At 54.7% G+C, this 57,671-nt stretch carries 44 protein-coding genes and 4 pseudogenes (2 of these 48 running past the window's edge); 16 read left to right on the forward strand and 32 right to left on the reverse strand.

Translation table 11 applies throughout. The features are described from left to right. Positions 1 to 769, reverse strand: partial view of a chromate efflux transporter gene (gene chrA, locus ASF84_RS21640; protein WP_056840930.1) — the 5' portion only. 584 nt of this gene lie to the left of the window's left edge; the window shows 769 of its 1,353 coding nt (coding positions 1-769); the start codon lies at positions 767 to 769; its stop codon lies off the left edge, out of view. Between the two features lie 382 nt (positions 770 to 1,151). On the opposite strand from chrA, the pseudogene ASF84_RS21645 reads away from it, so the two are divergent. After that, a pseudogene (locus tag ASF84_RS21645) lies at positions 1,152 to 1,391 on the forward strand (transposase domain-containing protein); the annotation flags it as partial. A 60-nt stretch (positions 1,392 to 1,451) separates the two neighbouring features. Here ASF84_RS21645 and ASF84_RS28675 read toward each other — a convergent pair. Further along, positions 1,452 to 2,240 carry an AraC family transcriptional regulator gene (locus ASF84_RS28675; RefSeq protein ID WP_236709462.1) on the reverse strand — a complete coding sequence of 263 codons (789 nt, stop codon included), beginning with the start codon at positions 2,238 to 2,240 and terminating at the stop codon, positions 1,452 to 1,454. 233 nt (positions 2,241 to 2,473) lie between these two features. Here ASF84_RS28675 and ASF84_RS21650 point away from each other — a divergent pair, with 233 nt between their 5' ends. Beyond that, positions 2,474 to 2,932: a VOC family protein gene (locus ASF84_RS21650; protein WP_056840931.1), complete on the forward strand. Its 459-nt coding sequence runs from the start codon at positions 2,474 to 2,476 to the stop codon at positions 2,930 to 2,932. A gap of 51 nt (positions 2,933 to 2,983) precedes the next feature. Here the strand turns inward: ASF84_RS21650 and ASF84_RS21655 are convergent. The 5 genes and pseudogenes from ASF84_RS21655 to ASF84_RS21670 form a co-directional block, all read right to left on the reverse strand. After that, a pseudogene (locus ASF84_RS21655) lies at positions 2,984 to 3,475 on the reverse strand (IS66 family transposase); the annotation flags it as partial. Positions 3,476 to 3,481: 6 nt separating this feature from the next. Then, a pseudogene (locus ASF84_RS29805) lies at positions 3,482 to 3,673 on the reverse strand (transposase); the annotation flags it as partial. Positions 3,674 to 3,975: 302 nt separating this feature from the next. Then, on the reverse strand, positions 3,976 to 4,866 hold the full coding sequence (locus ASF84_RS21660; RefSeq protein WP_162241274.1) for an alpha/beta hydrolase: 891 nt from the start codon (positions 4,864 to 4,866) through the stop codon (positions 3,976 to 3,978). Positions 4,867 to 4,902: 36 nt separating this feature from the next. Beyond that, on the reverse strand, positions 4,903 to 5,859 hold the full coding sequence (locus tag ASF84_RS21665; protein WP_056840934.1) for a PDR/VanB family oxidoreductase: 957 nt from the start codon (positions 5,857 to 5,859) through the stop codon (positions 4,903 to 4,905). A 2-nt stretch (positions 5,860 to 5,861) separates the two neighbouring features. Then, the gene (locus ASF84_RS21670) at positions 5,862 to 6,914 is read right to left on the reverse strand and encodes an aromatic ring-hydroxylating dioxygenase subunit alpha (RefSeq protein ID WP_056840935.1); all 1,053 of its coding nucleotides are present in this window, start codon (positions 6,912 to 6,914) and stop codon (positions 5,862 to 5,864) included. A 99-nt stretch (positions 6,915 to 7,013) separates the two neighbouring features. Here ASF84_RS21670 and ASF84_RS21675 point away from each other — a divergent pair, with 99 nt between their 5' ends. Then, on the forward strand, positions 7,014 to 7,928 hold the full coding sequence (locus tag ASF84_RS21675; RefSeq protein WP_056840936.1) for a LysR family transcriptional regulator: 915 nt from the start codon (positions 7,014 to 7,016) through the stop codon (positions 7,926 to 7,928). A gap of 749 nt (positions 7,929 to 8,677) precedes the next feature. On the opposite strand, the gene avs1c is transcribed toward ASF84_RS21675, so the two are convergent. From avs1c to avs1a, 3 genes are read right to left on the reverse strand one after another with little or no spacing between them, the layout of a single operon-like run. Continuing rightward, positions 8,678 to 8,941, reverse strand: a complete 264-nt coding sequence (gene avs1c / locus ASF84_RS21680) for an AVAST type 1 anti-phage system protein Avs1c (RefSeq protein WP_056840937.1) — start codon at positions 8,939 to 8,941, stop codon at positions 8,678 to 8,680. Positions 8,942 to 8,953: 12 nt separating this feature from the next. Next, positions 8,954 to 14,761 carry an AVAST type 1 anti-phage system protease Avs1b gene (gene avs1b / locus ASF84_RS21685; protein WP_056840938.1) on the reverse strand — a complete coding sequence of 1,936 codons (5,808 nt, stop codon included), beginning with the start codon at positions 14,759 to 14,761 and terminating at the stop codon, positions 8,954 to 8,956. Beyond that, the gene (gene avs1a / locus ASF84_RS21690) at positions 14,758 to 15,939 is read right to left on the reverse strand and encodes an AVAST type 1 anti-phage system MBL fold metallo-hydrolase Avs1a (protein WP_056840939.1); all 1,182 of its coding nucleotides are present in this window, start codon (positions 15,937 to 15,939) and stop codon (positions 14,758 to 14,760) included. Before avs1a ends, avs1b begins: the two co-directional genes overlap by 4 nt. A 538-nt stretch (positions 15,940 to 16,477) precedes the next feature. Here avs1a and ASF84_RS21695 point away from each other — a divergent pair. From ASF84_RS21695 to ASF84_RS21720, 7 genes and pseudogenes are all read left to right on the forward strand, one after another. After that, entirely contained in the window at positions 16,478 to 19,477 is a 3,000-nt protein-coding gene (locus ASF84_RS21695; RefSeq protein ID WP_056840940.1) for an RNA-directed DNA polymerase, read from the forward strand. Positions 19,478 to 19,934: 457 nt separating this feature from the next. Beyond that, positions 19,935 to 20,501 (forward strand): hypothetical protein, encoded by a 567-nt coding sequence (locus ASF84_RS21700; RefSeq protein ID WP_056840941.1) that lies wholly within the window; start codon positions 19,935 to 19,937, stop codon positions 20,499 to 20,501. Between the two features lie 313 nt (positions 20,502 to 20,814). Further along, positions 20,815 to 22,131 (forward strand): hypothetical protein, encoded by a 1,317-nt coding sequence (locus ASF84_RS21705; RefSeq protein ID WP_156684337.1) that lies wholly within the window; start codon positions 20,815 to 20,817, stop codon positions 22,129 to 22,131. A 70-nt stretch (positions 22,132 to 22,201) separates the two neighbouring features. After that, positions 22,202 to 22,726, forward strand: coding sequence for a hypothetical protein (locus ASF84_RS21710; protein WP_056841496.1), 525 nt, complete (start codon positions 22,202 to 22,204; stop codon positions 22,724 to 22,726). 34 nt (positions 22,727 to 22,760) lie between these two features. Next, a complete protein-coding gene (locus ASF84_RS21715; RefSeq protein ID WP_056840943.1) occupies positions 22,761 to 24,191 on the forward strand; it encodes an IS1182 family transposase in 1,431 nt (476 codons plus the stop codon). A gap of 885 nt (positions 24,192 to 25,076) precedes the next feature. Next, entirely contained in the window at positions 25,077 to 25,238 is a 162-nt protein-coding gene (locus ASF84_RS29500; RefSeq protein ID WP_177339478.1) for a hypothetical protein, read from the forward strand. 73 nt (positions 25,239 to 25,311) lie between these two features. Then, positions 25,312 to 25,820, forward strand: a pseudogene (locus ASF84_RS21720) (tyrosine-type recombinase/integrase); the annotation flags it as partial. 46 nt (positions 25,821 to 25,866) lie between these two features. On the opposite strand, the gene ASF84_RS21725 reads toward ASF84_RS21720, so the two are convergent. Then, positions 25,867 to 26,187 (reverse strand): hypothetical protein, encoded by a 321-nt coding sequence (locus tag ASF84_RS21725; protein ID WP_442963085.1) that lies wholly within the window; start codon positions 26,185 to 26,187, stop codon positions 25,867 to 25,869. A 694-nt stretch (positions 26,188 to 26,881) separates the two neighbouring features. Between ASF84_RS21725 and ASF84_RS21730 the strand changes: the two genes are divergently transcribed. Beyond that, a complete protein-coding gene (locus tag ASF84_RS21730) occupies positions 26,882 to 27,550 on the forward strand; it encodes a hypothetical protein (protein ID WP_056840944.1) in 669 nt (222 codons plus the stop codon). A 62-nt stretch (positions 27,551 to 27,612) separates the two neighbouring features. Here the strand turns inward: ASF84_RS21730 and ASF84_RS28680 are convergent, their stop codons facing one another. Genes ASF84_RS28680 through ASF84_RS21735 form a run of 3 tightly spaced genes read right to left on the reverse strand, consistent with a single transcriptional unit; the run spans position 27,613 to position 31,924 of the window. After that, the gene (locus tag ASF84_RS28680; RefSeq protein WP_082481762.1) at positions 27,613 to 28,959 is read right to left on the reverse strand and encodes a transposase; all 1,347 of its coding nucleotides are present in this window, start codon (positions 28,957 to 28,959) and stop codon (positions 27,613 to 27,615) included. Beyond that, positions 28,956 to 30,926, reverse strand: coding sequence for a transposase (locus ASF84_RS29810; protein WP_236709463.1), 1,971 nt, complete (start codon positions 30,924 to 30,926; stop codon positions 28,956 to 28,958). The genes ASF84_RS28680 and ASF84_RS29810 overlap by 4 nt, the downstream gene beginning before the upstream one ends. A gap of 35 nt (positions 30,927 to 30,961) precedes the next feature. Further along, positions 30,962 to 31,924: a hypothetical protein gene (locus tag ASF84_RS21735; RefSeq protein ID WP_056840945.1), complete on the reverse strand. Its 963-nt coding sequence runs from the start codon at positions 31,922 to 31,924 to the stop codon at positions 30,962 to 30,964. Positions 31,925 to 32,560: 636 nt separating this feature from the next. Between ASF84_RS21735 and ASF84_RS30320 the strand changes: the two genes are divergently transcribed. Continuing rightward, positions 32,561 to 34,165, forward strand: coding sequence for a TnsD family Tn7-like transposition protein (locus ASF84_RS30320; protein ID WP_082481767.1), 1,605 nt, complete (start codon positions 32,561 to 32,563; stop codon positions 34,163 to 34,165). A 477-nt stretch (positions 34,166 to 34,642) separates the two neighbouring features. Here the strand turns inward: ASF84_RS30320 and ASF84_RS21745 are convergent, their stop codons facing one another. From ASF84_RS21745 to mnmG, 18 genes are all read right to left on the reverse strand, one after another. Then, on the reverse strand, positions 34,643 to 35,188 hold the full coding sequence (locus ASF84_RS21745) for an HAD domain-containing protein (RefSeq protein ID WP_156684339.1): 546 nt from the start codon (positions 35,186 to 35,188) through the stop codon (positions 34,643 to 34,645). Positions 35,189 to 35,506: 318 nt separating this feature from the next. Then, positions 35,507 to 36,187, reverse strand: a complete 681-nt coding sequence (locus ASF84_RS29260; RefSeq protein WP_156684341.1) for a hypothetical protein — start codon at positions 36,185 to 36,187, stop codon at positions 35,507 to 35,509. A 471-nt stretch (positions 36,188 to 36,658) separates the two neighbouring features. After that, positions 36,659 to 38,494 (reverse strand): glutamine--fructose-6-phosphate transaminase (isomerizing), encoded by a 1,836-nt coding sequence (gene glmS, locus ASF84_RS21750; protein ID WP_056840946.1) that lies wholly within the window; start codon positions 38,492 to 38,494, stop codon positions 36,659 to 36,661. A 4-nt stretch (positions 38,495 to 38,498) separates the two neighbouring features. Next, positions 38,499 to 39,272 (reverse strand): DeoR/GlpR family DNA-binding transcription regulator, encoded by a 774-nt coding sequence (locus ASF84_RS21755; protein WP_056840947.1) that lies wholly within the window; start codon positions 39,270 to 39,272, stop codon positions 38,499 to 38,501. A gap of 175 nt (positions 39,273 to 39,447) precedes the next feature. Then, entirely contained in the window at positions 39,448 to 40,815 is a 1,368-nt protein-coding gene (gene glmU / locus ASF84_RS21760; RefSeq protein ID WP_056840948.1) for a bifunctional UDP-N-acetylglucosamine diphosphorylase/glucosamine-1-phosphate N-acetyltransferase GlmU, read from the reverse strand. Between the two features lie 111 nt (positions 40,816 to 40,926). Further along, on the reverse strand, positions 40,927 to 41,352 hold the full coding sequence (locus ASF84_RS21765; RefSeq protein WP_056840949.1) for a F0F1 ATP synthase subunit epsilon: 426 nt from the start codon (positions 41,350 to 41,352) through the stop codon (positions 40,927 to 40,929). A 44-nt stretch (positions 41,353 to 41,396) separates the two neighbouring features. Continuing rightward, positions 41,397 to 42,773 carry a F0F1 ATP synthase subunit beta gene (gene atpD / locus ASF84_RS21770; RefSeq protein WP_056840950.1) on the reverse strand — a complete coding sequence of 459 codons (1,377 nt, stop codon included), beginning with the start codon at positions 42,771 to 42,773 and terminating at the stop codon, positions 41,397 to 41,399. A gap of 27 nt (positions 42,774 to 42,800) precedes the next feature. Then, positions 42,801 to 43,661 carry a F0F1 ATP synthase subunit gamma gene (gene atpG, locus ASF84_RS21775; RefSeq protein WP_056840951.1) on the reverse strand — a complete coding sequence of 287 codons (861 nt, stop codon included), beginning with the start codon at positions 43,659 to 43,661 and terminating at the stop codon, positions 42,801 to 42,803. Between the two features lie 49 nt (positions 43,662 to 43,710). Continuing rightward, on the reverse strand, positions 43,711 to 45,255 hold the full coding sequence (atpA, locus tag ASF84_RS21780) for a F0F1 ATP synthase subunit alpha (RefSeq protein WP_056840952.1): 1,545 nt from the start codon (positions 45,253 to 45,255) through the stop codon (positions 43,711 to 43,713). 21 nt (positions 45,256 to 45,276) lie between these two features. Next, positions 45,277 to 45,813 (reverse strand): F0F1 ATP synthase subunit delta, encoded by a 537-nt coding sequence (locus ASF84_RS21785; RefSeq protein WP_056840953.1) that lies wholly within the window; start codon positions 45,811 to 45,813, stop codon positions 45,277 to 45,279. A 12-nt stretch (positions 45,814 to 45,825) separates the two neighbouring features. Next, the gene (locus ASF84_RS21790) at positions 45,826 to 46,296 is read right to left on the reverse strand and encodes a F0F1 ATP synthase subunit B (RefSeq protein ID WP_056840954.1); all 471 of its coding nucleotides are present in this window, start codon (positions 46,294 to 46,296) and stop codon (positions 45,826 to 45,828) included. Positions 46,297 to 46,353: 57 nt separating this feature from the next. After that, entirely contained in the window at positions 46,354 to 46,611 is a 258-nt protein-coding gene (gene atpE, locus ASF84_RS21795; protein WP_002555987.1) for a F0F1 ATP synthase subunit C, read from the reverse strand. A gap of 133 nt (positions 46,612 to 46,744) precedes the next feature. Beyond that, on the reverse strand, positions 46,745 to 47,614 hold the full coding sequence (atpB, locus tag ASF84_RS21800) for a F0F1 ATP synthase subunit A (protein ID WP_056840955.1): 870 nt from the start codon (positions 47,612 to 47,614) through the stop codon (positions 46,745 to 46,747). 7 nt (positions 47,615 to 47,621) lie between these two features. After that, positions 47,622 to 48,038 carry a F0F1 ATP synthase subunit I gene (locus ASF84_RS21805; RefSeq protein ID WP_056840956.1) on the reverse strand — a complete coding sequence of 139 codons (417 nt, stop codon included), beginning with the start codon at positions 48,036 to 48,038 and terminating at the stop codon, positions 47,622 to 47,624. Positions 48,039 to 48,184: 146 nt separating this feature from the next. Then, the gene (locus ASF84_RS21810; protein ID WP_056840957.1) at positions 48,185 to 49,069 is read right to left on the reverse strand and encodes a ParB/RepB/Spo0J family partition protein; all 885 of its coding nucleotides are present in this window, start codon (positions 49,067 to 49,069) and stop codon (positions 48,185 to 48,187) included. 7 nt (positions 49,070 to 49,076) lie between these two features. After that, on the reverse strand, positions 49,077 to 49,868 hold the full coding sequence (locus tag ASF84_RS21815; RefSeq protein ID WP_056840958.1) for a ParA family protein: 792 nt from the start codon (positions 49,866 to 49,868) through the stop codon (positions 49,077 to 49,079). Between the two features lie 18 nt (positions 49,869 to 49,886). After that, positions 49,887 to 50,561 (reverse strand): 16S rRNA (guanine(527)-N(7))-methyltransferase RsmG, encoded by a 675-nt coding sequence (gene rsmG / locus ASF84_RS21820; RefSeq protein ID WP_056840959.1) that lies wholly within the window; start codon positions 50,559 to 50,561, stop codon positions 49,887 to 49,889. Next, positions 50,558 to 52,450, reverse strand: coding sequence for a tRNA uridine-5-carboxymethylaminomethyl(34) synthesis enzyme MnmG (gene mnmG, locus ASF84_RS21825; protein WP_056841499.1), 1,893 nt, complete (start codon positions 52,448 to 52,450; stop codon positions 50,558 to 50,560). The genes rsmG and mnmG overlap by 4 nt, the downstream gene beginning before the upstream one ends. Positions 52,451 to 53,045: 595 nt before the next feature. Between mnmG and ASF84_RS21830 the strand changes: the two genes are divergently transcribed. The 4 genes from ASF84_RS21830 to ASF84_RS21845 all read left to right on the forward strand — a co-directional run. Then, the gene (locus ASF84_RS21830; protein ID WP_056840960.1) at positions 53,046 to 53,552 is read left to right on the forward strand and encodes a sigma-70 family RNA polymerase sigma factor; all 507 of its coding nucleotides are present in this window, start codon (positions 53,046 to 53,048) and stop codon (positions 53,550 to 53,552) included. Beyond that, a complete protein-coding gene (locus ASF84_RS21835; protein ID WP_056840961.1) occupies positions 53,552 to 54,490 on the forward strand; it encodes a FecR domain-containing protein in 939 nt (312 codons plus the stop codon). Before ASF84_RS21830 ends, ASF84_RS21835 begins: the two co-directional genes overlap by 1 nt. Positions 54,491 to 54,598: 108 nt before the next feature. Then, on the forward strand, positions 54,599 to 57,052 hold the full coding sequence (locus tag ASF84_RS21840; RefSeq protein WP_056840962.1) for a TonB-dependent siderophore receptor: 2,454 nt from the start codon (positions 54,599 to 54,601) through the stop codon (positions 57,050 to 57,052). Between the two features lie 61 nt (positions 57,053 to 57,113). Further along, positions 57,114 to 57,671, forward strand: the 5' portion of a protein-coding gene (locus ASF84_RS21845; protein ID WP_056840963.1) for an RBBP9/YdeN family alpha/beta hydrolase. The gene runs 90 nt beyond the window's last position; only the first 558 of its 648 coding nucleotides appear in the window; the start codon lies at positions 57,114 to 57,116; its stop codon lies off the right edge, out of view.

The raw sequence follows: 57,671 nt of genomic DNA on the forward strand, positions 1-57,671 counted from the left end.
GCGTGCCCTCCCAACCAAAAAGCGCTGTCAGGATTCCCATGGGCAGCGCCCACAGCACGGCACCGACAATAGCCAGCAGGGCCAGCCTCACCCCGTTGAAACGAGCGTGCTCGGGGGATGGCGTATCGTCATCGATCAGGGCAGGCCCATAGGACTTTCTCTCGCCACCATGACCGCCCGCCCCGAACTTCTCAGGAGCCAGGCGACCACCCAGGTAGCCCATCAGGGCGGCACCCAGCACGATCAGCGGGAACGGGACATTGAATGCAAAAATCGCCGTGAATGAAGCCGCCGCGATTGCCCATAACACATTGTTCTTCAAGGCCCTTGAGCCAATCCGATGAGCCGCCTGCACGACGATGGCCGTGACCGCAGGCTTGATCCCATAGAACAGCCCGGCCACAACCGGCACTTCGCCAAAGGCGATGTACATCCACGACAACGCAATCAGGATAAACAGCGAGGGCAACACAAACAGCACACCGGCAATGACACCGCCCCAGGTGCGATGCATCAGCCAGCCGATGTAGGTCGCCAATTGCTGAGCCTCGGGACCTGGCAGCAGCATGCAGTAGTTGAGGGCATGCAGAAAGCGCCGCTCGGAGAGCCAGCGCCGGCGCTCGACCAGCTCCTGGTGCATGATCGAGATCTGCCCTGCCGGCCCGCCAAAACTGATAAAACCCAGCTTCAGCCAGAACCAGAACGCTGCACGCAGCGTGACCGGCTCAGGCTTGGGCACATGTTCTTGCGGGTCCGGGATGTGGCTCATCGGGTGGTTCCTCTTTTACAAACCCGGTGAGCCGATCGCCGAGGATGACCGGCCAGGGTTTATTGCACAGGTGGAAGGGGGGTTTATCGCAGATCGAGACCAGAGGGTGCCGGTGTCATCGATCGGTGCTCGTGAACACGTAATTAACGCTGTCGCACGCAGGGCTAAGGTTTCAAGGCTTTCAGAGCGCTCAAGGAAACACACACAAAACTGTCCCAGTTTAAGACTGTTCTGAGTATTTTTCAGTGTAACTTCTGAGTAAGTGACCTATTTATGCCTTGCCCCTGCGTCATTTGAGTATCAGAAAAGTAACCGTAGTATGCGGCGACATTCAGAGTGTGGATGCATGGAAAAAACACAGTTGCTATTGAGTCAGGCAGGCATAGACAACAACGCGGTCGAAAACCAGATTCGTCCGTGGGCACTTGGACGTTCCAACTGGTTGTTTGCCGGGTCGCTTCGCAGTGGCAAGCGGGCGGCGGCGATCATGAGCTTGATCCAATCGGCGCGCATGAATGGGCACGATCCATATGCCTATCTTAAAGATGTGCTGGCGCGGTTGCCGACGCAGCGAGCGAGTGAGATTGAGCAACTGCTGCCGTATCAGTGGGTATCTGCCTAAGTCGTGCAAGGTGACGTCGGCGGACGCTTACCAGGATCGGGTTGGAGGGTACAGCGGTTCTTACACCCATCCACTTGATCTGGAAATTGCCTCTTTGCTAATCAGTGTCTGCGCTCGCACATATTGTCCTGGCGTAACACCCATTATCCGACGGAACATGGCAATGAAAGCACTAATATTTTCGTAGCCAAGCTCAATCGCCGTTGTCGTCACTGACATCCCCTCGACCAATAGTTGAATAGCACGCAACGTGCGTGCACGTTGTCGCCACTCAGAAAAACCAAAACCGGTTTCAGCGACCAGACGCCGGGCAAGTGTTCGCGGTGCCATACCTGACCAAACAGCCCAATCTTCAAGTGATCTATTGTCATCAAGCTGAGCAAGTATCGCATCGGTGATACGCCTCAAGCGCGGGTCATTGGGGTGCGTCAGACCGATGGGTTCAGCGGGTGAGGTAGCAATTTCATCCAAGATGACTGCTGCAACCCGCGACTCCATTTCGTTGCGGGGTGGTTGTCCCCACGACGCAGCGCGGCTTACCGCTTCGCGCAGCAAACTGCTGACCCTAAATGTGCATGGCATTTGATGCAGGATCCCGCACTCTTGCTCCGCGATATAGACCATCGCTCCTGCAAAAGCGCCATGTGACATCATCGCGTGTGCGACACGGGGAGGTATCCAAATGGCATGGGTAGCCGGCACTACCCATGAGCCGCCGTCAGTGCTGACGGAAAGCAGGCCGGCAAGGCTTGCGATTAGTTGGCCTGTCGTATGAGTGTGGGGCGCCGTTTCGCGGATCGCCCGGTCGCGTTGCTCTATCGCCACCAGTGGCATAAGCGCGCGGTTCATGGCTGGTTTACGTTATCCAATGTCATATCCGAGGTAGCCGTATCCTGAATGCCTAATGCAGAATAAGACCGGTCAGAGGAAGACTCAATGTTTAAAAATTGCAAATGTTGCTTCTCTTGGATTGGCCTGATTATGCGTATCTCTACCCATTTATTTTCTGTATTTTGACCGTAACAGCTGGAGGCGCAAGCTCACCTTCCTAGTTGGCCCGTGAACCTTTAAAGGATCATTTGATGAATTCTAACCACATGGTGCATGCCGTCGATCATATTGGCTTCGCCGTCAGCTCATTGGAAGAAGCCATTCGCTTCTGGACAATTGGACTTGGGTTCACCCTTGAGCGTCAGTCGGAAATGGGCGGATCATTCATTTTGCAAGTCACCGGCACCGCCGATCCGAGCGTGCGAACGGCGATAGTCAAAGGCCCGGATGGCAGCCGAGTAGAGTTGCTGGAATATTCGCAGGGTGACCGCCACGGTATCACGCCACCTACGGCATCAGCGATTGGTTCAGCGCATTTGGCATTGAGAGTGCAAGACATATACGCCGTACTCGAACGCATTGAGCAAGCAGGCTGGAAAGCAAGAGGCAAGCCTCAAGCGATTCCCGCAGGCCCACGCAAGGGCACTCTAGTTGTATATGTGACCGGGCCAGATCACATCACTCTGGAACTGATGCAGGCTAATGAGTAGCTTCCTGCCGAAGGCTGTCAGTAAGCGTACGGGGAATACGCCTTGTATAGATCAGCCAGGCATCCACTGATGCGGCAGTAGAGGCTCGATCTCACTCGCTTTCTGCGTCGGCAATCGCGTCAGTACCTCCTTGAGATACGCGTACGGATCATGCCCGTTCATGCGTGCCGACTGGATCAAACTCATGATCGCTGCCGCTCGTTTGCCACTGCGCAGAGACCCGGCGAACAATCAATTGGAGCGTCCAAGCGCCCATGGCCTGATCGTGTTCTCCACCGGGTTGTTGTCGATGGGTACGGCACCATCATCCAGGTAGCGCGTCAGCGCTACCCAGCGTTTCAAGCTGCAATCCAGAGCCTTGGCCGTGGCCGACACCTCGGGCACGAGGTCGCGCTGAGCCAGCATCCACTCATGTAACTTCTGTGCAAGGGGCGCTGCTATTTCTTGGCGTAATCGCCATCGTTCTTCATCGCTCATGTCTTTGGCCTGCCGTTCGACTTCGTACAGCCCGCCGATTGAGTGCAGCGCTTGTTCGGCCAACTGTTTAGGCATCGGTTGCAGCGGTACAAACGCGGGAAGTGGCGCGACGGGTTTATCACGGTAAATCGGCAGCCACTTGCGAATCACACTGGCATTGATGCCGTGGCTGATGGCGACGCTGGAAACTGAGGCACCGGGTTTCAGGCATTCCTGCACGACCTGGGCCTTGAAGGGTTTGAGGTAGGAGCTTCGTTGGCGCATGGAAATCCTGGCGATAAGGGTGATCGCGTCCGCTTAAAAACAGACGGACACCATCGCTCTTAATTCCGGATTTCTGAAGGTGTGCTCGCTGGCCGCTTACAGGATAGCGGCCATTGCACTCGCTTGTCCGTTCGATTATTCGTGATGTCTGAAGCGGGATGCATCTGGGGCTGTTACACAATAGGAAAAAGGCAGCACGCCAGGCGTCGCAGATGACATCCAGGCTTGAGCAGTGTGGACTTCAATGCGCCGAAGCCAGACAGGCTTCGGCGACCGTTTTAAAGTAAGCGTCCGGGCAGGTATCAACGGCTTTCCCGTGCCAGCACCCTGTTTATGAAATCGGCGGCAGCAACGAGCGCCTCACGCCCCTCAGAGAGAACCGGTGAATACGCCTGCCAGACGTGAAACATTCCCGGCCATACCTCCAGCCTGGTTTCCACGCCCGCCGATCCGGCATTTCTCGCCAGGCGTACCGCGTCGTCCAGGAGGATTTCAGACTCCCCCACTTGAATCATCAACGGCGGCAAACCTTCCAGGTCAGCGTCCAGGATGAAAGAAGCAGCCTCAACATGTTCTCCCAGATAGGCGTTAGCACAGGCTTGCAGCTTCGAAGGTGTGAGGAAGCAGTCCACACCTGCTTTGCTATGGATGCTCTCTGCGGTGAGGGTAAGATCCACCCAGGGAGAAAACAGCACGACACAACCTGGCATTTCCAGTCCCATGGCCCGGGCCTGAATCAGAGCGGCCATAATGAGGTGCCCTCCCGCCGAGTCTCCCGCCAACACAATATCGCTCGCCTTTTCACTGCTGGCGAGCAACGCCGCGTAGACCGTCAGGACGTCTTGTTGTGCAGCCGGATAAGGATGTTCAGGTGTTAGTCGATAATCGACCACATAAGCCGTAGCGGACGTACCAGAAGCCAGCGTGCCGGCGACCCCCTCAAAACCTTCAGCGCTGCCCACCATAAATCCACCGCCGTGGACATAGAGCAACGAGCGCCGGGATGCCAGGTAGGTTAACGTTCGTACGAGCACGCCACCGAGTGTCGAAACTGCAGAGTTGCAACCAGGCGGCGGCAAAAAACGCTTGCACAATTGATCGAATCCGATCCGGGCCTGCTGCAACGACCCGGGAGGATTTTCTCTACGAGAAAGAAGCTCGCCACGAATAGCGTTCAGTTCGAAACGACTCATCATTGCCTCCAAGGCATGGCGTGAATCCAGTGCACGTCAGAGATCGAGCACCAGTCTTGCTGACTTGGCACGGGAAACACACTGCAGAATGACCGTATTGGATGCACGCTCTTCATCGCTGAGGACATAGTCCCGGTGATCAACCTCACCGGCCAATACTTGACATTCACAGGTACGGCAAAGCCCCTCCCGGCAGGAATAAGGCACGCTTAACCCCGCCCCTTCGAGCGCATCGAGGAGGCTGCTATCGGCAGGTACGGTAAGTTCCATACCGCTGCGAGCAAGCTCCACCACGAAGCTACTGTCCTGTGGCTTTTCAGTAGCATTCGACTGCGGCGCGCTGAACAACTCGAAGTGCACATGTCCGGCAGGCAGGTACGCCTGTGCGACATTCCGTACTGCGTCCATGAGCGGCGCTGGCCCACAGCAATAAAGGTGGTCCGTAGGGCCTGCCTGACGGATGAACGTCTGCAGGTCGGGGCGACCGGCGTTTTCTTCATCCGAGTGAAACACTAGTTTTCCGCCACGAGGCAAGTGTTCGATATAGGCGGCTCGGGATCGCGAACGCACGCAGTAAAGAAGTTGCCACGGTTTGTCATTCGCGTCGCACCAGCGAATCATGCTGAGAATCGGCGTAATGCCGATCCCCCCAGCAATGAACAAGTAAGCACTTGCGTCTCGCTCCAATGGGAAGTTATTTCGAACCGCGCCGATTTCCAGCACGTTACCCACTCGCAGTTGGGTATGAATAAACGCCGAACCACCACGGGAGGGTTCAGACAAGCCGACCCCGATCGAGTAGCTTGCGTCCACGGGGTCGTATCGGTGAATGGAATACTGCCTGATCAACCCATTTGACAGGCGTACATCAATGTGCGATCCGGCCTCGGCCGCAGGCAGCGGTTGACCGTCTTCGGCCAGCAAGTGGATATCCAGGATGGCGTCCGCAGCCCGCACAATCGCCTTCACTCGAACGCGGTTCCAATCGCTCATTTTCAGGCCTCCTGGATCTTGACGGGATTGCTCGCCGCCTGCTCGGCCTTATAAGCCTTCGCCACAAGCCATCTGAAGTATGAAAGGGCCGCATCCGCTCCGATCGGGATCATTTTGAAATCAGACGTCAGCTTCAACATGCGGTCTTGCGCATGAATCATGTCGCTGTCTTCTTCGAACGCGGTGATGACTTGGTCGTGAATCGCCTGCGTCACCGCTGGATCGTCGATAGCGAAGTTGTGAGGCTGCGAAAAGAAATAATGCGTGGATTCGTCCGTCTCTGGCGTGAGCGCCTGAGTGCTACGGAACTCTGCCGCATTGACTCGATTTCCCTCCTTGGCATTGTGCCCACTGGGCTGCATGCCCGAATCCATCAGGAAGATGCTGGGCAACAGGAAATCGTAGATATTCCACCGATCAACCGGTCCCGGATAATTCTTAATCTTCTGCACGAAAGGCGCCGGTTTGATGCCTTCGCCCCAACGCGTCACCCGAACACCGTTTTCCAACTTTTCGACCTGAGGTATACAGGCCGCATAAGCCTCATCACCACCCAGCGTGTTTGGATGAACGTAGGGCAAATGGGCGAGGTCGAGCAGGTTGTCAGCGATCAGAAGATAGTGGGTGGTGTAATAGGTATACCCCTCCAGACTTCTCCACTGCGGGTCATCCAGCCAATGGGTATCGGGAATCTGCGACGGGTCCGCCAGGCTGGCATCACCCACCCAGATCCAGATCCACTTATGTTTCTCCACGACGGGGAATGTGCGTACCTTCGCTTGCGGCGGAATGCGTTCTTGTCCGGGTATTTCTACACATTGCCCGGCTGTATCAAACAGCAGGCCATGATACATACAGCGAAGCTGATCGCCCTCCAGGCGCCCTTTAGACAGCGGAGCCCCGCGGTGGCAGCAACGGTCCTCAAAGGCGACCACCGCTCCAGTGCTGTCACGCCACAGCACTACAGGCACATTAAGAATCGTTCTTGCGAGAAGCTCGTCGACCGGAACCTCACTCGACCAGGCGGCTACATACCAGGCATTACGAAGAAGCATGACGTTATCCTCATTTCTTGTTTTTGTTTTTTCTCACTTGCTGACGCCATGCTAGAGGCAGATCATGTATGCGCCTAGATCATAGAGCTAATACAGATCATGCATACCCTTCATGGCAAGAAATTCGATTTGAACCTGCTACTTGCGTTCGATGCGCTTCTGCGAGAGCGCAACGTATCGCGGGCGGCGGAGCATCTTGGCTTGACGCAAAGCGCCATGAGCCATGCACTACGACGTCTACGGGAGTTCTATGAAGACCCCCTCTTCGTCCGTATTGGCGATTCGATGAAGCCGACGCCTTTCGCCGAGAAGATGGGGGATTCAGTTCTGGAGATCGTATCCGCCATACAGCACAAGCTGTTGGCGCAGGCCAGTTTCGACCCGATGACATCCACCAGGGTCTTCAGCCTTTGCATGACGGATATGGGTGAGTTGGTCTTTTTGCCCCGGCTGATTGAGAAACTTCAGGACGTGGCCCCCCATTGCCGAATACGGACGTCGCAGTTACCCACCGAGCATATTGCGAATTCACTGGAGAGGGGTGATACAGATCTGGCTATTGGGTCCCATTACATTCAGGACCCTAACCTTTTTCAACAAGCGCTGTTCATGCACTCTTTTTGCACCATTGTCAGTTGCACCTACCCTGGCGACGAAGTAAACCTTGAACAGTTCCTGGGCATGAAGCATGTTTCTGTCGTCCTGTCAGACCGTAGTACCCGCTACGACCAGTTCATCGATGAGTTGGGACATCGCCGAGAGATTTACCTTACAACCCCACACTTCATCACGGTGCCGATGATACTAGAGAAAAACCCGACTTTAATTGCTACCGTCCCCAGTGAACTGGGGAAAACTTTTCTACGCTACCATGCGGTCAAGGTGATAAAAACCCCGATCCTGTCTCCCAGCTTGCACCTGCGGCAGTATTGGCACCCACGCTATCACCACGACCCTGGGAATAGATGGCTGCGCCAGTTGGTCAAGCTTCTTTTCGATAGGTATATGAGCTGAAAGGCCGGATGTTGGCCACAAGGAAGTTCATCCCGTTACTGTTCGTTTTCAATCGCCGGGCAAAGGCCGGGTTGCGAAGAAAGAAAATCTATAAAGGTGCGAACTTTTGCGGATCTATTTCTTCGAGAAACTTGTTTCTGCGTACTCTTCCGGAGCGGAAACATATACGCTTAAGAAACGAACCCAACGTTTCATCAGGGTAGCTTTTTATTTTCACTGTTAACAGTCACTGAGGTCCGCCCTCTTGGAGAGGGCGGACAGACTATATTCCTAGTGGACGGACTCTATTAATTTTCATCACACTGGTGATCTTAGACAATTAAAACTGTCGCAGCTAACCCCAAAATCCGAGGGATTCAGCTTCATTTGGAGAAAATGGAAAACTGTCGCAATCTCTTCAAAAGCCGATTTGCGCACATGCTCTAGACAATTAAAACTGTCGCACCAGAAACGACGCGGCTTTCAAGGACAATGGGAAGCATGGGGGGCCAGTAAGCTGCCTAGTCCTGCGGTCGTCAACTGGAAGCGAAGCGAGCAGCATGCCCAACCATTAACTGCGTAATTGCATGGACTTGACCACTCATTTTCATTGTCACTGACCAGTCAATTGCATTCGTGCTGATCAACCGTTTGCATTCGACTTGACCAGCACACAGCGTAGTGACAAGCGTCGGAGATCGGCCGGAAGCAGGTGGCACTGTGACCGCTATAGGACTTGCCACAACCAATAACGGCCGAAAGGCCGATTACTAGCTCCCTGCGGTATCGATGAGCGCACGTTTATGATCGAAATTGCGCATCTGGTAGGACATGTTTGCATGCAGCCGTGCCGACTCGTCAATGCTGAGCAAATCAATTCGACCATTGGGCAGATACCGCACCTTCAGCAAGCTCTCTGGAGAGCGAAGGCCTTCTGCAAAATGCATCAACCCCAAGCGCATCTGCTCGACAGAATAGTTCATGCGCTCTTCGAATTCAGCCCGCGTCAAGGGTGTTTGCATAGAAGTGAACATAGGCACCACTCATTAAAACTTGTTTAGGATCGCTTGGAGCTCATTGTTGACTCGCAAGGCCCAACAGATGCGCCACCCTGTAGGAAGGGCTAGTGCACCACGTTGAATTGCGAGTAACGCAGCCTCATAACGACGGCTTGAGCCTGTGGATGTCACAGTACTTCCGTCTCGCCAATGATACCTAACCGTCGCTGATGGTGTCGCGCTGATGAATTGTAGAAATTGTTGTGTGGGGATGGCCGGACTAAACGACCCAAAGTACGCTACGACGGGATCCACTTTGCCACAGATTGTCATTCCCTCACGGGGCCCTGGATGAGGCAGCTCAGTTGACTTAAAAGTGTATCGGGGGGGACGCAAAGAACCCAACGGCCCTGGGGGAACTAGAAACGACGTGATATCAACGTGCGCAACGTCTCTTCCTATTTCTAATATACATTGAAGATCCAAATAAACGAGGTTTCCGCTAGACGGTTTAAAGTCTTGCTCTGCTCCCGCCTTGAGTAAGCTCACAAGGTCTGCCAATAGGCTTTTACCGTTTCTAGGCTCCGTGAGGGTGCCAGGGTTATAGACCCTAAGCGCTGCCTCAATCATGAAGAGTTGCTCAATGGGCATAGGGTAGAAAAGTGCTACATGCAGGGCACAGCGCATCTTGGCAGCCCAACGGCCAGTCGAGAATTCCCTCGCCTCACGGAATCCATCAGCAACAAGCATCTCTACTTGCTCCGCCACATCAATAGCAAGTGGCGAGCAGTAGTCGGCCATCTCGGATTCGATCTTCAGCAGTGACGCTTCGGTAAACACACCAAGCCTTGCCAATGTTTGCCAGAGACCGAGCATGCTCTGCGGAACGTAACTCGGAGGAGCAGCGTCTGGTCTTGCCGGAGAGATTTTTTCGCCAAGGGTTTCCTTTATAGCCTTAACAACATCAACGGCAGAAGTGTTGCTTTGTTTACTCGCACGCTCCGCTATCCGCAAGAACGTCGCAAACCTTCCTACGTGCTGGCAACGCTCAATAATTTGCGCAATATCAATATGTGGTGCTATGCGTTCCCACAACCCAATGGGATTTTCTTGCGACATGATGTCCAAAGCGGCAGCAGCGATGTCTGCACGGTTTTGTCGATCCATCGAAACCGCAAGTTGAAGGATGTGTGGGACCCATGCATCGCTAGAACGCAGTAGCCACAGTATCATCGCGGCGCCACTGTCACGACGCTCCCAAGCTGGATGGTCAAGTGTCCATAGTAGTAGTTCAAAAAGAGCTGCAGAAGCGCCTCCTGTCTCTCCTTTTCCAATATAAGAGAAAGGTGCTTGCGAGGCGCTACCAACCATTTGACCGACATGGTCCACAGCGACAGCTAGCAGGGAGGCTTGCTGTACAGGATCGACTTTCTCTCCAACAAGCTCGATTAGGTGAGATGCAATCCTCCATCGCTGAACGTGGCGCTCTTCGAGTATCAACGGCCCATAAAGATGCACAAGCGCATCCCCGTCTTCAATCTGACTCTGAATCAATCTGTCAGCGTCGCGAGCAGTGCCGTCGCCAGACCAGATAGACCATCCTCCTGATTGGAAAGCTCTCAACGCTCTGATGCACTCTTGAACAGCAGCAGAGGAATTGCGACGGTTTAGTTGAGACTGCGCAGTCTGAAGAGCTGTGGCGGCATCTTTGGTTGCAGATTGCTTTCCGAATGTTCCCGGCATGAACAACCGCTCATCGTCGAGTTCATCGTCAACGTTGGTTTTCGACTCATTAGGCGGACTCGCCGCCTTGTGATCTTGCTCATGACGAAGATCGAGGCTTGCAGCCAGTCTTTCATGTTGCTCGGTACTCAGCGCTGCCTTGGTTTCATTCAAACTGTCTGTAAAGCCCGACTGAATTCCCGCAGGAAGCCGAGAGACTAGCGCTACCAAAAGTAGTTGGGCGCGCTCAGAGTTCATGGCGTGAGCGATCGAACGGATTCGCATGGCCGCCCAAGCCAAGTCACTCGAATCGGCCGCCAACTCTGTGATGATTTCTGCGTACTCACGCCCCCAATCAGTTAGGTGTCGCTCGTCACCATGCTGATAAACTTCCAGAAGAGCCCAGCGCAAACGCCAGTCAGCCTGCCCCCTTGCTTGGCGGAGCAATGCCAGCAGAGCAGCCTGCTCCTCCAGCGCCCCGCCCGGAAACCGCATACCAACGAGCGATGAAATCCTGTCTAGATTTCCTGCCGATGCTTGGGCAAAGAGTTGCTCGAGCGAACCGCAGGCCTGATGCTTGAAGTATTCAACGGCGTCCGTGTATAACGACCGCCGACATAGTTGCCCAATGAAGTTGCCCTTGTCTGCACGGACGTAGCGCTGGAACGTCATCTCTCCACTCGCTCGTTCCAAATAGGCGGCAATTTGGGCAAGGGAAGAAGCTGGAACTGCCGAGTCAATGGAAAGCGACTCTAAGGTTCCTGACATCATTGAAAGTTGGTCTTCTTTGTACCAACTTGGCCCCATAGAAAACGACAGTACCGATTGGTAGGTCCGGTGCGCTTCCTCAGTCGCGCCCAACCTGGATAATAACGGAACGATGTGAAGCAGTTCTGGAACAAGTTCAAATCTGTTCTCCACATTGACCTCGACGTAGTCCCTCCAACGCAAGACAAGATTGAACAAACTGTCAGAGGTTGATTGGTTACTGTCACTCACGATGAAAACGCTGACTACGACTTGAATGGCTCGGCGGAAACCTTCGTTGTAGACACCAAGCTGATCATTGAATGCCTGTTCAATGTACTCAAGTAAAGCTGTCGCGCCCTGCGGAAAGCAGTCCAACGTGAGCCTAGCTAGTCGCTCGTAAAGCAGCGGGATAATTACCTCTGGAATGGAGTAACTACCTTTCCAGCGGATGCGGGAAGCTAGCTTGAAGGACAAAGAAGGAAGAATATAACTAGTGACAAATGACCACGTTTCATCGAGCGCTGCTTGGTCCGAAAGCGCCTTGGCTCGCCGTGCCCTGGCGTCGCTCCAAGCGATTGCCACGGCAACGGACTTCAGCGTGGCCTCCCAATTTCCAGGCATCGGCATCTGTACAAGAGGCTGATCAACGATTTCACGTAGAAAAAATTTGGCGCGCAGTTGGTCAAACGCTTCGCAAAAAGCCGATTCATCTATCTCCGCTCGGTTCTCTTTGGAAAACGATAGAGATTCGTCACCAAAATCAACGCTGGTGGAGTAGGCCTCAACAAGCTTCGGGTTTGCCCCGGCGTCGATCAGGACACGGCTGAATACAAAGCGCCTATCCTCAAAGCGAAGAGGTGCATCTATAACCCTCTCTATGTCTGAGAGCAGGAGATCGACCATATCCTTTGGTAGCTGAATGCCGTAGTGCCGTGAGTGCATCTCAGCGTGGGCCAGCGCCTGCAGGAATATCATCAACTGGTGACACGGGTCCACTTTTCCTGGGACATCTAGCTGTGAAAAGGTTCGGTATCTCCCCTGCAAGCAGAGTTGTGAGCCGACTAGTTCTCCAGTCATTAGTTGCAAAAATTCGCTCCGTTCGTCATCTGAGAGCGAGCTTTTTGGATTAAGTATAATGACTTTCATGATCACACTAAGAAATGCATTCACGGGAGGATCACCGCCAGCCGCGAGCGCTAGCCCATAGCCGCGCAAGCGAGCTGACACGGCATTAAAAAAAACTTCCGCACTTACACTCCCTTCGGACTGCCATCGTTCGAATACGCTATTAACCGCATACTGAGACTTATCTAAAAGGGTCAGGGCCTCTTCGTATCTGCCCGAACGGGTGAAGGCGTTTGCGACGGCAAAAACTTCATCGGCGTCGACGATAAGACGTCCATTTCGAACGACGTGTCTTATGGCTTCGTCCGTCTTTCCGAGAGACAGGAGAGCCAGAGCTACCAACTCTGCGGATTGTGCGAAAAGAGTGTCGTAACGGAATGTCAGTCTTTGAGATAGCAGGAGCAGTCGAACGGTGTCTGTTGCTGTCCCGATGAGCGTGGCTGAAGCGAGAGTTTCGTCGATGTCAGAGAGAAGTACGTCAGGCTCAGCACCAAGAAGAACGGACCTGTCCACCCAGTCCTGCTGACACACTTTTATCGCATGTAGTTGAGCCTCTCGGTCTCCAAGCAGGCCGTGGCAGATCTTGTTCAACTCTCCGTAATCACCGCTGGCAGGGAGTCCGCAGAATTGGGCTAGTCGAGTATGTATCCTCTGGCTTAGCGCTGTTGTTTTGTGGGCGATGAATTCTGAGAATGAAGGGTGATAGATTTCCGTGTTCTCTGGGCGAGAGAGTAGATGTCGGATTCGCGTAAGAGTAGGAACGAAGACTCCTGATTCGGCCGGAGTCAACATGGAGATCAGATCGGATGTGGGAATGCCCCAGCGGAGTCGGGCAATGATGCCAAGCAAGTTGATGGCATCAGCGTCAAATATTAGGTGGGACCATATGGTTTCGTAATAGTCCTGAATGGACCCACTGAACGCTGGTAGCTCAGCGATGTCCCCCTCGCTTGCTCCTCCGTTCACGAGATCTACGAGGTACCGAAGATAGAGAGGATGGCCCATTGCCCGGTCACATAATGTAGCCACCAATTCTGGGCTGACCTTGTCACGTTCAAGGAGCTCGACACACAACCTGTACTGGATTTCTCGCTTGAGTACTGGAAGAGTCAAACGCTCTGCGCCTTCAAGAATGCTGCCAATCCCGCTTGCAAGCGCATCCAGCCCGACGCCAGTAATTACGATCACAAGACCTTGAGGGACCTTGGGCGGCAGCAGACTTACGAAGCGCTGCAAGCTCTCTCTTCCTACAGCTGCAGCCTCATTTATCCCGTCAATGAACAGCACGCCAACCTTTCCTGCCTTCGTGCATCGGTTCGCAAGCGCCTGCAAAACCTCATGTGTTCTTTCTATAAGCTGGACGTATGAGAGCTCTAGCAATCGTGCTGGCTTACCGGTCGTTTTTGAGGATAGCAAGGAGTTTGCCCAGTCGAAAAAGACCTCTGGTTGGGCCTGATGTGCGGGTGTCAACCCATGCCCGCGCTCAGTTAATGCATATACTCCAAGAGTCTCTAGTTGCGATGCTTGAGGAGTGAAGCTTCTGCAATACGTCGACTTGCCGATGCCATGAGGTCCATCGACGAAAAGATAGCCGCCGCCCTTCTTTATGAGACTGGATTCAAAGCGCTCATCGAAGTCCGGGCGCAAGCCCGTCGGGGCGTCATCTTTAACCGGATCTGACTCGTTTGGCATCAAGCCATTGTCGGCAAGAAAAGGTTGCAGTTTCGCAAGACTCACCGCGCCAATAAAGTTGTCGATGTTGAGTCGGAGCATTCCGCGGCAGACCGTGCCAACCATAAGGGCGGAGCCCGACAGTCCGTGATACTCCGAAAGATGAATGCCCGGTTCAACAGAGAGGTCTAGATCTACACCGTGTAGCCGCTCGCTCAGGACCTGCTGAATCTCACCATTCAAAGCATGGCCAAGCGCTAACTTCACCACTGGATAGCCGAAAGCATTCCATCGCTCACCCTCCCGTGGGATTTTGACGTCAATAGTGATAGGGGCTATTGGGAGCGGTTCTTGTAATCGGAGCAAGCAAACATCGAGATCTTCGTCAAAAGATTGAGGCGTAACACGTTGTTCAATCTCTGTAGATCCTACCCGAAACCGAATCGTGGTGTGCTCGCCAGCCGCAACTTCCGTTGTCACGCAGTGATAGGCCGTTAGCACAAGCTCAGGTGAGATAAGCCATCCCGTCCCCGATTCGCCTTTTCCGATGACTTGGCATGTGGCCTGTTTGACTTCCTCTCCTGTCATGAGTCGCTCCCTTTCATTTGAATCCAGTGCTGGTCATCTATTATATGGACGCTGAACCTAGCGCCGGACCTTGATATATGTTCTTGCAGTCGTTTAGACGCAGTTGTCGCGTAATTGAAGTAAAGCTTTCTCTCGAAGGACGCCGGCCGATCAACAATCTCTGCCAGGACCTCAAAATCCGGATGGCCATGGTGAGAACCATCGGATGAGATGAGGAAGCAAGGTGAGTCAATAACCGAAAGTAGCTCCTCGCTTGTATTATGCAGACTTCCGTGGTGCGAAACCTTGATTGCATCGAAGAGAAGCGGCGAGGCCGTCGTCTGCAATGGCTTCAGCGCCGCAACAATGTCCTCTGCCCAAGCGTCACCGAGGAAAAGTACGCGCGATCTACCAGTGGAAAGGACAAAAGCTATGGAGCTTCCATTGGAGATGGATTTATCGGCAACGTACACTTCGGAAAGGCGACGGTCGAACTTAGCCGCGATGGGGGTAGCTTTGGGAAACGAAGGCTGAGGTGCAGCCGAGCACCACATCTCGTACGCATCGTCAACGAGGTCGCTGGATAGGGCTCCCCCCCGCAAACCGAGTTTCCTCATTTCTCTGAACCACAAGCTCCGCAGCGCCTCAAGGCGCGCAAACATTGGTCCTATCACTTGAATCTGCACACCATTCGGCAGGTTGAGCGGCGACGTTTTGTTGTCTATGGAACTAGTCCCGTCCCCCGCATTCCAGGCGTAGTCATGCTCCCTAAGTAGTCTGGCAAGTGAGCTTCCTTGAAGAGCGGTGATTTGGCTTGCCGAGCGGTCAGGAGCTTTAGGAAAACCACGGCGTCTCACTGCTTCAAGAACCATCAGATCCTGAATGCTGTCGGGGACATCAGTCGACTCTGGCAACGACCGCAAACTGTTGTGCCAGACTGCGTCTACTCCGATGGCTCTGGTGGCGAGAGACCCATTTGTAGAGAAAAACTCTAGAAGCCCACCTATATGATCAGCGTCTATGTGCGTACAAACAACCAGGCTTAGCCGACCGCCTAAATTTGAGAGCTGAGCCAAGTCTTGGGCCACGTGGTTCGAGTAGGTATTTGCGAAGCCAGCATCAACAAGAATATAGGTACCGGATGCATCGATTAGAAATGCGTCGCCGTTCCTTGCCGGGTACATCTTTACTCTCAGCATGGTGGCCTATGAGCAATGGATTTGCGGCAGTCTATCTTAAGAACCAATAACCATGCTTCGGGTATGTCCGAGAATATTGTGAATCGTCCTAGCTTTGTTGACAGGGAGTGATTACACCTAGCTTTTCTGTCCATCACGACTGGCCGCTTCGGGGCGATTTCTGCCTCACGCGACGGGTAGAAAATAGCCAAAAGCAGACTATACCCAAGCTTGCTAACCTGCAACCTATCTGCTTAGGAAGCGGCCCACGACTGCTTTTTGCTGAAGCTCCTCAATTGGTGATGGCGAAGAAATTGAACACATTGCACCCTAGGCGATGGCACTTTAGTCTTCTCACCATCAAAAATTGGTCGATATGACAGGGATCAACGATGCTTTATGGTCATCAAATGCAGTGGTTCAAGACTAGCCTTCAGGTTCAGAAGCTTGAGAACGACAATATCTGGAGTAATGTGCAGCTCCGGTTAGCGCGCCTTTTTCCACTGGTCGGTTGTAAGTTTGAGGCCAAGAAAGGACTCATGCGACTGGAGGCCACTCAGTGACCGTCACGCTGAATAACCTCGGCCTCGCCTGGCGCAAGGCAAAAGTTGACCTTTACTACTCGACTCAGCCGCAGATCCTTGCCATGGCCGAGTACGAACACGACCTTGCGGAAAATCTCGAGCGCCTTAGGGAAAAGCTTAATGGCAAGGATGAAAACTGGGTTAAGGAGGCCAGTTTTCTCGGTGAATGGACACTGGCCCCCAAGGCCATCAAATTTGCTCAAGTCGAAACGAAATATGAAAGTTCGGCCCTTATCTTTGCTTCCCCGGAAGATGAATGGGTCAGCCTGACGGAGGACGGTAAACAACCCACAGCCGAATTCCGCCTTATGGCCCAATGCAGCATGGATTTTCATACGCTGTCGACGCTGTGGATGATGGAAGTCGGCGACCTCTTCGACAAGGTGCTGGGCGACAACATTTACGGTAGTCGCTTGCGCCGTAATCGCCTCCATCAAATCAACAAGCTGGCTCTGGGCTCATTCAAGCCCTACCTCAAACCATTTCGTGACTGGCGCGACGGCGGCATCAAGGCTATGCGCTCAGCCCTAGCCGACAACAAGAAAGTGCTGGCGCTGACGGCCGACGTGAGTAGCTTCTACCATGAGCTCAATCCCGACTTCATGCTGGATGAAAACTTTCTCAGCCTGGCCGAAATCGAACTGAACAGCACTCAAGCCAAGCTTCACCGTCTGTTCATTGGAGCCCTGAAAATCTGGGCGAAGAAAACGCCCTTAGGAAAAGGCCTACCAGTCGGACTGCCCGCGTCCGCCATTGTAGCTAACTCGGCACTACTCCGGCTCGACCAATTCATTGAGCAACAGGTTGTGCCGCTTTACTACGGCCGCTATGTGGACGACATTATGCTGGTGATGGAGAACACCAGCAACATCAAAACCACTGAGCAATTCTGGAGCTGGGTGTTCAACCGCGATGGTGGTAAGGATCTGCTCGAAAGCAGTGGCGGCAGCATTCTGTTCAAACCGGACTACCTCAAAGGCAGCCGCATCGCTTTTGAAAACAGCAAGAACAAATTGTTCGTCCTTTCTGGCAACCCAGGCATCGCATTGGTAAATGCCATCTCCGAACAGATCAACCAGCGGGCCAGTGAATGGCGCGCGCTGCCGAATTTACCAGCCGCTCCCACCACCGTTGCCACCGATCTGCTCAAGGCTACCAACCACGCTGGCGAACAGGCCGATAACTTGCGCAAGGCCGACGCTTTGACCATGCATCGAGCAGGCTTCGCTCTCAATCTGCGCGATTACGAAGCTTACGAGCGCGATCTTCTCCCCCAAGCCTGGCAGGCGCACCGTCACACATTCTTCGATGCCGTAATCGATCACCTGCTGAAACCGGTCAAATTCTTCGAGCTGGCCCAATACCTACCACGCATCGTTCGCATGGCGACCACCTGCGAGGACTTCGAGCAACTCGGTCGACTCATCAAAGCCCTGGATGCGTTGCTTTCAACTGTCGAAAAAGATTGCCTAATAGAGATCAAAGCGCAAAAAGAAGTGGCCTCGATGGATGAATGCATAGAGCGCTGGCGGCTATCTCTGGCGACTACACTTTATGAAAACATCGTATCGGCTTTTCCCTGCTCCATAAGCAAAAGCGGCGTATCAGGCTGGAAAAAACTCATGGAAAGGCTTAAGGCCAGTCTGAAATTCTTGAGTTCGTTTCTGTTCGGAATGCTAGAGGATTTGGGCTCTGTGCAGGAAACCTACACCTTCCTGTTCAGCCACGACCTGGCGCATACCCCCTTGCGCTTTTCCGGCCTGCCCAAAGAGATGCTCAGCCCGCGTGGCATTCCGCAGTTCGACCGCCTCACGACTCTGAAAACTACTGGACTGTTAAGCAAGAAGGTGCTGAGAGGCATCGGTATTTTGTCGGATTGGCTCAGTTTGGATCACGGTACGCCTGCCGGGATGGTCTTCGCCACTCGCCCTTTCAGCCTTACTGAGCTGTATCTCATCGCCCCCACCCCCTTTGCGGCCAAAAAAATCTCCCAACTTGGCAAAGTAATTTGGGCGTTGCGTGGCTTTGAGCTGAAAGAGCACCAGATGCCCTTTCGCGATCCAGACTCGAAGGCACTTTGTATTCCCAATGGTGCTCCAACCGCTAAACAGACTATAGCGGTAGCCAGTTGGGAAACCCTCGACCAGAGCTTCGTAGCCGCCGCCATGGGCAAACCAGATCCGGACAGCCGTCGACGTTATCAGCGCCTCAACCGGCTGATCAACGAACTAATCTCAAGGCCTGATGGAACGGGCTACCTAATCCTCCCAGAGCTGGCGCTGCCTCCCCAGTGGTTCATGCGCATCGCCGACAAACTCAAAGGCCGCGGCATCTCACTGATTACCGGCGTGGAGTACCTCCATAGCGGCAAACGGGTACACAATCAGATCTGGGCCTCACTCACCCATGACGGCCTCGGCTTTCCCTCTCTGCTGCTCTACCGGCAGGACAAGCAGCTCCCGGCATTCCATGAAGAGCAGGAGTTGTTCCGGCTAGCAGGAGTCAGAATGAAACCGACAGTGAAATGGAAATCACCGCCGCTCATCCAACACGGCGACTTTCGCTTTGCCCTGCTCAACTGCAGCGAGCTGACCAACATTCGCTACCGAGCTACCCTGCGCGGTCAGATCGACGCCCTGTTCGTGCCCGAGTGGAATAGTGATACCGATACCTTCAACGCCCTAGTGGAATCGGCAGCTTTGGACATTCACGCCTACATCATTCAGTGCAACAATCGCCAGTACGGCGACAGCCGCATACGCGCGCCCTACAAGGAGCGCTGGAAGCGCGACGTGCTGCGGGTTAAGGGCGGTAATCATGACTACTGCATAACTGGCGAGATCGACGTGCTGGCTCTGCGTCAGTTCCAGTCCAGCTATCGCTCATCGGCTAAAGACTTCAAACCCGTCCCCGACGGATTCAACCAAGATATGGCCTCTAAGCGAAAAATAATCCCCAAAGGTGGGCAGGGATGAGCCCGCAACAGCGATTAACTTGATATAGACGGGGCCCACACTTGGTTACTCAAGGGATATCTACGTCTGATCCGGAGTGTGACTGCCAGCGCCGACCGGCTGCTTTGGGTCGATAGCGGCATGTCGTAACCGGCTGCAATCGACCCAAAGCTGCCCTTTACGGAGGGCAGCTAACGGCCAGAAGCGGACATGCTATCGAGCATAAATTCGCTAGTAGGAGTCTGATTCAGGTTTAATGCTTGCATCAGTAATACGGCTGACGCAGAAGTGACATGCGATGTCGTAGTGAGTTGGGCGATTCAATTCCATAAAAGGAAGAGCCTGTTCTTGCGTGGAAAACCTAACTCGGACTCTCTCACAAGCTTTAGAGGACCGCTCATGGCTGGTTTCTACCTATTCGACAGTTGCCGATCGCAGGTCATTGAGCAGAAGATTTTTTTTCAAGGATGAAGCTGCCATGAATCGTATTCGCCGGTCTCTCCGCCGTTCAATCGTGTTCCTTCTGCTGGTGCTGACCTGTGGTGCGGCGGCGTGGTGGGCAGTTGAACAGCACGAGAAAGTCTTCCGGCTGAGTTTCGTTCCAGACGCACTGGGCGTCACGGCGGTGACCTACTTCAGCGAGGAGTCATGGGGCTTTGGGCCGGGAGGCAACGAGTCAGGTATCCGCGTCTATCCGTTGCCGCCGACTACGGCTATAAGGGCTGGCGCGGGGTTATCGTTCTTCAAAAAACTGCCAGCCAATCCTCCTGACCCATCTAGGCACTGGAGGGGCAGCTATCAAAACTGGCAGGAAACCCCCGTCTCTCGTACTGAAAAACGTTGGCCATCCGAAGGGAAAAACCAGCCGATGAAAACGTACGACTATCTATGCAACTACGGTTTTTGCACTGATGTCGATCCGTCAGTCATTAGTGAGGTTGACGCCATTATCAATGCCCCAGGAAGCTACTACGCCTTTGGCCGGATTGGCGTGATCATTGTGAGCCCGTCCAAACGCCTGGTCGTATATCTGTTCAACGGCTGATCCTGGCCGACTGCTGCTTTTCGCGAGGGGCTGTTATGGGTCGAAATCCGCCGGTCATGAAGGGCAGCAGTCGGCCAGAAGCGGTCATCCATAGAACGCCTCGCCAAACGAGCTGAATGTTTGGAAAGAGTCGTGGCAAATAATCATGATCGCCCTCTCGGAATGCTCCATGGGGCGCACGATGCAGTTGGAACTCAACTCCTACTGACCAGCCCTCAGAAAAAGACACCCAGCCGAGAGTTTCTAGTGCGTAGAGTTGTGGAAAAGGCGTATTATATTCCGAAGTATTTAATTTAGAGCCCGAGATGTAAGAATGGCGAATAGTAAAGATGAAACAGCAGATTATTACTGGACTAGAGTTTTCACTAAAGAGAATATTGTTGAATACGGGCGGACAGCTCTAGATCTATGCTGTTGCTTGAGAGTACTTTTCAAGGAAGGCTACGACTCAATTGTAATTCCAAGTCGCGGCGCAATGCCGATATTTAGGGCTGCAAAGCATGCCTGGTTTAGTGAGGCAAATTACCTTGTAGATAGGGACAGTCGCTTTGATTCAAGGATGGAAATCCTAGGCTCTGCAATCCATGCGGTGACTATACTGCCATTCTCGGCAGACCCAGCTGAGGAGAAACAAACCTCAAAGGCCATCAGGCGTTTCTGGGTTAAGGTTTTGAGTGCGCTTGTTAGGCGGGATGGACAAGATCCGTATTTGACGTTTTATAAGAAATTAGTTCAGCATCTTCAGGGAAAGGAGCTTTCTCAAGTTCTTCCGCGCGATCTTCCTTCTGATAAATTTATCTTTATAGATACTGTTGTTTCCGGGCGAGCAGTCGACGAAATCCTCGAGGCGTTCGAGCTTGAGGGATTAGATAAATGTCATCTGATTCTTCTGATTGATCGTAATGGAGACTCTATACAGGGTGTATACAAGCGGAGAATTGAGGCTTTAGTGGCTGAGCGCCGCTGCACGCTGTTTTACTTGAATAGCCTTTGGACAGAGGATAGAGGCCCATCTGTGAGTGGAGTGTGGAGCACCGTGTATCCACAGATTCTTACTGAACTTCAAGGGCGGTTTAGTTGGTCTGATGATTGCTATGGTGCTGGTTCTTTCTACCATAAAGTGTCCAGCGCCCAGCTAGATGTCCATAGTGGAATCGGCAATCCAGATTACAACATGCCTATGACTAGGCTTCATGCCTCTATATCAGTAATGCTTCATTTGGTTGTAACTACTTTTCAGCAGCTTGACGTGATGACTGACGCAAGGCCTGAGCAAAAGAATACTCTCCTTAAAAAGATGCATCTGAGCCTTGACTTCCATTTGGCGATACTCAAAGAAGATCTTGATGAACTTATTTTATTTTCACCACTAGAGCAAGAGACAACATTAAAGCTTGCCGAACCAAGAGTTCACCAGAATTTTCCAAATGCCAGAGTTTCCGTCTCTAGCTCTCATCTAGTTCGCGTCGAGTTGCCCCGAGACAAAATTGAAGATTTATTTACGGATTATGAGCGCGCCATGCGCAACCATGATCGCAACGCGCTAGGAGATGAATGTTTCCGCCAGAAAAACAGCTGGTCAGTGGCAGTTGAGCAGTTACTTCAGGCTAGGCTCTGTACGAAATCCTGATAAATCCAAAAGCGGACGTAAAGGCGTTTGTGTAGTATCTGCCTCAGTTCCTACCTATATGAGAAACCTGATGTCTGGCCGCCGCTCCCCGTCCCCAGCAAGAGCTGTCCGAGACCTGCAAAACGCACGCTCGCTTTTGGGAAAGCACCTGAGCGAGCTTCTGCACGACCAATACTATTTCAACGACGAGAAAAGCTTGAGAGACATAGGTTCTTTAGAGTGGCGGTTTGGCGAGCGAGAAGTTTTATCCATGTATCTCTTGAGTGATGGCGAGAGAGTAGGCGCGGACTTACTGCCGTCTGATACGCCGGCTTCCTTTGAGATAGAACCGAACGCGAGCTGCTCATGGAAGCGAGAAAACCTGCTTACAGGTTTATCAGCAACCCACCTCGAGAACAAAAAAGTTTGTGCAGTTGAGGGGATTCTTGACTCTCTCTACGGGCAAGAGCCTTGGCTTGCCGGATTCAGAGTTACGTTCGAGACAGGTGACTCCTTGATCTACCTTAACCAGGGCGACGATGCCGTCGTTTTGATCAATGCGCTACCGCCAGTAAGTGTTGGCCTCGAGACCCGCTTCGTTACCTCAATTCAGTGACCGCTTCGGGTCCAGTTCATCGAAAGGATCGCCCATGAAGCGTTTCATCCAAGGTGAACATCGAGGCCAAAGCACTTTGCTTCCCGAAAGCCTCGACGACTACGTCAGCGATACCAATCCGGTGCGCGTGGTTGATGTATTTGTCGATGAGCTCGACCTGGTCAACTTGGGTTTTGACGGCGCTATTCCTGCTGCTACAGGCCGACCTGCTTATCACCCTGAAGTCCTGCTGAAGATCTACATCTATGGCTATCTCAACCGCATCCAGTCGAGCCGACGCCTAGAGCGAGAAGCTCAACGCAACGTTGAGCTGATGTGGTTGACGGGGCGTTTGATGCCGGATTTCAAGACCATCGCCAGCTTCCGAAAAGACAACAGCAAGGCTATCCGAGGCGTCTGTCGCCAGTTCGTGGTGCTGTGTCAGCAGTTGGGATTGTTCAGTGAAAATCTGGTCGCCATTGATGGCAGCAAATTCAAAGCCGTGAACAACCGCGACCGTAATTTCACCAGCGCAAAACTGAAGCGGCGCATGGAAGAAATCGAATCGAGCATCAACCGTTACCTGGCCGCACTCGATACAGCGGATAGGCAAGAGCCCACTTCCTCTGAAACCAAGGCGGTGCGGCTGGAAGAGAAAATCGCCAAGCTGAAAGCGCAAATGAAAGAGCTTCAGGCGATTGAAATACGGCTCAACGACTCGCCAGATAAACAGGTCTCACTGACCGATCCAGACGCGCGTTCAATGATGACGCGCGGTACAGGAATCGTTGGCTACAAAGTGCAAACAGCGGTCGATACTCAGCACCATCTGATCGTTGCTCATGAGGTGACCAATGTCGGCTCCGACCGCGATCAGCTCAGCTCAATGGCCAAGCAGGCTCGCGAGGCCATGGCATCGGATTCGCTTTCGGTGGTGGCTGACCGAGGCTATTTCAAAGGTGAGGAAATTCTGGCTTGTCACAACGCGGATATCACCGCGTATGTGCCCAAGCCAATGACATCAGCAGCCAAAGCTGATGGGCGTTTTAACAACGACGCTTTTATTTATGACGCGGCGAAAAATCAGTATGTATGCCCAGCCGGAGAAACGCTGATATGGCGTTTCTCCAGTGTCGAAAAAGGCATGAAGTTGCATCGTTATTGGAGTTCAAAGTGTCAAGGCTGCGCCTTGAAAACGCAGTGCACACCGAGCAAGCAACGCCGTGTTCGGCGCTGGGAGCATGAGGCGATATTGGAAGAGATGCAGGTCCGGTTGAACAACGCGCCGGACATGATGCGAATCCGCAAACGCACGGTCGAGCATCCCTTCGGGACGCTCAAACAGTGGATGGGCGCTACGCATTTTTTGACGCGAAGGCTGGAAGGCGTCAGTGCAGAAATGAGCCTGAATGTACTCGCCTACAACATGAAGCGGGTTATGAAAATCCTCGGCAGCAGCTGCTTGATGAAGGCGTTGTCGGTCTGAAAGGGTTGGCTTTGTTGCCTATCTGGCATGCTTGAAGCCTCGCTGGAGCCTTCATGATCCCAGTGACGTCCCGTAGGGCTTACCGCAAGCAACTACTCAGCTAACAACCGTCGGCGCTATGTGCCGACAGTAAACCCAGGCGTTTTTACACACTCTGGGTCGAAAGCTGTCATTCGTGAAAAGCAGCTATTGGTCGACTCTCGCCATAGACAGTAATAAATCCGCTCTAATTTTGTTTCACTTGGTCATCAAGCCGTTTGTATATGCTGGGCTTTTCGTGCCCGCGTGACAGGTCAAGGGTTGAGAAAGCGATGGGGGTACAAGGAGGTCTTTTTCCGGGCTCATATACGAGGTTATATGGCTTGTAGAGCAGATATACGCGGACACAGGCTCTGCGTACATGGAGGTGCAATCTGGCATGACGCATCAACGTGTCTCTCGTTTCAGGCAAAAAACTGCCGGAGCGCAGCCACTCGGGTACGTTGGGTTATGGCCAGTGTTAGTCGAGGACATGAGGCAAGGTGCCATTCACCCGCCACAGGTCCGCGAGGGGCCGGATTGCCTTTTTCGAATCCATAACTCGCAGGAAAGGCCAGCCTCAGCACAGCTACCTGGACTGCCAGTTCCTCGTTTCTGGCATCCACTAGGTGCAAGAAAGCCCACCTTGGCGGGCTTGTCTGTGGGGCCCTGCGCTGGCAGCACCGGGTGCCTGAATCCGATATCGAGCGTTCAATCCTTGCACTCAAGGCCCCGGAGGAATGGCCAGCGATCAAAGCCAAATGGGACGCGGAAAACGGTCCAGACCTCAAGGTTTGATTCAGATCCACCACGTATTGAATAGTCGTGACACCAGGATTGGAGGCTAAACCCTTCAGGAGCTTCTCTATGTACGACGTCGATCCGAACTGGTGCTTGACCTGCGGCTACCCATTCACCCCAACTGAAGAAATCCATGAAACCTCCGGCATCGGTGATCAGTTCACCGACTGGGTGACCTGTGTTAATGATGAGGTCTGCCAGTGCGCAGTCGAGGACGACGATGACTGACCTGATCCACCAACCAGCCGGTGACCTGCAGGTCGCCGGAGAGCGTCGGCTGACGGCGACCTAGTTCCAGCAACTGACCGCGGTGCCGGCCGTCGTCGAGTGGTTCGCCAATATCGATAACCCGCGCACCCGGCGAGCGTACCTGGTCGACTTGCAGGACTTCTGCAGTTTGTCGGCCTGGCCGGCGCCGAGGAATTTCGCGCTGTGCCCCGGGCGCATGTGCTGGCCTGGCGCGCCAAGCTCGAACAACGCGGCCTGGCCGGCGCCACGATCCTACGCAAACTGGCCGCGCTGGCCAGCCTGTTCGATCACCTGCTGGAGAACAACGCCGTCGCCGGCGGCAACCCGGTGCACGGTGTGAAGTGGCCCCGGATCGAGAGCAATGAAGGAAAAACGCCGGCCCTTGGTGACCACCAGGCCGTGCTGATGTACCACGGCCTGCGCCGCGAAGAAGGAGCCCAGCTACAGACCGGCGACCTGCTGGAACGCCGGGGCATCAAGCACCTGCGTATCCATGGCAAAGGCGGCAAGCTGCGCTGGTTGCCCCTGCACCAAGTCGCGGCTGAGCGGATTTATGCATATCACTGTCTGATTGCAATGCCGATTCACTGCTATGACCAAGCGGCTATTACTTTGCTGGCTTAACGGATACCAGCTCCATGTACCTGAATTTTTTCCGTGCAATCTTCTTTGCGTCCAGCTCAGCCTGAAGCGTGCTTAACGTGTCTGACTCGTAGGTGAACAGCTCTGTCTCGCCTTCGAACTCATTACCCACTCGCAACGTCACTGTAAGCTTTGGTACGAACCGATTTGCACCCTTGCGCTTGATCGACCCAGCAAACGGCACGTTGACGATATCAGGCAACTGGGCTGGTGGAGTCTTTGGCAATGCAACCGGACCTCCCGATCCAAACAGCGCCTGGCGCATCTCTTCTTCAGTCATCATGATATTTCTGCTTGGCCCTTGTCGCGAAAATTGCGCCTATTCTACCGCCTCAGCCCAGCGCATGGCCGGGTTTGAGGTACATACCGACTCGGCTGACTGATAGTACGATACTGCCGCCCAATCAGTTTCGGCGCGCTGCTCAGAAAGAAATGGCTCGCCGGCGATCATCGGTCATGCATGGTCTGACGGCAGCATTCCAATCCACCACACAGCCTAACCACCTTTAGCTCAAAAGGTTAATGTAAGCAGAGTAACCGTCCGCGTACATTGAAACTCATCAGGCGTCTTTCAGAGCGTAGGCGGCCTCCTCCAAAGAAATACCGTTCTGATGAGCCACCAGCGCATCCAGACTGCGCCAGTGCGGGGAAACTCGCGGCGCAAGCGGATCGGCCGCCGGCTTCGATCAGGCTAGGAAGTCATGGCATCGAGCAAAGCGCAGCTCCATGGCAAAGGAAAGGGCGTCACGCAGGTCTGGGCCAGCACTAAGGTCGGCGCACTGCGGAAAGCTCACTGCGCATCGAGCGCGTCGCTTGCACTGGATATAGGATGGGATTAATCAACCAATATCATGCTCCTGACCGAGGGAGCCAGAACTGAAAAGGCCCGTCGCTTTAGCTTGTATTTACTTGTATAAATCTGAGGTTTTGATAGCGTTGGATCAACTGTAACGCGCTTCATCAGCCCTAACGGGGTTCTTATGCTTACGCTACAGATCAGTGATCTCAATATTCAAGAAACCAACGCTCATCTGATACGAAAAACTGACAATGCCGCTTTGTACGCTGCTCTCAGTGGTGCGGCACATGTGACCGACATTAGCGCAGAAGTCCAGTGCCTGATGGCACCTGGCTATCGCCTGATCCAAGTGAACCATCGCCTACACCCAAACGATGATGAGTTTGAGATCGCCCTGATCAACGATCTTGAGTCTTCAGTGGCTTACTACAACAAGGTGCTAATCTCGACGATCACCGACTTGAGCTCTCGACGTGCCGTACAAAACCTGGCCTGGCGCTCGCCCAGCGCACAGCATGCAGCAGTGCTTCGAAATGTCGTTCAACAGGTGCTCTTCGACTACCTTCTGGAGCGGTACGACGTCATCCTGTCGGATAACCCGAAGACTGGCAACGGCTTGTTCTTCTGGCAGCGCCAGATATCGAATGCTATCGCATACGGGCTGCGCGTCTACTACCTGCAAGGGACGAGTACGCAGTTCCAGTTGATTCCTACGCAAAAGGCGCTGAACAGCCTTGTGGATCGGCTCTGGTCCGGTGCCCATACACATCAGGATCATTTCACCCTGATCTCCAAGGCTGCGCTCCCTGCTGAGGCGCTGGGAGCATTCAATCTTGCAGCCACCGTCTGAGTAAGCGAGAGGGTGCGTCTGGACGATGACCACCGGCCTTTAGAAGCAGATCCGTGGCAAAGTTAAGGCTTACGTGGCTTCACTGTCGGGTTGAGCGATTCCAGAATCTTGTTAAAACTCTTAGCCAAGTCCTGTCCGGTAGCCTTGGGCAGAGGAGCGCTCGGCGCTTTCTTCACTTTTTTTTGGGGTTCCAGCAAGGTGGGTTTTACGAGCCTCATTGCTTCCCGTTCTACCTGTGTGAGAGATGAATCAAAAACGGCATTATTAAATCGGCTGTCACGATCTGCTTTTACCATTTTTACAATATTGGATTTCAAATCCGTAGGAAGGTCAAACGGGCAACGAAGATCCAGTCGACTCCGCGTCATCCGACCCTGTAAAGCTTGTCGATGAAGTTCTTCAACATCCTTTAAATTCATAGAGTAAGCTACGGATTTATATGCGCGAATGATATCGTCCATATTGATAAATTCTCGTCCTTGATTTCGGCACTGAATATAGGCTTCCTTTAAAAGTCTAACGACCAGTCGTTTAATACCAAAGGTACATCGATAAATTTCTGATGCCAACTCCGAAATATTTACGCGAATATGACCTGCGCTGACCCTCACGCATTCCTTTATATAGTTTTGCCAATCAGTTCCTTCAGGATCATCAGGCAACATGACTCTTGGTTCAGAAAGAAGCCTTTGCTTGTCTTCGCTATTCCGCTTCAACAGTTTGTGCACCAAACTGTAGTTTGAAACGTACACCATTGGAGGCCCGATTGCAGACATTGTCAAGAGAATATCCGTCACTTTAGATGCACCAGAGCCTGTATTTATATGTTGTGTTTCCTCTAGCAAAAGAAGCGATACACCATTGCGATTTGCACGCCTTCTACACTCCAGTAATAATCTGGACGAATTTCTTCCATGGGTATGGCCATCGTCAAACAAAAAATCTGCTAGTAGTTGTTTTCCGCTTGCTTTCCCCCTCGCACTTGCATACCAGTGGGAAACCAGCTCTATGGATCCATCGAAGTGGCCGCACTCAAAACTTTGAGGAAGTGGTAAAACCTTTTGAAGTGCGGCGATCGTCTGGCTCTTGCCAATACCTGCAAGGCCCGTAAGACATACGGGATAGACCTCTATATCAGGCGGATTATAAAAATTAGCTAGATAGTTGACTTCACTTGAAAAAAGTAGCTGACTACGAACTGATGCCCGATCAACCACTTCTTTAATAAACTTGAGTGAGAAATCGTTTGGAAGAAAAATACTTTTTAACGCCTCATTCAATTTTTCTGCAGCGGGTAACAAATCTAGTGTAGTCAATGCACAGACTGGGGAAGGCTTAACAGTTACCTTATCACGAATTTGCTCCAGTCCCAGAAACTCGCTAAACCGAGACTCAAGATTAAGGCTCATTTTTTATTACCTGAAAACCTATGATAATCGGAGGTATCGAGTTTATATGCCTCGCCTTTAGAGGATCGTCCAATTTTCTCTATCCCACCGTCCCAATTCTGGCCGGTCGCAAGTTTATACCTCTCCCTAAACTCTTGATCAATAGCTGGTTTTTCATATGAAAGCTCGGTTTTTGCTGTACGGCGCAGCGCATTTATTTCCTGTAACTCTTGCAGGCTGATGTCCACAGTTCCGTCTGTAGTTCTAACAGAGCGTACCGAATCCAGCTCAAGTAACTCTCCCTCAATCTCAATCCAAATATGCCGTACGCACATAGTCAATACATACACTGACGTGGGAATAGCCCCCTTCCTAGCGACCCTATCAAATACTCCCGTTCCGACTAACTCTGCCGATCTATACTTGCGCCCATATAGATGCACAGCATCTTTATGAATCGTAGCAGGGTGTTTGACGAGAAAACTACTTACCAATTCCTCAAACAGAATATTAATTGAGCTATCTCTACACCTGGAGCTGAAATAATTAAATATACCATTGGGTGTTGGTTTTACGCCGTTGAGTATTAACTCTTCATCCATCCGCCCGCTAGCATCTGAGTTTAAGTTATCCTTAACGGCTTGCAGGATCTCGCGCTTGGCCATATCTACAAAATTTAGTCGACTCTGGACATAGGTTGGCGGACCCAAAACTTTCTTATCCCTTGGATGAGATGACTCTACGGACGCTTTGGACTGGCCAGAGAACACGGGGGTCAACTCAAATGAGCCAAGCCAGTTGATTTCAGGCTCACAGTCATAATATGCACTTGGCCCTCTATCGAAAACAATATTGCCTGCGAGGCCTTGACATGGCCATTCGTCTGGATCAATCGTCAAGCCATATAATTCGCAGTATTTAACCTTGTCCATTCCCATCGAAAACAATGCCATTTTATAGGCATTCATGTTTTCTTTACCGTGTGAAAACCCGATACCTAGCACAGCGCCTGATAAACCACAAACAGCTCGAACGACACAAAAAGCATCTACTGAACTTTTTTCGATTAAGCCTGTAAGCCTTGAAGAAATATTGTAACCATCAAATTCTACAGACTGATATATATTGATTATTCTCTCCGCAAAAGATCCTTTAGATCCTGAGTTTTTTCGAGTCTGGTGTGATCCTTTCAGTGCGATAGAGAGTGCTTTAGGATTGATAAGTTTTTCAATCCAGTAATAAAATTGGCGCTGTGTTGGGAATGGCCGTCCTTGAAGATGAATAAAGCCTCGAACTCCTTCCTTCACAAGGGTGGTGCAACCAAATTCATTTGTAAGCACTTCACCATATATATCAGCTCGATTTTTACTCGATGATTTATATTTCAAAAAACCTGATAAAACAGATTCCTTTATTTCAGCGGTTATTGGGTAGCCATGCTTCTTGCCTTTTCGAGATGGCCTCCCCAGCTTTTTGGCCGGCGACAAATATTCACGGTTCCACCCTCCAATGCGATGAAGTGGGGGCATCAGAGCCCATTTATTTCGGCCAAATACAATATAGGTATAAAACCATAATCTAAGACGCGCCGCATTTTGAGGAGGGTTAAGCGCTTTTGCATGAGCGTTGATTATTGCATTAGGGTTATCGCTGGTCAAAATTTCACTAGAGCGTATGACAAGTTCCGATATAGCCATAAAGCGTCGATTCACTTTGTGATCATACGACTCTTTAGAAGATGTTCTCCGGCTTTCCAGATGTGCAATAGTTATTCCTTTTACAGGTTCTAGCCACGGAGGGAAAGCGACATATTTTTTAAGCTCCTCTACCCATCCATTCTCAAGCGCATCCTCGAACTCAAACCTACTCATTGTCAACAGCGTGACTTTAATTTCCTTTTCCTGTCTGTAGAAATCAACAAGCCTGACCCGATTCGTATATGGATCGTTATTTAATAGGTAATAAACATTATCCTTGCATAAACTCAAGAAGCCCTCTTTGGCCTTTACAGGGGAGCCCGTTCTCATAACGCAGCACCTCCAAATAGCGAGCGCAACTCCAAGAGCAAATCGGTTTTGCCCACGACTAAGGGGTGATCAATAAGTATTGGGTGAAATAAGCTGACGGGTAACTTTCTCTCCCAAATATCTTGATAGATTCTCGCAATAAATTGGTTGAGAGATCCCCATCTACGGCCATAGCGAATAGCAAGCTGAGCAGTCGGCTCGCCAGACAGAACGGCTTTCTGAACCTCAATACTGAATTCATCTAAGACGCCGGCGTCTAGAGTCGACGGGAGGCCATGCATAGGGAACAACAGGTCTAGATTTGCTATCACCGTTGGCTCAAGCATATCCATAGACACCTGTACCGTCTGTATACCAGCGCCTGCGTAATATTGCGTCTCAAGGCGAGCCCTTAGCACAGCATGCTCCCTATCAATACGCTGCTGAACTGGAGTTTTAGCCTGCGACCTGCGCCGCTCCCCGAAAGACAATCCTTCGTCCTTTACAGTCCAGTTGATTGCATACGGTGTTCCGTCAGTCCTCACCAGGTACAGCAACAGATCGCCTTGATAGGGAAATGCCGTTCTTTCCCTGTGTCCATCTGGGAGAGAGAGCACAATTTCATAATGTTTAAATCCAATCGCCTCAGCGATCTCAAGCGTGCCTGGCATCGGGGCAGGAAAGGCCTCCCTTGTTAGGGGATGTCCGTACAACGGATTGCAGGCAGTAACAGGCCACAGCATTTTCTGCTCATGGAGATCGAGCAGTGCAGGATGATGGAGGGCGAGTTGGGTGAAAACTCGCTCAGGTGTCGAAAGCACATGAAGGGTCCGACCCAACTTCCTGCTGTTTAAGCGGCTGATACGTGAACCTTTTGGAGCCTCACGCGGCACAGCCAGCGTAGAGGGGGTATAGACATCCCCCCACGTGAAGAAACCTTGACGCTCCATGATCAGGAAATATTTTTGTTGCGGTGTCATACCTGTACCCCACTGCTCTGGGTACGGCATTCGGTAGCCGCAGCTGCGCACGATGCCGTACAGGGTTCAAATCACGAAGGCGCAACTGCACATCGTTATGCACAGAGCGAGTTTTTTCGGGATGAACGGAGCCGTGCAGGGCTTGACGCCCTGCACATGGGGATAGAGAATGGGGGTATCAGGGCCGTTAGTTCTGGTACCTCCACAAAGGCCCGAGTTACAGCTCGGGCCTTTGTCTATCTGGCTCCTGGATAACCTAGCCGGATTTCATTTTTCTCTCCTCGTTTGCACCTGAAGCGGGATTTCAGTTTTCTATCACATCCGGCAAAAACCAAACACGCCGGCTGCGGATATGCCTAATTTGAGCGGAGCATGTTACCGCCATAAATTACAGATTTACAACTAAGTGATCAGAAATCATGTTCGGAAATAACTTTACCCTATAAGGTAAATTATATTGTGGACAACTATAATTCCTTGAAAAAGATCATAAAATGTGGATAAAAATACAACTTATCCACAGTTTTAATTCTGTATAACAATATCATTTCTCTTTTTTATTCGTAATCGTTAGAAGCACTAGGCTACGTTAGGCTATCGTCCCCTATTGCCTGATTGAACATTAGCGATGCATTGATGAAATACCTTGGCCCCCCTTCGTCTACACAAAAAGTACCAAAAGTGTGTTGGTTACCAGACGAGACCCTTTTCAGCTTATGTAGTCGGCAGCATGTCCTCTCAGGGAACATAGCGCCGTGTGCCACATCCGCTCAGCTGTTTGGCCTGTCGCACAAATCTATAAAGCACGACCTACCGTGTGGCCTGGATGCATTTGAGAAACACAGCCAAGGATGCTGGGGGAGTGCAGACTCAATACTGGCGCAGCACACGATTTTCCCACTCTTTGCTCCGTTTCAATCGGCCGAGGCGATTAGATCCGCAATTTCTACGTTAAAGGGTAACAACGTGGGATCGCTAAAGTACCGTCTTGGCCTGGTAACCGGTGGGTTTGGTGCAGAGCATCCTCTTAAAGGATGTGTCCAGTGTCTGGAGTCAGATCTACGTCTAAGCGGGGCTCCTTACTGGCGTCTCTCCCATCAATACCCAGGTGTACTTTTGTGCCCAATCCACGGCACCCTCTTGCTTGAATGTACCCAGAATCGACGGTGGCATAGCCGTTTCACATGGACGGTGCCAAGCAAGGACGCCTTCGCCAACGCGGTTTTGGAAGCTCCCCAAGCTCCTCAATACGTAAAGCTCTTATCGTTGGCTAAAGCCATACTTGATTTAGCTTCTGTAGGACTGAGCACTACGTTTGATCCATTGACAGTCAGCCTCACCTACCGTCGGCATTTAGACACTGTCGACTCTTTTCTAGAGCATGTAGAACCACTTCGGTATTTCCATCCATTTGAGGGTCTTCCCGGTTGTGAAAAGGATGCAAAAAGATTCATTTATCAAATGACACGTACTCCTCGGCGCTACTACCACCCGCTCAAACATCTTTTGATAATTACCTGGATTTTTGGCGATTTTGACGTTTTCAGTGAGTGCTACTCGACTATCGCATCGAGTGTACAAAGCCCTGATTCCCTATTGGAAACTATGGTTTCTATCAGCTTTGGGGCGGCCGAGCCTGCCCGCCCTGCCATTGTCAATACACGCAGACCCAAAAGGCTTAAACCCCATCTACGCAAGCAACTGACTGAACGGCTATCGGACGGAATAGCAAAGCAGATGGTTTGCACTGAATTTGGTTTGACGATCTCTACAGTGAACAAAATTCTTCGATCCGAACCTGTAGTACTAGCCGCTTGGAAGCAGGCTCAGCAGCACCAGCAGTTGAGCATTCAACGAGGTAAGTGGTGTGAGTTGAGGTCAACGTTTCCTAAAAAAAGCGTCAAAGAACTACGATCCTGTTCTCCGTCCACTTATGCATGGCTATATCGCAATGACAAAAATTGGCTGTGTGCCCAGACGAAAGAAATGCCAAAAGCAGTACGCTCCCGGATAAGCCCCGATCTAGAGTGGAATGCTAGAGATGAACGCTTGGAAAGATTGGTGCGGGAGCGGCTGGCAGCCGCCTATGGGACGTACCAAAGTATTCTCTTAACAAAATCGCAGCTTTTCTCGCTTGTTCCTAGCCTTGCAAGCAGCTTGGAAAACCGGAGCCACTACCCATGTACTAGGGCATATGTTAAATCAATTATCCAGCGGCCTTCTCGCAGAATTAAAATCTGACCTCAAGGTAGAAGATTACGTCCGCGCAGGACGAGCAATGCAGTACATTGTTATACGACTTTTTAACTCCATTGCATTTCACCTATCGAGCACATGCTTCATCTTGGATGATCGTGCACCGAAAATAAATTTTGAAAAATATCGATAGGAATAAGTTATGAAAATAACCGGAATAATTGAAGTTGAGAGCATCAGGGACGTCGTATGTGACATATGCCGTTGCTCCACTCGATTGGATAACGACTCGCATCAATTCGCCACTCGAAAGGCCCACTGGAGTTATGGTGCCAAACATATAGCGAGCGCTACGAACTGTATTTATGCAAAGATTTTTTCTTTCAAAATTTGGCTTATCTGAAACAGGAGCGATAAGCTAAAATTTTGCTCACAAAGACAGATGGCAAGCATCTCAACGATGGTCTTGGCCTGATCACGAGGACGCAGGGCAGACTTCGGAAGCGCTTCCTCGGGTGAAGGTCATTGGGCTACAAGCTCCTCAAGACCGCGACGCAAAGAGCTGAGCGTAGACTCATGACCTAATCCCTGATCTGCAACACAATGGATTAGGTACTTTCCTGCCTCAGGTGGCCAACCGGAAGCGTCATCATCGATGGCGAGCCAATGCTGGAGATGGGCTCTGGATGCATATCGGCAGATCTGTGTATAACGGGTCCGGCCATCCCAAGTCTGCTCATCAGGCCACTCCCGACTCATTGAGCTATGCCAGGTAGCACCTATCACTTTATTACGCATCGATTGAGGAAGGTAACCGAGGGCTTTCTTGAAACCTAGATGGCGGACCCAGCTAGTACTGAGAACCAGCGAAACCGAAGGAAATTCTTCCAATAGCTGGACTAGAGCGGGAGCCCACATGAATAGCTCACCATCCGCTTTGAGGCTTGGACCTTGCTTGGATAGATAGACCGCGTCTGGATGAAGTACGCCATCGTAATCCAGAAATATCACATGAGCATTTCGGGCTGCCATCATAAATTTTTCCTGTGTATGCAACACAATGCTCATGAAGATTAGCTTACTTTCATGCTATCAGTCATCTTTTTGGGCAATGCACCATGGAGTGGTCAAGAGTACCGCTGTAATACGGCTAGGTCGCCAGGAACGACTAGCCAGAGCATTTCAGCTGGAGGATATAAATGGGTGCCGAGAAGTAAGCTGGCAATCCATGTCGGGTTCCATATGGGCCTTGGGGTCGCAGCATAAGACCTGCGCGCAGATCGCATGCTCACCTGACTTTCTGATGCCAACTTAATATTGATTATGAATAGCTAAGTTACTATCAAATAAAAATCTATTTTCTTACCCCTAAACACTTTCGTCTTTTTATACGCACCAGCTTAAATAAATTGAAACAAAATAACGATCAATCAATTTCAGCTCTGTCAGGAATTCATTAAAATCGCCAAAAAGAGCATCAATAAGTCCGAGAACTATAAGCTTTGAGTCTTTACTGCTAGAGTGCAAATTAATCCAGTCTTTTTCCATCAGAAAAATTTTTCTAACCTCTCCATTAGAACTCCACTGTGGACTTGCATCTCTAATAACTATTGTCGACCAACCTGGCGTGCCTAATCGAATATCAAAAACCTTGTAAGCGGACTTAAAGGAGATAAAATACTCACAATTAAAAAAATCATGGACAATCATAGACCACTTGGCTTCAGCTAAACAACTATTTTCCGTTAACCTCATATTTTCAATTTTAGTGCCACAAACACAGCCTTCCCACAACACATCACTTTTATAACGATTCAGAGAAAAAGCTCTTTTGCAAGCTTGGCATTCCTTTAACAGTACCAGGTTGTGAGTTGGACAAACCGTTGCAGGTGACTGTAAGCTGCGGCGCCAAAATGAAAAACCGAAGCTATCCTTTTGGTCTTTCACGCACGCTAAGCAAATTGTTCTCCCTTTTCCAACGACCAAACTACTGACATTAGTACTATTATTGATATAAAGGTCACCAGAATAACTGTCTGACAACTCATCATTAAATCTGCCTGTCATTGGATAAACCGTATGATTATGCAGAATCTTGTTAAACCCATACCTACCTGGCCACCCGATAAGTGTAGCGGCTCTTCTCAGAGTCCTTGTCGACCAATGAAGATTGTGTGGAGGCTGTAATCTTTGCCCCAACTGCTCTTTATTGGAGAAGAAAATCTGATTTCTATATACGAACGAATCCAACAGTTCATCTTTTTGGATATTTAGGTACATAATATTTTTTGTATTCTCAGTAAATATTAAAACTGATAAATATCGATGCCATAGGCGTATGAAGCGTACGAGGTGAGAAATCGAACCCTTTGGGAAATCGGTCTGGATACGATTTTACGAGCCGTTGAAAAAGCTTAGACATCTGCTCAGGACGAGCAGGGGGTCAGGTACCGCGACCTCCCGACCCTCTGCGACAGTTTTTATTGTTTTGCGACAGTTTTAATTGTCAAAGATCACTGGATTTAGAAAATCCCCTCCTCACTCCACCGTCACCGACTTCGCCAGATTCCGTGGCTGGTCCACATCCGTGCCCTTGAGCACCGCCACGTAGTACGACAGCAGTTGCAGTGGCAGGGTGTAAAGAATCGGTGCCAGGGTGTCGCTGATGTGCGGCATCGAGATGACGTGGGTGCCTTCGCCGTTGTGCAGATCGGCTTTTTCGTCAGCGAAGACGATCAGTTCGCCGCCACGGGCGCGCACTTCCTGGAGGTTGGATTTGAGCTTTTCCAGCAGTTCGTTGTTGGGCGCGACGGTGACCACCGGCATGTCGGCATCGACCAGCGCCAGCGGGCCGTGCTTGAGTTCGCCGGCCGGGTAGGCTTCGGCGTGGATGTAGGAGATTTCCTTGAGCTTCAGGGCGCCTTCCATTGCCACCGGGAATTGCGCGCCACGGCCCAGGAACAGGGTGTGGTGCTTCTCGGCGAACAGTTCGGCGACCTTCTCGACCACGGTGTCCATGGCCAGGGCTTCGCCCAGGCGCACCGGCAGGCGGCGCAGTTCTTCGACCAGACCGGCTTCGACGCCCTCTTCCAGGGTGCCCTTGACCTGGCCCAGCGACAGGGTCAGCAGCAGCAGGGCCACCAGTTGGGTGGTGAAGGCCTTGGTGGAGGCCACGCCGATTTCCGGGCCGGCCTGGGTCAGCAGGGTCAGGTCCGACTCACGCACCAGCGAGCTGGTGCCGACGTTGCAGATGGCAAGGCTGGCCAGGAAACCCAGTTGCTTGGCGTTGCGCAGCGCGGCCAGGGTGTCGGCGGTTTCGCCGGACTGGGAGATGGACACGAACAGGGTGTCGGGTTGCACCACCACCTTGCGGTAGCGGAATTCGCTGGCGACTTCGACCTGGCACGGAATGCCGGCCAGGCCTTCGAGCCAGTAACGGGCGACCATGCCGGCGTGGTAGCTGGTGCCACAGGCGACGATCTGCACGTTGCGCACCTTGGCGAACAACTCGGCGGCCTCGGGACCAAAGGCATGCACCAGCACCTGTTGCTGGCCCAGGCGGCCTTCCAGGGTGCGCTGCACGACCTTGGGCTGCTCGTGGATTTCCTTGAGCATGAAGTGCCGGTAGGCGCCCTTGTCGGCCGCTTCGGCGCTTTCGCGCACCTGCATGACTTCGCGCACCACCGGCTGGCCGTCGACGGTCCAGATCTGCACGCTGTCACGGCGGATCTCGGCGATGTCGCCTTCTTCGAGGTACACGAAACGGTCGGTGACCTGGCGCAGCGCCAACTGGTCGGAGGCCAGGAAGTTTTCCCCCAGGCCCAGGCCGATCACCAGCGGGCTGCCACTGCGGGCGGCGAGCAGGCGATCAGGCTGGCTGGCGCTGATCACGGCCAGGCCATAGGCGCCATGCAGCTCCTTGACCGCCGCTTTCAGGGCCACGGCCAGGTCGGGAGTGTCCTTGAGCTTGTGGTCGAGCAGGTGGACGATGGTCTCGGTGTCGGTGTCGGACTCGAACACATACCCCAGCGCCTTGAGCTGCACGCGCAAGGCTTCGTGGTTTTCGATGATGCCGTTGTGCACCACCGCCAGATCAGTGCCGGAAAAATGCGGGTGAGCGTTGCGCTCGCTCGGGGCACCGTGGGTGGCCCAGCGGGTGTGGGCAATGCCCAGGCGGCCGGTCAGCGGCTCACCGGCCAGCGCCTTTTCCAACTCGCTGACCTTGCCCAGGCGGCGGCGACGTTCAAGACGACCTTCATTGTTGAAGATGGCCACACCCGCGCTGTCGTAGCCGCGGTACTCCAGACGCTTGAGGCCTTCGATCAGGATGGCTGTAATGTTGCGCTCAGCAACGGCGCCAACGATTCCACACATGGTTCTACTCCTGGCTGGCAGCGGCACAAATCAATGTGATGCCGCGGGCTTTGATCTGTTCGCGTGCCTCGGTGGGCAGGCGTTCATCGGTAATGAGGGTGTGGATACTGCTCCAGGGCAGTTCCAGATTGGGGATTCTGCGACCGACCTTGTCGGCTTCGACCATCACCACCACTTCGCGTGCGACCTCGGCCATGACCCGGCTCAGGCCCAGCAGCTCGTTGAAGGTGGTGGTGCCGCGTTGCAGGTCGATACCGTCGGCACCGATGAACAACTGGTCGAAGTCATAGGAGCGCAGCACCAGTTCGGCGACCTGGCCCTGGAAGGATTCCGAATGCGGGTCCCAGGTACCGCCGGTCATCAGCAGCACCGGTTCAGGCTCCAGTTCGTTCAGGGCACGGGCGACGTTCAGTGAGTTGGTCATGACCACCAGGCCGGGCTTGTTGCCCAGTTCCGGGATCAGCGCCGCCGTGGTGCTGCCGCTGTCGACGATGATGCGGGCATGCTCACGGAGGCGCTGGGCAGCGGCGCGGGCGATGGCCTGTTTATAAGTCGAGGCCGGCTGGTTGTGCTCGACAATCAGCTCCTGGGGCACTGTGACAGCCCCGCCATAGCGGCGCAGCAACAAGCCATTGCCTTCCAGCGCGGCCAGGTCCTTTCGAATCGTAACCTCGGATGTTTCGAAACGGCGGGCCAGGTCGTCCACGGTCACCTCGCCCAATTCATTGAGCAGGCTGAGGATATTGTGGCGACGCTGGGGTGTATTACGTTTCGACATTTTTTAGTTAAGTTTCGATTCGAAAGATAAGGACGCAATCAAAACCTATTCATGAGCAGGCGTCAAGCCTGTGAATAACCTGAAGGGGATAAACGGGCGGGATAACTCAAGAATCACTGTATAACTCTACAGCTTGGCGGCAGCAGAGTTATACAGCCGGGCATTGTGGATAACTTCAGGCCTTTGGAACCTTGACCGGACGCTTCCAGCCTTCGATATTGCGCTGCCGTGCGCGGGCCACGCCCAGTTGTTCGACGGGCACATTTTGGGTGATGGTCGAACCCGCAGCCGTGGTAGCGCCGGAGGCGATATCCACAGGCGCCACCAACGAGTTATTGGAACCGATAAAGACGTCTTCGCCCATGGTGGTCCTGAATTTGTTGGCGCCATCGTAATTGCAGGTGATGGTGCCGGCGCCGATATTGGTGCGTGCACCGATTTCGGCATCGCCCAGGTAGGTCAGGTGGCCGGCCTTGGCGTCCTCACCCAAACGAGCGTTCTTGAGCTCGACAAAGTTACCCACATGGGCGCGCGCACCCAGCTCGCTGCCGGGACGCAGACGGGCAAAGGGACCGGCATCGCTGCCCTCGCCCAATACCGCACCGTCGAGGTGGCTGTTGGCCTTGATGATCACGCCCTTGCGCAGGGTGCTGTCCTTGATCACGCAGTTGGGGCCGATGACCACGTTGTCCTCGATCACCACACGGCCTTCGAGAATCACGTTGATGTCGATCATCACGTCGCGGCCGACGCTGACATCACCGCGCACATCGAAGCGTGCCGGGTCGCGCAGGGTCACGCCGGCGGCCATCAGGCGACGGGCTTCGCGCTGCTGGTAGTGACGCTCCAGTTCGGCCAGCTGGCGCCGGTCATTGGCGCCCTGCACTTCCATTGGATCGTGCGGCTGCTCGGTGGCGATGACCAGGCCGTCGTTGGCAGCCATGGCGATTACATCGGTCAGGTAGTACTCGCCCTGGGCATTGTTGTTCGACAGCCGCCCCAGCCAGTCGGCCAGGCGCTTGCCGGGTACGGCGAGAATGCCAGTGTTGCCTTCCTTGATGGCTTTCTGCGCGTCGCTGGCGTCCTTGTGCTCGACGATGGCACTGACCTGGCCCTGCGCGTCACGCACGATGCGGCCATAGCCGGTGGGGTCGTCGAGGGTGACGGTCAGCAGGCCCAGTTGCTCGGGGGTTACGCGCGTGAGCAGGCGCTGCAGGGTGTCGACTTCGATCAGGGGTACATCGCCGTACAGGATCAATACGGTCTCGGCGCTCAGCACCGGCAAGGCCTGGGCCACCGCGTGGCCGGTGCCCAGTTGCTTGTCCTGCAGGACGAAATTGAGATCGTCGGCCGCCAGTTGCTCACGCACGGCATCGGCACCGTGGCCGATGACCACATGAATGCCTTGCGGCGCCAGTTGGCGGGCGCTGTGGATAACGTGACCGAGCATCGAGTTGCCGGCCACCGGGTGCAGCACCTTGGGCAGGGCCGAACGCATCCGCGTGCCCTGGCCTGCTGCAAGAATGACGATATCGAGAGACATGAAGGATTATCCACTGGGCGGTGCGGGAGCCGCAGAAACAGGAACCGCAGAAAAAGAAAAAGGGTAGCCGAGGCTACCCTTTTACTCAATCGCGCATGGAACGCGGCGGGATCAACCGCCGTATTTCTTGCGAATCTGCTGGACGGTGCGCAGCTGGGCTGTCGCTTCGGCCAGGCGTGCAGCCGCGGCGCTATAGTCGAAATCCGCGCCTTTTTCGTTCAGGGCCTTCTCGGCAGCCTTGACGGAATCCTGTGCGGAAGCCTCGTCCAGGTCGGCAGCACGTTGCACGGTATCGGCAAGCACCTTGACCATGTTCGGCTGCACTTCGAGGAAACCACCGGAGATGTAGAACACCTCGCGGTCACCGCCCTGCTTGGTCAGCGTGATCGGACCTGGCTTGAGATTGGTGATCAGTGGCGCGTGGCCCGGGGCGATACCAAGATCACCCAGGTTGCCGTGCGCAACTACCATCTCGACCAGACCGGAAAAGATTTCTCCTTCCGCGCTGACGATATCGCAATGGACTGTTATAGCCATGTGCTTGCCTCAACCTGATTGGCGCCCCTTGCGGGGCACCGGGATTACAGTTTCTTGGCTTTCTCGATCGCTTCTTCGATGCCGCCGACCATGTAGAACGCTTGTTCTGGCAGGTGGTCGTAGTCACCGTTGAGGATGCCTTTGAAGCCAGCAATGGTGTCTTTCAGGGAAACGTATTTGCCTGGAGAACCGGTGAAGACTTCAGCCACGAAGAACGGCTGGGACAGGAAACGCTGGATCTTGCGAGCGCGGGATACCAGTTGCTTGTCGGTTTCGGACAGTTCGTCCATACCCAGGATCGCAATGATGTCCTTCAGCTCTTTGTAGCGCTGCAGCACGTACTGAACACCGCGAGCGGTTTCGTAGTGCTCGTTGCCGATCACGTTCGGGTCCAGCTGGCGCGAAGTCGAGTCCAGTGGATCGACCGCCGGGTAGATACCCAGGGAGGCGATGTCACGGGACAGTACGACGGTGGCGTCCAGGTGGGCGAAGGTGGTCGCCGGCGACGGGTCGGTCAGGTCGTCCGCAGGTACGTAGACAGCCTGGATCGAAGTGATCGAGCCGTGCTTGGTGGAGGTAATACGCTCCTGCAGCACGCCCATCTCTTCAGCCAGGGTCGGCTGGTAACCTACTGCCGAAGGCATACGGCCCAGCAGTGCGGATACTTCGGTACCGGCCAGGGTGTAACGATAGATGTTGTCGACGAACAGCAGAACGTCGTTACCTTCGTCACGGAACTTCTCGGCCATGGTCAGACCGGTCAGCGCTACGCGCAGACGGTTTCCCGGTGGCTCGTTCATCTGACCGTAGACCAGGGCTACCTTGTCGAGAACGTTGGAGTCCTTCATCTCGTGGTAGAAGTCGTTACCCTCACGGGTACGCTCGCCCACACCGGCGAACACGGAATAACCGCTGTGCTCGATGGCGATGTTACGGATCAGTTCCATCATGTTTACGGTCTTGCCGACACCGGCACCACCGAACAGACCGACTTTACCGCCCTTGGCAAACGGGCACACCAGGTCGATAACCTTGATGCCGGTTTCCAGCAGGTCGTTGCCGCCTGCCTGCTCTGCGAACGAAGGCGCGGCGCGGTGAATGCCCCAACGCTCTTCTTCGCCGATTGGACCGGCTTCGTCGATCGGGTTGCCCAGGACGTCCATGATGCGGCCCAGGGTCGCTTTACCGACCGGGACAGCAATGGCAGCGCCACTGTCGACAACATCCAGACCGCGCTTGAGGCCTTCGGTGGAGCCCATCGCAATGGTACGCACCACGCCGTCGCCCAGCTGCTGCTGGACTTCCAGGGTGGTTTCCGCGCCTTGTACTTTCAGCGCGTTGTAGACACTCGGTACCGCGTCACGTGGGAATTCCACGTCGATGACGGCGCCGATGATTTGAACGATACGTCCGCTACTCATAGCTGGATCCTCTGAATATGTGAACCGTTAAACCGCGGCAGCGCCGCCGACGATTTCCGAGATCTCCTGGGTGATCGCAGCCTGACGCGCCTTGTTGTAGATCAGCTGGAGGTCGCTGATCAGGTCACCGGCGTTGTCTGTGGCGTTTTTCATGGCGATCATCCGGGCAGCCTGTTCGGCCGCATTGTTCTCGACCACCGCCTGGTAGACCTGCGATTCCACGTAGCGAACCATCAAGCCGTCGAGCAGCTCCTTGGCGTCGGGTTCGTAGAGGTAGTCCCAGTGATGCTTGAGGCCTTGATCCGGGGTTGCCACCAACGGTACCAGTTGCTCGACCGTCGGCTGTTGCGTCATGGTGTTGATGAACTTGTTCGAGACAACCGACAGGCGATCGATACGACCGTCCAGGTAGGCATCGAGCATGACCTTGACGCTGCCGATCAGATCATTGATCGATGGCTCTTCGCCCAGGTGGCTGACTGCTGCCACGACGTTGCCGCCGAAGCTGCGGAAAAACGCCGCGCCCTTGCTGCCGATCACGCACAGGTCGATTTCGACGCCCTGTCCGCGAGTCTCGTTCATGTCCTTGACCAGCGCCTTGAACAGGTTGGTGTTCAAGCCACCGCACAGACCACGGTCACTGCTCACGACCACATAACCGGCGCGCTTTACAGGGCGTTCGATCATGAAGGGGTGGCGGTATTCCGGGTTGGCGTTGGCCAGATGACCGATCACCTGGCGGATACGCTCCGCGTAAGGACGGCTAGCAGCCATGCGCAGTTGAGCCTTGCGCATCTTGCTGACCGCCACTTTTTCCATGGCGCTGGTAATTTTTTGCGTGCTTTTGATGCTCGCAATCTTACTGCGAATCTCTTTTGCGCCTGCCATGTATCACCTATCAGGTTAGCAAGCGGGGGCATTGAGCCCCCGCTGCGGCTTACCAGGTTTGGGTGGCCTTGAACTTCTCGATACCGGCTTTCATGCCAGCGTCGATTTCGTCGTTGAAGTCACCCTTCACGTTGATCTTCGCCACCAGGGCGGCGTGATCGCGGTGGAAGTAGGCAATCAGCGCTTGTTCGAAGCTGCCGATCTTGGTGATTTCGACGTCGGTCAGGAACCCACGCTCGGCGGCATACAGCGACAGCGCCATGTCAGCGATCGACATCGGTGCGTATTGCTTCTGCTTCATCAGTTCGGTAACGCGCTGACCGTGCTCGAGCTGCTTGCGGGTGGCTTCGTCCAGGTCAGATGCGAACTGGGCGAATGCCGCCAGTTCACGGTACTGAGCCAGAGCGGTACGGATACCACCGGAAAGCTTCTTGATGATCTTGGTCTGGGCAGCACCACCGACACGCGATACCGAAACACCGGCGTTCACTGCAGGACGGATGCCCGAGTTGAACATGGCCGATTCCAGGAAGATCTGACCGTCGGTGATGGAGATCACGTTGGTCGGAACGAACGCGGAAACGTCGCCAGCCTGGGTTTCGATGATCGGCAGAGCGGTCAGGGAACCGGTTTTGCCGGTCACTGCGCCATTGGTGAACTTCTCTACGTACTCTTCGGAAACGCGCGATGCACGCTCCAGCAGACGGGAGTGGAGATAGAACACGTCACCCGGGTAAGCTTCGCGGCCCGGTGGACGGCGCAGCAGCAGGGAGATCTGACGATAAGCCACGGCCTGCTTGGACAGGTCGTCGTACACGATCAGGGCATCTTCGCCGCGGTCGCGGAAGAATTCACCCATGGTGCAACCGGCGTACGGAGCCAGGAACTGCAGAGCAGCCGATTCCGATGCGCTTGCCGCGACGATGATGGTGTTGGCCAGTGCGCCGTTTTCTTCCAGCTTGCGAACCACGTTGGCGATGGTCGATTGCTTCTGACCAATGGCAACGTAGACGCAGAAAATGCCGCTGTCTTTCTGGTTGATGATCGCGTCGATCGCCAGAGCGGTCTTGCCGATCTGACGGTCACCGATGATCAGCTCGCGCTGGCCACGGCCGACAGGGATCATGGCATCGACAGCCTTGTAGCCAGTCTGTACAGGCTGGTCTACCGACTTACGCCAGATCACGCCCGGAGCAACTTTCTCGACCGCGTCGGTCTCGGTGTTGTTCAGCGGGCCCTTGCCGTCGATCGGGTTGCCCAGTGCGTCGACAACGCGACCCAGCAGTTCCTTACCTACAGGAACTTCCAGGATGCGGCCGGTGCACTTGGCGCTCATGCCTTCGGCCAGGGTGGTGTACGCACCCAGGACCACTGCACCCACGGAGTCTTGCTCCAGGTTCAGGGCCATGCCGTAGACGCCGCCAGGGAACTCGATCATTTCGCCGTACATAACGTCGGCCAGACCGTGAATCCGCACGATACCGTCAGACACGCTGACGACAGTGCCTTCATTGCGGGCTTGGGAGGCTACATCGAGTTTATCGATGCGGCCCTTGATGATTTCACTTATTTCGGAAGGATTGAGTTGCTGCATTGCTCTGCTGCCCCTTCAAACTCAAGATTTCAATGCTTCGGCCAGCTTCGCGAGTTTGCCGCGAACTGAGCCATCGATAACCAGGTCGCCGGCGCGGATAACGACGCCACCGATAAGGCTGGCATCCTCCGCAGCATGCAGGCGCACTTCCCGGCCGAGCCGTGCACTGAGAACCTTGGCGAGTTTGTCTTGCTGTTCTTGGTTCAATGCGAATGCACTGGTCACATCAACGTCTACCGATTTTTCCTGTTCAGCCTTGTACAGCTCGAACAGGGCGGCAATCTCCGGCAACAGCAGGAGACGGTCGTTTTCGGCTACGACATTGATGAAATTCTGTGCCTTCTCATCAACCTTGTCGCCGCACACTTCGATAAAAGTGGCGGCCTTTTGTGCGCTCGTCAGTCGCGGGGCCTTGAGCAGGCGCTGCATGGTGTCATCTTGTGACACCGCACCAGCCAGGCCGAGCATGGCTGACCAATTGGCCAGTTGCTGGTGAGCCTGAGCGTGCTCGAAGGCCGCCTTCGCGTAAGGTCGGGCCAACGTGGTCAGTTCTGCCATGATCGCCCTCGCTTAAATTTCAGCAGCCAGTTTATTGACCAGCTCTGCGTGCGCGTTTTGATCGATTGTGGAGCCCAGGATCTTCTCGGCGCCACTGACGGCCAGGGTACCCAGTTGGGCACGCAGCGCGTCCTTGACACTGTTCAGTTCTTGCTCGATCTCGGCCTGAGCCTGAGCCTTCACACGGTCCGCCTCGACACGAGCCTGTTCACGGGCCTCGTCGACGATCTGGTTGCCGCGCTTCTTGGCTTGCTCAATGATCTCGGCTGCTTGAGCCTTGGCTTCGCGCAACTGGTTACCGGCCTTTTCTTGGGCCAGCTCCAGGTCGCGAGCAGCTCGAGAGGCAGCGTCCAATCCATCCGCGATCTTCTTCTGACGTTCGCGCAAAGCCGTGATGACCGGAGGCCACACATACTTCATGCAAAACAGTACAAAGATCGCGAACGCAATGCTCTGGCCAATCAAGGTTGCATTAATGTTCACGCCAACACCTCGCTCTTACGTTGTCCATCCCACCCATCAACTCGAAGACTCGAGTGATTAGCCAGCGAGTTGACCAACGAAGGGGTTTGCGAAGGTGAAGAACAGAGCGATACCAACACCGATCATGGTCACGGCGTCGAGCAGGCCGGCGACGATGAACATCTTGACTTGCAGCATTGGAACCATTTCTGGCTGGCGAGCTGCGCCTTCCAGGAATTTACCGCCCAACAGACCGAAGCCGATTGCAGTACCCAGTGCGCCCAGGCCGATCAGCAGTGCAACAGCGATAGCGGTAAGACCAACTACAGTTTCCATCTTTCCTCCCGACTTTTACGTCGTATTGGTTAGGTTTTTTAGTTTGAAGCGATAAAACGAATCGTCAGTACATCAGCCCTCGCGGGCACCCTCTCACCGCAGCGAGAGGGTTCAGAAACGCCGCGAGGCGATCTTAGTGGTTATCTTCGTGAGCCATCGACAGGTAGACGATGGTCAGCATCATGAAGATAAAGGCTTGCAGGGTGATGATCAGGATGTGGAACACCGCCCAGGCCCATTGCAGCACGACACCCAGGCCGCTCAGCCACAACAGGCCGGCGCCGAACATCACGGCAATGAGGATGAAGACCAGTTCGCCGGCGTACATGTTACCGAACAGACGCAGTGCCAGAGAGATTGGCTTGGCGATCAGGGTCACGAACTCCAGCAGGAAGTTCACCGGGATCAGCAGCGCCTGAACGAAGACGTTCTTGCTGCCGAACGGGTGCAGGGTCAGTTCGCCGATGAAGCCGCCGATGCCCTTGATCTTGATGCTGTAGAAAATGATCAGTGCGAAGACCGACAGGGCCATGCCCAGGGTCGCGTTCGGGTCAGTGGTCGGTACGGCACGGAAGAAGATGTGCTCGTTGCCGCTGATCTTGGCCGCCAGGACCGGAATCCAGTCCACCGGCACCAGGTCGATGGCGTTCATCATGAACACCCAGGCGAAGATGGTCAGGGCCAGGGGCGCGATCACGGCACTGCGGCCATGGAAGCTGTCCCTCACGCTGCCATCGACGAACTCGACCAGCACTTCGACGAAGTTCTGCAAGGCACCCGGCTGGCCGGATGTGGCCTTCTTGGCGGCCATGCGGAAAATGAGAATGAAAAGGGCGCCCAAAGCGACCGACCAGCCGAGTGTATCGACGTGGAAGGCCCAAAAGCCCATTTCCTTTGCTTCTGCTGCGGTGTGGGCAAAGCCCCAGTTGCCATCAGCGAGCCGACCGAAGGTCAGGTTCTGCAAGTGGTGCTGGATATAGCCCGAAGCGGTTTCTGCTGCCATGGTTGCCTCAAACGCCCTTAGGTCTGGAAAGTCTTGTTCTCATCAACAGGGGTGCGAACCAGTTGACCGCCTGGATCAACATGAACACGCCAAATACAGCCAGTGGCGCCAATGGCTTCACCCCTGCGAACGTCAGTGCGAAAAGCACCGCCGTCAAAATCAGTTTGCCTGCCTCGCCGGCATAAAAAGACCGGACGATGGCTCTGGCGGCTCGGGCCCCGGTGAACCGGAATGCCTTGTGAGCAAAATACACATTGGGCAGCCACGCTATCAGGCCCCCACAAAGCCCCGAATATCCGGCTACGACTCCCTTCCACTGCCACAGCGCCAAGGCAGCCAGCAGAACGACGATCAACTGCGCCAAAAGAACCGGGAAAACCGCAAGGCGGTGGAACGGCAGGCGGTCTGGCTTGCGTGATTCCATCGCAATAGCTCCTCGGTTGTCGGTCGCCATCATCGTTAACTTGGCATAATTTGTGCCGACAAAATGCGCGCAGAGTATAGGGGCGGTTCAGCCCTCGTTCAACTCCAAGGAACTGATTTCCGACTACACGCTACAACGCAATTGTTTCAGCGGATGTGGGCAAGGACACCCTGCAGCTCATCCAGCGAGTTGTACCGGATCACCAGTTGCCCCTTGCCCTTCTGCCCGTGGCGGATCTGCACCGAAGACCCCAGACGCTCTGCCAGACGCTGTTCCAGTCGACTTATATCGGGATCGGGGCGTGTCGCTTCGACCGGCTCCGGGGCACTGCTCAACCACTGCCTGACCAGCGCCTCGGTCTGGCGTACCGTCAGACCCCGTGCGACAACGTGTCGCGCCCCCTCGACCTGCCGTTCTTCAGGCAAACCGAGCAATGCACGGGCATGTCCCATCTCCAGGTCGCCATGCGACAGCATGGTCTTGATGACGTCCGGCAAGGTGGTCAGGCGCAGCAGGTTGGCCACGCTGACCCGCGACTTGCCGACCGCATCGGCCACCTGTTGCTGGGTCAGCTGGAATTCCTGCTGCAACCGCTGCAGTGCCATCGCCTCGTCGACCGAATTGAGGTTCTCGCGCTGGATGTTCTCGATCAGCGCCATGGCGATGGCCGTTTCGTCGGGCACGTCGCGGACCATGGCCGGAATCGTCTCGACTCCGGCCTGCTGGCTCGCGCGCCAGCGGCGTTCACCGGCGATGATTTCAAAGCGGTCGCCGCCGATCGGACGGATCACGATCGGCTGCATCACGCCCTGGGCACGGATCGACTGGGCCAGTTCTTCCAGCGCCACAGGATCCATGTCACGACGCGGCTGGTACTTGCCGCGCTGGATCTTGTCCAGGGGCACGTGCTGCAGCTCGCGCTGATCGATCTGGCTGGCCTGTTCTTCCAGCAACGGGATGGTCGGTATGCTGTTCGGACTGCTCAGCAGTGCGTCCAGCCCGCGTCCGAGACCTCTTTTCTTGACGGCCATGGTTTCCTCAGGCGGGCTTGGCAGCTTTTGGACTGCGACGTTGACGACGGACCAGCTCACCGGCAAAGGCCAGGTAGGCCAGCGCGCCACGTGACGACTTGTCGTAACTGAGTACCGGCATGCCGAAACTCGGCGCTTCGGCCAGACGGACGTTGCGCGGTATCACGGTGTCGTAGAGCAGGTCACCGAAATGTTCCTTGAGCTGGGCCGAGACATCGTTGCTCAGGCTCAGGCGCGGATCGTACATGGTGCGCAGCAGCCCTTCGACCTTCAGGTTCGGGTTGAGCAGCTCGCCGATACGCTTGATGTTATCCACAAGGTCGCTCAGGCCTTCAAGGGCAAAGTACTCGCACTGCATGGGGATGATCACGCCATCGGCGGCCACCAGGGCGTTGAGCGTCAGCATCGACAGCGACGGCGGGCAGTCGATGAGAATGAAGTCGTAGTTCTCGCGGATCGGCGCCAGCGCATTGCGCAGGCGACTTTCCTTCATCTGCATTTCCAGCAGGACCACTTCACCGGCCGTCAGGTCGCGGTTGGCGGGCAGCAACTGGTAGCCACCGTGCTCGGAAAACCGCATGGCCTGGGCCAGGTCGCATTCGCCGATCAACAGATCGTAGACCGAATGCTCCAGCGTGTGTTTATCCACACCGCTGCCCATGGTGGCATTGCCTTGTGGATCGAGATCGATCAACAGCACGCGGCGCTTGGTCGCGACCAATGACGCGGCGAGGTTGATGCAGGTGGTGGTCTTGCCCACTCCACCCTTCTGGTTCGCTATTGCGAATACCTTAGCCATTCTTGCTTGTGTTCCCAATCATGCCGTGCGGCGCAGTATCAGCAGATGGCGCTGGCCTTGGCAACCTGGAACGGCCAGGGCCCGAGCGCTATCGAGACGAAAATCTGTCGGCAATGCTAACAGTTCCTCACTTGGATGCAGCCCTTTCATTGCCAGCCAGCGTGTTTGGGTGTCACCCATGTGACGTGTCCACCCGGCAAAATCCTCAAGACTGCTGAACGCCCGGGAAATGATCCCGGTGTACGGCGCCGCAGGCTGCCAGGTTTCGGCACGGCTGTGGATAACCTCGAGGTTGTCCAGCTTCAGCTCCAGCTTGACCTGGGTCTGGAAACGACTTTTCTTGCCGTTGCTGTCGAGCAACGCAATGTGCGCCTGCGGAAACAGGATCGCCAGTGGAATGCCCGGCATGCCGCCGCCGCTACCGACATCCAGCCAGCGCGAGCCGTCGATGGTGGCCGTATCGCCGGACGATGCGATGACAGACGGCACCACGCTGAGGCTGTCGAGCAGGTGTCTGGACACCATTTCGTCAGGGTTGCGCACCGCCGTGAGGTTGTAGGCCTTGTTCCATTTGATCAACAGGGCCAGATAGGCCAGCAACTGGCTGTGCTGACTGTCACTGAGCTCGATGCCCAGTTCACGTGCCCCTGTGGATAATTCTTCGGCGTGTTGCGGTGTCACCATGGCACTCAAGCGCTTTGCTCCAGCTCACGGCCTGCGCCGCGTTTTTTCAGGTGAATCAGCAGCAGGGAAATCGCTGCCGGCGTGACGCCGGGAATACGCGAAGCCTGGCCCAGGGTATCAGGACGAGTTATCCCCAGCTTGGACTGGATTTCCTTGGACAATCCGGAAATCGACACGTAGTCGATATCCACAGGCAGGCGCGTGTCTTCGCTGGCGCGCAGCCGGGCGATTTCGTCTTGTTGCCGTTCGATGTAACCGGCGTATTTGGTCTTGATCTCGACCTGCTCGGCCACTTGTGGATCGCTGCAACCTTCCCCGGTCAGCGCCACCAGGCTGGCGTAGTCGATTTCCGGGCGGGTCAGCAGGTTGAGCAGGTTGTATTCGTGGGTCAACGGTGTGCCGAAACGTTCGGCAATCGCATCACCGCGCTCGGTACCAGGGCGTACCCAGGTACTTTTCAGGCGCTGTTCTTCACGCTCGATGCTTTCGCGCTTGGTGCAGAACGCCGCCCAGCGGGCATCGTCGATCAAACCCAGCTCACGCCCTTTTTCGGTCAGGCGCAGGTCGGCGTTGTCTTCGCGCAGGATCAGGCGGTACTCGGCCCGGGAGGTGAACATCCGGTACGGTTCCTGGGTGCCCAGGGTAATCAGGTCATCGACCAGCACGCCCAGGTACGCCTCGTCGCGGCGCGGGCACCAGCTTTCCTTGCCCTGCGCACGCAAGGCGGCGTTGGTTCCGGCCAGCAGGCCTTGGGCGCCAGCTTCTTCGTAGCCGGTGGTGCCGTTGATCTGCCCGGCGAAGAACAGGCCGCCGATGACTTTGGTTTCCAGGCTGTACTTGAGGTCACGCGGATCGAAGTAGTCGTACTCGATCGCATAGCCGGGACGCACGATATGGGCGTTTTCCATGCCCTGGATCGAACGCACCACCTGCAACTGCACGTCAAACGGCAAGGACGTCGAGATACCGTTGGGGTACAGCTCGTGGGTGTTCAGGCCTTCGGGCTCGATGAACACCTGGTGGCTCTGCTTGTCGGCAAAGCGATGGATCTTGTCTTCGATCGACGGGCAATAGCGCGGGCCGACACCTTCGATCACACCGGAATACATCGGCGAGCGATCCAGGTTGGCGGCGATGATCTCGTGGGTCCGCGTATTGGTGTGCGTGATCCAGCAACTGACCTGCCGCGGGTGCTGTTCCTTGTTGCCGATGAACGACATCACTGGAATCGGCGTGTCGCCCGGCTGTTCGCTCATGACCGAAAAGTCGACCGAGCGGCCATCGATACGCGGTGGCGTACCGGTCTTCAGGCGCCCGACGCGCAGCGGCAGTTCACGCATGCGGTGGGCCAGGGCAATCGACGGTGGATCACCGGCACGGCCACCGGAATGGTTCTGCAAACCGATATGAATCAGCCCGCCCAGGAAGGTGCCGGTGGTCAGCACCACTGAATCGGCAAGAAAACGCAGGCCCATCTGGGTCACGACGCCACGCACCTGGTCTTGCTCGACGATCAGGTCGTCGCAGGACTGCTGGAAAATCCACAGGTTGGGCTGGTTTTCCAGGATTTCGCGGATGACGGCCTTGTAGATGGCCCGGTCGGCCTGGGCGCGGGTGGCACGTACGGCTGGACCCTTGCGACTGTTGAGCACACGGAACTGAATACCGGCCATGTCCGTGGCCACAGCCATCGAGCCGCCGAGGGCATCGATTTCCTTGACCAGATGGCTTTTACCGATGCCACCAATGGCAGGGTTGCAGCTCATGTGCCCAAGGGTTTCCACGTTGTGCGTCAACAGCAGCGTCTTAACGCCCATGCGTGCCGAGGCCAGTGCCGCCTCGGTACCGGCATGACCGCCACCGATGACGATCACTTCAAAACGGGAAGGGAAATCCACCACGCACCTCGTGCCTGTTGTAGATGAAAAATCGGGATAGCTGACAAGTATAGGGACTTCACCCACCTGAATGAAACCCGTTGAACAAAAAATGACCAGCTGTGCAAAAAGGCGGGATGTGTAAAAAAATTAGAAAGAAAGAAATCTTTTAAAACCTTGTTTTTAATGCTTATGTTACTGAGGCACCTTTCTGTGGATAGATCTCTGTAAGCCACGGTTTACAATGTGTACAACGTTTCAAAAGTCTGTGTTCATGTACCTCTGGGGGCTTTGGATAACTCTGTTTGGCCTGTGGATTAAAGTACGATTTGTCCACAGGGGCAGTTGTGCCCAGTTTTCGAGCCTGCTTATCAACCGGGCTGAAGGCGGGTTATGCACAGGGCTTATTTATGCATGCACAGGCAGCTGAAATACTCTGTTCATGCTTCTCAAGTGCCCGGAAACAGGCGCTTTCGATGATTTTTTTCCATGTGGATAACTTTTTTTGAAGAAAATCACGAAAGTCTGTGAGCTCGTCATGAAAAAGGACCCTTGTCGTAGCCCCGGCCGTAAATGAATAATAGCGATTATCATTCACTGGCTCAGAATCCCCCTCATGCCCTCTCCTTCCCATACGGCAGCGGTTCAGTCGATCTACGAACAGCACCATTCGTGGCTGTATGGCTGGCTCAAGGGCAAGCTGTCCAACACCTGCGATGCGGCTGATCTGGCCCATGACACCTTTGTGCGCATCCTGGCTGCCCGCAATGCAGCCGATATTCGTGAGCCCCGCGATTACCTGACGACCATTGCCCGCGGCCTGGTCATTGATCGCTATCGACGCCGCACCATCGAGCAGGCGTGGCTGCAAAGCATGGCGGCCCGACCCGAAGCAGTAGCGATCAGCGAAGAAGACAAGGCGGTGATCATTGAAACCCTGATGGCTGTGGACAAGACCCTGGCCGGCCTGGGCGCACGCACGCGCAGGATTTTCATGATGACCCAGGTCGACGGCCTGACTTATCAACAGGTGGCCGATCAGTTGGGGCTGTCCCTGAGCAGCATCAAGAAGCACATGATCCGTGCCTTGACCGAATGCTCCGTACTGATGGCAACGCTGTAATGGCCAGTCCGGTCGAGCGTCGGGTGCTTGAAGCGGCGGCTACCTGGTACGTGCAGTTTCAGTCCGAGCCACCTGACAATGCGCAGCGCCAGGCCTGGCTGCGCTGGCTGGCCAGCGATCCGGCGCATCAGGTCGCCTGGCAGCAGATGGAGCTTTTGCAGCGCAGCCTGTGCACCCTGCCCGGCCAGGCAACCCGCCAGGCCTTGTCCGCCAGTGGCCAACGCCGTCAGGTGCTCAAATTGTTATTGCTGCTTCCCGCTGCAGGCCTTGTTGGCTGGCAGGCACAAGACGCGGTGGATAACTGGGCCGACTACCGCACCGGCACAGGCCAGCAACGCCGGATCGAGCTGGCCGACGGTAGCCGGGTCGACCTCAATACCGACACGGCGCTCGATATACGCTTCGATGCCAGGCAGCGGCTGATTCATCTGCGCAACGGGGAGATCCTGGTGCGCACCGGCAAACGCGGTGATCAGCGGCCTTTGCGGGTGGTGACGCAACACGGATCCATTCAGGCCGTGGGCACGCTCTTCGGTGTGCGCCAGCGTTCGGAACGGACCGAGGTGGGCGTTCTGGAGAGCAGTGTGCGCATCCATCCCGAGGCGGCGGTGGATAAAGTCGCCGTGCTCAAGGCCGGAGAATGCACGGCGTTCGATACTCGCACCGTCGGGGCTGTGGGCAAGTATCAGCCTGCGCAGGTGGCCTGGGTCGAAGGCCGCTTGATCGTGCTCGACGCCCGGCTGGGGGATGTACTGGCCGAACTGGGCCGTTACCGTCATGGCGTCATACGCTGTGACGAGCGCGCTGCCAGTCTGCGGGTGTCCGGTACCTTTCGCCTGGATGCGCTTGAGGCGGTACTGGCCAACCTGCAGGCCAGCCAGCCCATCACCGTGCGCTGGTTCACACCTTATTGGGTATCGGTCAGTTACAGCGCTTGAGCGTCCCTGAACATTTTTTGCAAGCGGGGTGATCTTTTTTGAACCTGACACGGCCCTGCTGATAATCGCGATCAACGCGAATCCTTGCCATCTTCAGGGTCACACGTCATGCGCTTCGCTCCGATTCCGTCCTATGTTCGCCAACCGCTGTCCAGGCACTGTATCGCTTACAGCCTGTTGATCGGCGGCGCCGTGATTTATCCACTGCTGGCCTGCCAGGTCCAGGCTCAGCCTGCAATGACCGTGCAACGCTTTGCCGTGGCCGCAGGGCCTGTGGATAACGCCCTGAGCCAGTTTGCAGCCCAGGCCAATGTCATCCTGTCGTTCTCTCCGGCCCAGACCGCAGGCCGTCGTACAACGGGCCTGCAAGGCGAGTTCTCGGTGGACCAGGGCTTTGCCCGGTTGCTGCAGGGTTCGGGGCTGCAGGCCGTGTCTCAGGCGCCTGGCAGCTATACACTGCAGGCGCTGCCAGCCACCGGCGCGATGACGCTGGACGAGACCCGTATCAGTGGCAGCGGTGTCGACCCGTTTGCCCGGGACAGCGCCAGCGACAGCGGATACAAGGCCGGCGCCAGCCGTGCCGGGACCAAGACCAGCACACTGTTGAGCGAGACACCGCGCTCGGTATCGGTGGTGACCGAACAGCGCATCAAGGACCAGAAAGCCCAGACGCTCACCGAAGTGCTCGGCTATGTGCCAGGCATTTTCGCCCCGCCTTTTGCGGCCGGCGATGGCCTGGCGGGCGATCTGTTCTTCATCCGCGGCTTCAACGCCACCGACTACGGCTATGGCTTGCTGCGCGACGGACTACGTGTGCAAGGCAATCGCTATGACACCACCACCGACACGTATGGGCTGGAGCGGGTGGAAATCTTCCGCGGGCCGTCCTCGATCCTGTACGGCGAGAATGCGCCCGGCGGTCTGGTGAACCTGGTCAGCAAGCGCCCCACCGCCACGCCCAAAGGTGAGGTACAACTGAGCTATGGCTCCAACAACCGCCGGCAACTGGCTGTGGATATCTCCGGTCCCCTGAACGACAGCGCCACGGTCCAGGGCAGGGTGGTGATGCTGGGGCGCAAGGCTGACACCCAGACTGACCATGTGCCGGATGATCGTCTGTACATCGCGCCGTCCCTGACCCTGAATTTCGACGACGCCAACCAGTTGACCCTGCTCAGCCATTACCAGAAGGACCACACCAATATGGAGCTGGGCCTGCCGGCCGCCGGCACCCTGCTGGATAACCCCAATGGCAAGCTCGACAAGGACACCATGCTGGGCGTACCCGGCTGGAACACCTTCGAGCGCGAAACCTGGAGCCTGGGCTATGAATTTATCCACAGCTTCAACGAAGACTGGCAATTCCGGCAGAACTCGCGTTATCAACAATCACGTATCAACCGCCACGAGACCTGGCCGGGCAGTCTGAACAACGCAGGCTTCGGCACCCAGCTGAATGTCACCGCCTACGACCGTGGCAACAAGTCGATGGTGTACTCGCTGGATAACCAGCTGGAAGGCAAATTCAGCACCGGCGCTGTGGATAACACCTGGCTGGTGGGCGCCAGCTACGACCGCACTTCATTCAGCCAGGACTGGGACGCCGGTTTTGCCGGGCAGATCAACATTTTCGATCCGGTCTATGCCCGTGATCCGGCGACTTCCATTGCGGTGCAGAACACGTTGCTCGGTCAGCAGATGCAGGGTGTCTACACCCAGATGCAAAGCACCTGGAACAACTGGATCTTCCTGCTGGGCGGTCGCCAGGACTGGGTTGAAAGCGATTTTCGCAACAAGCTGGCGCCTACCGGCGATATCAATGGCCATGACCACAAGTTCACCTGGCAGACCGGCCTGATGTACCGCTTTGACAATGGCCTGACCCCCTACGCCAGCTACTCCACCGCGTTCGTGCCGGTGCAGCAGATCTCCAATGGCGGCGCGCCGCTGGACCCGATCACCAGCTCGCAGGTCGAAGTGGGTGTGAAATACGAGCCGGCCGGCTGGAATACAGCGATGACCGCGTCCGTCTTCGACCTGCGCAAGGAAGATGACACCTATCTGGACGCCAACACATCCACCTACCGGCAAATCGGCGAAAGCCGGGCCAAGGGCGTGGAGCTGGAGATCAACAGCGATATCACCCGCCACCTGAATCTCACCGCCGCCTACACCTACACCGATGCCCGGGTGACCAAGGATGCTCCAGGCTCGCTGATCGAGGATCATCAGGTGACCGGGGTACCACGCAACCAGGCTTCGGTCTGGACCAAGTATCGCTTCCTGGACGGCGCATTGAACGGCCTGTCGATCGCCGGCGGCGTGCGCTACTTCGACAGTACTTTCGCCTACACGCAACCGAGCCTGTACGGCCGGCTCGATTCCGGCGACGTCACGCTGGTGGATGCCGCCATTGGTTATCAGGTCGACCGCCATTGGTCGGTGGATCTGAACGCCCGCAACCTGTTCGACAAGGAGTACGTGTCAGGCTGCAACGACGCCGGTCGCTGCTACTGGGGTGACAGCCGCACCGTGTTGGGGACGGTTTCGTATAACTGGTAGGCCTGTGCCTGAGGGGTCGGAGTGCTAAGTTAACGACACCCCGACCTGCTCAGGAGCTGTTGTGTTTATCCACAGATCTCGATTCAAACGCCTGCTCGCAGCGGTTCTGCTGACGCTGACGCCGCTTGCCCTCGCTGCCGAACAGGCGGCGCATGTCTATATCGTCCATGGCTATCGCGCCACGCCCGACGACCACTGGTTTGCCTGGTTGAAGCAACGCCTCGAAGAAACCGGCACCCGTGTGTCGATCGTCGAGCTGTCTCCCGCCGTCAACCCACAGCCACAACAGTGGCAACAGGCTCTGCAAGCGCAGATACCGCACCCGGATGAACATTCGTGGTTTGTGACACACAGTCTGGGCAGCATTGCGCTGTTGCAGTACCTGGCGACGCGCAAGGACTTATCCACAGTGGGCGGCTATGTGCTGGTATCCGGCTTCAATGACCGCCTGTCGAACATTCCACAAATCGACGGCTTTATCCGGCCTGACCTGGATTACCGCAAGCTGATTCAACTTACCCACAACCGCGTGGTGATTGCCGCACGCAATGACGCGGTGGTGCCGCATGCGGTAAGCGCAGCCTTGGCGAAAAGACTCGAGGCGCGGTTTGTTTCACTG

Origin of the sequence: Pseudomonas sp. Leaf127 (genome assembly GCF_001423155.1) — a bacterium.
GTDB lineage: Bacteria > Pseudomonadota > Gammaproteobacteria > Pseudomonadales > Pseudomonadaceae > Aquipseudomonas > Aquipseudomonas ovata.

Excerpts from the sequence above, each read along its gene's own strand:
- ASF84_RS21765 (WP_056840949.1), bottom strand. The coding sequence starts at position 41,352 with ATGGCTATAACAGTCCATTGCGATATCGTCAGCGCGGAAGGAGAAATC.
- glmS (WP_056840946.1), bottom strand. The coding sequence starts at position 38,494 with ATGTGTGGAATCGTTGGCGCCGTTGCTGAGCGCAACATTACAGCCATC.
- ASF84_RS21810 (WP_056840957.1), bottom strand. The coding sequence starts at position 49,069 with ATGGCCGTCAAGAAAAGAGGTCTCGGACGCGGGCTGGACGCACTGCTG.
- ASF84_RS21745 (WP_156684339.1), bottom strand. The coding sequence starts at position 35,188 with ATGAGCATTGTGTTGCATACACAGGAAAAATTTATGATGGCAGCCCGA.
- ASF84_RS21835 (WP_056840961.1), top strand. The coding sequence starts at position 53,552 with ATGGCCAGTCCGGTCGAGCGTCGGGTGCTTGAAGCGGCGGCTACCTGG.
- ASF84_RS28680 (WP_082481762.1), bottom strand. The coding sequence starts at position 28,959 with ATGAGCCTTAATCTTGAGTCTCGGTTTAGCGAGTTTCTGGGACTGGAG.
- atpB (WP_056840955.1), bottom strand. The coding sequence starts at position 47,614 with ATGGCAGCAGAAACCGCTTCGGGCTATATCCAGCACCACTTGCAGAAC.
- ASF84_RS21785 (WP_056840953.1), bottom strand. The coding sequence starts at position 45,813 with ATGGCAGAACTGACCACGTTGGCCCGACCTTACGCGAAGGCGGCCTTC.
- ASF84_RS21710 (WP_056841496.1), top strand. The coding sequence starts at position 22,202 with ATGTCTGGCCGCCGCTCCCCGTCCCCAGCAAGAGCTGTCCGAGACCTG.
- ASF84_RS21705 (WP_156684337.1), top strand. The coding sequence starts at position 20,815 with ATGGCGAATAGTAAAGATGAAACAGCAGATTATTACTGGACTAGAGTT.
- ASF84_RS21700 (WP_056840941.1), top strand. The coding sequence starts at position 19,935 with ATGAATCGTATTCGCCGGTCTCTCCGCCGTTCAATCGTGTTCCTTCTG.
- ASF84_RS21675 (WP_056840936.1), top strand. The coding sequence starts at position 7,014 with ATGCATACCCTTCATGGCAAGAAATTCGATTTGAACCTGCTACTTGCG.
- ASF84_RS29260 (WP_156684341.1), bottom strand. The coding sequence starts at position 36,187 with ATGACAGGCAGATTTAATGATGAGTTGTCAGACAGTTATTCTGGTGAC.
- atpD (WP_056840950.1), bottom strand. The coding sequence starts at position 42,773 with ATGAGTAGCGGACGTATCGTTCAAATCATCGGCGCCGTCATCGACGTG.
- ASF84_RS21840 (WP_056840962.1), top strand. The coding sequence starts at position 54,599 with ATGCGCTTCGCTCCGATTCCGTCCTATGTTCGCCAACCGCTGTCCAGG.
- ASF84_RS21670 (WP_056840935.1), bottom strand. The coding sequence starts at position 6,914 with ATGCTTCTTCGTAATGCCTGGTATGTAGCCGCCTGGTCGAGTGAGGTT.
- atpA (WP_056840952.1), bottom strand. The coding sequence starts at position 45,255 with ATGCAGCAACTCAATCCTTCCGAAATAAGTGAAATCATCAAGGGCCGC.
- atpE (WP_002555987.1), bottom strand. The coding sequence starts at position 46,611 with ATGGAAACTGTAGTTGGTCTTACCGCTATCGCTGTTGCACTGCTGATC.
- ASF84_RS21665 (WP_056840934.1), bottom strand. The coding sequence starts at position 5,859 with ATGAGCGATTGGAACCGCGTTCGAGTGAAGGCGATTGTGCGGGCTGCG.
- ASF84_RS21815 (WP_056840958.1), bottom strand. The coding sequence starts at position 49,868 with ATGGCTAAGGTATTCGCAATAGCGAACCAGAAGGGTGGAGTGGGCAAG.
- ASF84_RS21660 (WP_162241274.1), bottom strand. The coding sequence starts at position 4,866 with ATGAGTCGTTTCGAACTGAACGCTATTCGTGGCGAGCTTCTTTCTCGT.
- ASF84_RS21715 (WP_056840943.1), top strand. The coding sequence starts at position 22,761 with ATGAAGCGTTTCATCCAAGGTGAACATCGAGGCCAAAGCACTTTGCTT.
- ASF84_RS28675 (WP_236709462.1), bottom strand. The coding sequence starts at position 2,240 with ATGAACCGCGCGCTTATGCCACTGGTGGCGATAGAGCAACGCGACCGG.
- ASF84_RS21735 (WP_056840945.1), bottom strand. The coding sequence starts at position 31,924 with ATGACACCGCAACAAAAATATTTCCTGATCATGGAGCGTCAAGGTTTC.
- glmU (WP_056840948.1), bottom strand. The coding sequence starts at position 40,815 with ATGTCTCTCGATATCGTCATTCTTGCAGCAGGCCAGGGCACGCGGATG.
- ASF84_RS21830 (WP_056840960.1), top strand. The coding sequence starts at position 53,046 with ATGCCCTCTCCTTCCCATACGGCAGCGGTTCAGTCGATCTACGAACAG.
- ASF84_RS29500 (WP_177339478.1), top strand. The coding sequence starts at position 25,077 with ATGTACGACGTCGATCCGAACTGGTGCTTGACCTGCGGCTACCCATTC.
- ASF84_RS30320 (WP_082481767.1), top strand. The coding sequence starts at position 32,561 with ATGAAATACCTTGGCCCCCCTTCGTCTACACAAAAAGTACCAAAAGTG.
- ASF84_RS21650 (WP_056840931.1), top strand. The coding sequence starts at position 2,474 with ATGAATTCTAACCACATGGTGCATGCCGTCGATCATATTGGCTTCGCC.
- ASF84_RS21755 (WP_056840947.1), bottom strand. The coding sequence starts at position 39,272 with ATGTCGAAACGTAATACACCCCAGCGTCGCCACAATATCCTCAGCCTG.
- avs1b (WP_056840938.1), bottom strand. The coding sequence starts at position 14,761 with ATGACAGGAGAGGAAGTCAAACAGGCCACATGCCAAGTCATCGGAAAA.
- avs1a (WP_056840939.1), bottom strand. The coding sequence starts at position 15,939 with ATGCTGAGAGTAAAGATGTACCCGGCAAGGAACGGCGACGCATTTCTA.
- ASF84_RS21805 (WP_056840956.1), bottom strand. The coding sequence starts at position 48,038 with ATGGAATCACGCAAGCCAGACCGCCTGCCGTTCCACCGCCTTGCGGTT.
- ASF84_RS21730 (WP_056840944.1), top strand. The coding sequence starts at position 26,882 with ATGCTTACGCTACAGATCAGTGATCTCAATATTCAAGAAACCAACGCT.
- avs1c (WP_056840937.1), bottom strand. The coding sequence starts at position 8,941 with ATGTTCACTTCTATGCAAACACCCTTGACGCGGGCTGAATTCGAAGAG.
- atpG (WP_056840951.1), bottom strand. The coding sequence starts at position 43,661 with ATGGCAGGCGCAAAAGAGATTCGCAGTAAGATTGCGAGCATCAAAAGC.